General features: G+C 60.0%; 48 protein-coding genes and 1 tRNA gene (2 of these 49 only partly in view). 28 read left to right on the forward strand and 21 right to left on the reverse strand.

The features are described from left to right. Window positions 1-343 carry the 3' portion of a fatty acyl-AMP ligase gene (locus MTX36_RS11560; RefSeq protein ID WP_243619888.1) on the forward strand. The gene continues 1,292 nt to the left of window position 1, outside the view, so the window shows 343 of its 1,635 coding nt (coding positions 1,293-1,635); the start codon falls outside the window, past its left edge; the stop codon is at window positions 341-343. 2 nt (window positions 344-345) lie between these two features. Here MTX36_RS11560 and pth read toward each other — a convergent pair whose 3' ends face one another. The 4 genes from pth to MTX36_RS11580 all read right to left on the reverse strand — a co-directional run bounded on the left by pth (window position 346) and on the right by MTX36_RS11580 (window position 4,592). Beyond that, the gene (gene pth / locus MTX36_RS11565) at window positions 346-918 is read right to left on the reverse strand and encodes an aminoacyl-tRNA hydrolase (RefSeq protein WP_243619889.1); all 573 of its coding nucleotides are present in this window, start codon (window positions 916-918) and stop codon (window positions 346-348) included. Between the two features lie 101 nt (window positions 919-1,019). Continuing rightward, window positions 1,020-1,610 (reverse strand): 50S ribosomal protein L25/general stress protein Ctc, encoded by a 591-nt coding sequence (locus MTX36_RS11570; RefSeq protein WP_243619890.1) that lies wholly within the window; start codon window positions 1,608-1,610, stop codon window positions 1,020-1,022. Window positions 1,611-1,867: 257 nt separating this feature from the next. Beyond that, entirely contained in the window at window positions 1,868-3,331 is a 1,464-nt protein-coding gene (locus MTX36_RS11575) for an FAD-dependent oxidoreductase (RefSeq protein WP_243619891.1), read from the reverse strand. A 79-nt stretch (window positions 3,332-3,410) separates the two neighbouring features. After that, window positions 3,411-4,592, reverse strand: a complete 1,182-nt coding sequence (locus MTX36_RS11580; RefSeq protein WP_243619892.1) for an aminotransferase class V-fold PLP-dependent enzyme — start codon at window positions 4,590-4,592, stop codon at window positions 3,411-3,413. Between the two features lie 56 nt (window positions 4,593-4,648). On the opposite strand from MTX36_RS11580, the gene MTX36_RS11585 reads away from it, so the two are divergent. The 6 genes from MTX36_RS11585 to MTX36_RS11610 all read left to right on the forward strand — a co-directional run bounded on the left by MTX36_RS11585 (window position 4,649) and on the right by MTX36_RS11610 (window position 11,627). Next, a complete protein-coding gene (locus MTX36_RS11585) occupies window positions 4,649-5,881 on the forward strand; it encodes an APC family permease (RefSeq protein ID WP_243619893.1) in 1,233 nt (410 codons plus the stop codon). A gap of 93 nt (window positions 5,882-5,974) precedes the next feature. Beyond that, window positions 5,975-7,198 carry an ergothioneine biosynthesis glutamate--cysteine ligase EgtA gene (gene egtA, locus MTX36_RS11590; RefSeq protein ID WP_243619894.1) on the forward strand — a complete coding sequence of 408 codons (1,224 nt, stop codon included), beginning with the start codon at window positions 5,975-5,977 and terminating at the stop codon, window positions 7,196-7,198. A gap of 5 nt (window positions 7,199-7,203) precedes the next feature. Then, window positions 7,204-8,538 carry an ergothioneine biosynthesis protein EgtB gene (gene egtB / locus MTX36_RS11595; protein ID WP_374230469.1) on the forward strand — a complete coding sequence of 445 codons (1,335 nt, stop codon included), beginning with the start codon at window positions 7,204-7,206 and terminating at the stop codon, window positions 8,536-8,538. A 1-nt stretch (window position 8,539) separates the two neighbouring features. Continuing rightward, the gene (egtC, locus tag MTX36_RS11600; protein ID WP_243619896.1) at window positions 8,540-9,286 is read left to right on the forward strand and encodes an ergothioneine biosynthesis protein EgtC; all 747 of its coding nucleotides are present in this window, start codon (window positions 8,540-8,542) and stop codon (window positions 9,284-9,286) included. Continuing rightward, window positions 9,283-10,248, forward strand: a complete 966-nt coding sequence (egtD, locus tag MTX36_RS11605; RefSeq protein ID WP_243619897.1) for an L-histidine N(alpha)-methyltransferase — start codon at window positions 9,283-9,285, stop codon at window positions 10,246-10,248. Before egtC ends, egtD begins: the two co-directional genes overlap by 4 nt. Before the next feature lie 191 nt (window positions 10,249-10,439). Further along, window positions 10,440-11,627, forward strand: a complete 1,188-nt coding sequence (locus MTX36_RS11610) for a sorbosone dehydrogenase family protein (RefSeq protein ID WP_243619898.1) — start codon at window positions 10,440-10,442, stop codon at window positions 11,625-11,627. 6 nt (window positions 11,628-11,633) lie between these two features. Here the strand turns inward: MTX36_RS11610 and MTX36_RS11615 are convergent, their stop codons facing one another. The 6 genes from MTX36_RS11615 to MTX36_RS11640 all read right to left on the reverse strand — a co-directional run bounded on the left by MTX36_RS11615 (window position 11,634) and on the right by MTX36_RS11640 (window position 17,759). Beyond that, on the reverse strand, window positions 11,634-12,536 hold the full coding sequence (locus tag MTX36_RS11615; RefSeq protein WP_243619899.1) for a cyclase family protein: 903 nt from the start codon (window positions 12,534-12,536) through the stop codon (window positions 11,634-11,636). Continuing rightward, entirely contained in the window at window positions 12,536-14,116 is a 1,581-nt protein-coding gene (locus tag MTX36_RS11620) for an SLC13 family permease (RefSeq protein WP_243619900.1), read from the reverse strand. Before MTX36_RS11620 ends, MTX36_RS11615 begins: the two co-directional genes overlap by 1 nt. A 135-nt stretch (window positions 14,117-14,251) precedes the next feature. Further along, a complete protein-coding gene (locus MTX36_RS11625) occupies window positions 14,252-14,908 on the reverse strand; it encodes a hypothetical protein (protein WP_374230472.1) in 657 nt (218 codons plus the stop codon). Between the two features lie 274 nt (window positions 14,909-15,182). Then, window positions 15,183-16,163, reverse strand: coding sequence for a ribose-phosphate diphosphokinase (locus MTX36_RS11630; protein ID WP_243619902.1), 981 nt, complete (start codon window positions 16,161-16,163; stop codon window positions 15,183-15,185). Then, window positions 16,160-17,635 (reverse strand): bifunctional UDP-N-acetylglucosamine diphosphorylase/glucosamine-1-phosphate N-acetyltransferase GlmU, encoded by a 1,476-nt coding sequence (glmU, locus tag MTX36_RS11635; RefSeq protein ID WP_243619903.1) that lies wholly within the window; start codon window positions 17,633-17,635, stop codon window positions 16,160-16,162. Before glmU ends, MTX36_RS11630 begins: the two co-directional genes overlap by 4 nt. 53 nt (window positions 17,636-17,688) lie before the next feature. Beyond that, a tRNA-Gln gene (locus MTX36_RS11640) sits at window positions 17,689-17,759 on the reverse strand. A gap of 164 nt (window positions 17,760-17,923) precedes the next feature. On the opposite strand from MTX36_RS11640, the gene MTX36_RS11645 reads away from it, so the two are divergent. The 13 genes from MTX36_RS11645 (at window position 17,924) to MTX36_RS11705 (ending at window position 35,078) form a co-directional block, all read left to right on the forward strand. Continuing rightward, window positions 17,924-18,577 (forward strand): TetR/AcrR family transcriptional regulator, encoded by a 654-nt coding sequence (locus MTX36_RS11645; protein ID WP_243619904.1) that lies wholly within the window; start codon window positions 17,924-17,926, stop codon window positions 18,575-18,577. 188 nt (window positions 18,578-18,765) lie between these two features. After that, window positions 18,766-19,407, forward strand: coding sequence for a ScbR family autoregulator-binding transcription factor (locus tag MTX36_RS11650; protein ID WP_243619905.1), 642 nt, complete (start codon window positions 18,766-18,768; stop codon window positions 19,405-19,407). Window positions 19,408-19,716: 309 nt separating this feature from the next. After that, complete coding sequence (locus MTX36_RS11655) at window positions 19,717-20,166, forward strand: holo-ACP synthase (RefSeq protein WP_243619906.1); 450 nt, start codon at window positions 19,717-19,719, stop codon at window positions 20,164-20,166. Further along, entirely contained in the window at window positions 20,163-20,405 is a 243-nt protein-coding gene (locus tag MTX36_RS11660) for an acyl carrier protein (protein ID WP_243619907.1), read from the forward strand. The genes MTX36_RS11655 and MTX36_RS11660 overlap by 4 nt, the downstream gene beginning before the upstream one ends. A gap of 2 nt (window positions 20,406-20,407) precedes the next feature. After that, window positions 20,408-21,592, forward strand: a complete 1,185-nt coding sequence (locus tag MTX36_RS11665; RefSeq protein ID WP_243620000.1) for an acyl-CoA dehydrogenase family protein — start codon at window positions 20,408-20,410, stop codon at window positions 21,590-21,592. Window positions 21,593-21,606: 14 nt separating this feature from the next. After that, entirely contained in the window at window positions 21,607-22,545 is a 939-nt protein-coding gene (locus MTX36_RS11670) for an amino acid--[acyl-carrier-protein] ligase (protein WP_243619908.1), read from the forward strand. Beyond that, window positions 22,545-23,531, forward strand: a complete 987-nt coding sequence (locus MTX36_RS11675) for a DUF1839 family protein (protein WP_243619909.1) — start codon at window positions 22,545-22,547, stop codon at window positions 23,529-23,531. The genes MTX36_RS11670 and MTX36_RS11675 overlap by 1 nt, the downstream gene beginning before the upstream one ends. After that, window positions 23,531-26,080 (forward strand): glycosyl hydrolase, encoded by a 2,550-nt coding sequence (locus MTX36_RS11680; RefSeq protein ID WP_243619910.1) that lies wholly within the window; start codon window positions 23,531-23,533, stop codon window positions 26,078-26,080. The genes MTX36_RS11675 and MTX36_RS11680 overlap by 1 nt, the downstream gene beginning before the upstream one ends. Window positions 26,081-26,183: 103 nt before the next feature. Then, window positions 26,184-29,828, forward strand: a complete 3,645-nt coding sequence (gene mfd / locus MTX36_RS11685) for a transcription-repair coupling factor (protein WP_374230470.1) — start codon at window positions 26,184-26,186, stop codon at window positions 29,826-29,828. Window positions 29,829-29,834: 6 nt separating this feature from the next. Then, window positions 29,835-30,662 carry a MazG family protein gene (locus tag MTX36_RS11690; protein WP_243619911.1) on the forward strand — a complete coding sequence of 276 codons (828 nt, stop codon included), beginning with the start codon at window positions 29,835-29,837 and terminating at the stop codon, window positions 30,660-30,662. 344 nt (window positions 30,663-31,006) lie between these two features. Further along, entirely contained in the window at window positions 31,007-32,488 is a 1,482-nt protein-coding gene (locus MTX36_RS11695) for a sugar transferase (protein ID WP_243619912.1), read from the forward strand. Between the two features lie 133 nt (window positions 32,489-32,621). Further along, window positions 32,622-33,332 (forward strand): N-acetyltransferase, encoded by a 711-nt coding sequence (locus MTX36_RS11700; RefSeq protein WP_243619913.1) that lies wholly within the window; start codon window positions 32,622-32,624, stop codon window positions 33,330-33,332. A 225-nt stretch (window positions 33,333-33,557) separates the two neighbouring features. Next, a complete protein-coding gene (locus MTX36_RS11705) occupies window positions 33,558-35,078 on the forward strand; it encodes a glycoside hydrolase family 71 protein (protein ID WP_243619914.1) in 1,521 nt (506 codons plus the stop codon). A 358-nt stretch (window positions 35,079-35,436) separates the two neighbouring features. On the opposite strand, the gene MTX36_RS11710 is transcribed toward MTX36_RS11705, so the two are convergent. The 6 genes from MTX36_RS11710 to MTX36_RS11735 form a co-directional block, all read right to left on the reverse strand. Beyond that, the gene (locus MTX36_RS11710; protein WP_243619915.1) at window positions 35,437-35,952 is read right to left on the reverse strand and encodes a YdcF family protein; all 516 of its coding nucleotides are present in this window, start codon (window positions 35,950-35,952) and stop codon (window positions 35,437-35,439) included. Window positions 35,953-36,073: 121 nt separating this feature from the next. Next, window positions 36,074-37,231, reverse strand: a complete 1,158-nt coding sequence (locus MTX36_RS30250; protein WP_243619916.1) for a glycosyltransferase — start codon at window positions 37,229-37,231, stop codon at window positions 36,074-36,076. Continuing rightward, window positions 37,228-37,767, reverse strand: coding sequence for a DapH/DapD/GlmU-related protein (locus MTX36_RS11720; RefSeq protein WP_243619917.1), 540 nt, complete (start codon window positions 37,765-37,767; stop codon window positions 37,228-37,230). Before MTX36_RS11720 ends, MTX36_RS30250 begins: the two co-directional genes overlap by 4 nt. Next, window positions 37,764-38,744 carry a GDP-L-fucose synthase gene (locus MTX36_RS11725; protein WP_243619918.1) on the reverse strand — a complete coding sequence of 327 codons (981 nt, stop codon included), beginning with the start codon at window positions 38,742-38,744 and terminating at the stop codon, window positions 37,764-37,766. The genes MTX36_RS11720 and MTX36_RS11725 overlap by 4 nt, the downstream gene beginning before the upstream one ends. A 5-nt stretch (window positions 38,745-38,749) precedes the next feature. Next, a complete protein-coding gene (gene gmd / locus MTX36_RS11730) occupies window positions 38,750-39,778 on the reverse strand; it encodes a GDP-mannose 4,6-dehydratase (protein WP_243619919.1) in 1,029 nt (342 codons plus the stop codon). Beyond that, window positions 39,775-41,091: a glycosyltransferase family 4 protein gene (locus MTX36_RS11735; RefSeq protein WP_243619920.1), complete on the reverse strand. Its 1,317-nt coding sequence runs from the start codon at window positions 41,089-41,091 to the stop codon at window positions 39,775-39,777. The genes gmd and MTX36_RS11735 overlap by 4 nt, the downstream gene beginning before the upstream one ends. Before the next feature lie 668 nt (window positions 41,092-41,759). Here MTX36_RS11735 and MTX36_RS11740 point away from each other — a divergent pair. The 7 genes from MTX36_RS11740 (at window position 41,760) to MTX36_RS29845 (ending at window position 50,065) form a co-directional block, all read left to right on the forward strand. Further along, window positions 41,760-43,034, forward strand: coding sequence for a hypothetical protein (locus tag MTX36_RS11740; RefSeq protein WP_243619921.1), 1,275 nt, complete (start codon window positions 41,760-41,762; stop codon window positions 43,032-43,034). 131 nt (window positions 43,035-43,165) lie between these two features. Next, window positions 43,166-44,533: an oligosaccharide repeat unit polymerase gene (locus MTX36_RS11745; RefSeq protein ID WP_243619922.1), complete on the forward strand. Its 1,368-nt coding sequence runs from the start codon at window positions 43,166-43,168 to the stop codon at window positions 44,531-44,533. Next, entirely contained in the window at window positions 44,530-45,315 is a 786-nt protein-coding gene (locus MTX36_RS11750) for an SGNH/GDSL hydrolase family protein (protein ID WP_243619923.1), read from the forward strand. The genes MTX36_RS11745 and MTX36_RS11750 overlap by 4 nt, the downstream gene beginning before the upstream one ends. Next, complete coding sequence (locus tag MTX36_RS11755; RefSeq protein WP_243619924.1) at window positions 45,315-46,706, forward strand: hypothetical protein; 1,392 nt, start codon at window positions 45,315-45,317, stop codon at window positions 46,704-46,706. The genes MTX36_RS11750 and MTX36_RS11755 overlap by 1 nt, the downstream gene beginning before the upstream one ends. After that, entirely contained in the window at window positions 46,703-48,514 is a 1,812-nt protein-coding gene (locus tag MTX36_RS11760) for a polysaccharide biosynthesis tyrosine autokinase (protein ID WP_243619925.1), read from the forward strand. Before MTX36_RS11755 ends, MTX36_RS11760 begins: the two co-directional genes overlap by 4 nt. Before the next feature lie 53 nt (window positions 48,515-48,567). Further along, window positions 48,568-49,251 (forward strand): endo-1,3-alpha-glucanase family glycosylhydrolase, encoded by a 684-nt coding sequence (locus tag MTX36_RS29840; RefSeq protein WP_308198219.1) that lies wholly within the window; start codon window positions 48,568-48,570, stop codon window positions 49,249-49,251. Window positions 49,252-49,258: 7 nt separating this feature from the next. Then, window positions 49,259-50,065, forward strand: a complete 807-nt coding sequence (locus MTX36_RS29845; protein WP_279394506.1) for an endo-1,3-alpha-glucanase family glycosylhydrolase — start codon at window positions 49,259-49,261, stop codon at window positions 50,063-50,065. A gap of 18 nt (window positions 50,066-50,083) precedes the next feature. Here MTX36_RS29845 and MTX36_RS11770 read toward each other — a convergent pair whose 3' ends face one another. Both MTX36_RS11770 and MTX36_RS11775 read right to left on the reverse strand, forming a co-directional pair. Further along, on the reverse strand, window positions 50,084-51,301 hold the full coding sequence (locus MTX36_RS11770) for a lipase family protein (RefSeq protein ID WP_243619926.1): 1,218 nt from the start codon (window positions 51,299-51,301) through the stop codon (window positions 50,084-50,086). Between the two features lie 46 nt (window positions 51,302-51,347). Continuing rightward, a complete protein-coding gene (locus tag MTX36_RS11775; RefSeq protein WP_243619927.1) occupies window positions 51,348-53,132 on the reverse strand; it encodes an alpha/beta hydrolase family protein in 1,785 nt (594 codons plus the stop codon). A 177-nt stretch (window positions 53,133-53,309) separates the two neighbouring features. Between MTX36_RS11775 and MTX36_RS11780 the strand changes: the two genes are divergently transcribed. Beyond that, on the forward strand, window positions 53,310-54,596 hold the full coding sequence (locus tag MTX36_RS11780; protein WP_243619928.1) for an Hsp70 family protein: 1,287 nt from the start codon (window positions 53,310-53,312) through the stop codon (window positions 54,594-54,596). Between the two features lie 47 nt (window positions 54,597-54,643). Here the strand turns inward: MTX36_RS11780 and efeB are convergent, their stop codons facing one another. The 3 genes in view from efeB to efeU are tightly spaced (at most 14 nt apart) and all read right to left on the reverse strand, a layout consistent with a single transcriptional unit that may run on beyond the window. After that, window positions 54,644-55,924, reverse strand: coding sequence for an iron uptake transporter deferrochelatase/peroxidase subunit (efeB, locus tag MTX36_RS11785; RefSeq protein ID WP_243619929.1), 1,281 nt, complete (start codon window positions 55,922-55,924; stop codon window positions 54,644-54,646). 1 nt (window position 55,925) lies between these two features. After that, on the reverse strand, window positions 55,926-57,056 hold the full coding sequence (efeO, locus tag MTX36_RS11790) for an iron uptake system protein EfeO (protein WP_243619930.1): 1,131 nt from the start codon (window positions 57,054-57,056) through the stop codon (window positions 55,926-55,928). 14 nt (window positions 57,057-57,070) lie between these two features. Then, on the reverse strand, window positions 57,071-57,671 hold the 3' portion of the coding sequence (gene efeU / locus MTX36_RS11795) for an iron uptake transporter permease EfeU (RefSeq protein WP_243620002.1). 290 nt of this gene lie beyond the right edge of the window; 601 of the gene's 891 nt are visible here — the last part of the coding sequence; the start codon falls outside the window, past its right edge — the gene reads right to left on this strand; it ends in the stop codon at window positions 57,071-57,073.

A 57,671-nucleotide genomic window follows, 5' to 3' on the forward strand; every position in this document is an offset into this window, starting at 1 on the left:
CTGCGGCCGCGTCAAGGACGTCATCATCATGGGTGGCCGCAACGTGTATCCGACTGATATCGAGCGGGCTGCGGGAACGGTCGCCGGGGTGCGCCCGGGAAATGCGGTTGCGATTCGTCTGGACGCCGGTCAGAAGCGTGAGAGTTTTGCTGTCGCTGTCGAGACCAACGCGTTCGACGATCCCGAAGAGGTCAAACGCATCGAACGTGAAGTGGTCAGAGCCGTCGTTTCCGAGGTGGGAGTTCGCCCGCGCGCCGTGGCAGTGCTGGGCCCCGGCACAATCCCCAAGACATCGTCGGGCAAATTGCGTCGCGCGAACTCGGCTGCGTTGCTCGGAGCGTGAGGTCAGTGAAGGCGGTTCTGCGCCGCTTCGAGGCCTAGCTCGAGAAGGAGCTCGACGGCGTCGGCGGCTTCCTCGCACACGAGGTCGAGTTCCTTGCGTTCCGCCGCGGAGAACGGTTTGAGGACGTAATCCGCCGGGTCCATGCGACCCGGCGGACGGCCGATGCCGACGCGAGTACGCAGATAGTCCTTGGTGGACAGGGAACTTGAAATGGAGCGCAGGCCGTTGTGGCCACCTTCGCCGCCGCCGAGCTTGAGGCGAATGGTCCCGAAGTCCAGATCAAGTTCGTCGTGAACGACGATGATGTTTGCCGGATCAACGGAGAAGAACCGGGCCAGCCCAGCCACAGCGCCGCCCGACAGGTTCATGTACGAGCGAGGTTTGCCCAGGATCACGCGTCGGCCCGCCAGACGGCCTTCGACAATCTCGGCCCCACTCTTCTTGTGCGCGTTGAACTTTCCGCCCATGCGACCCGCAAGTGTGCCGGCAACCATGAAGCCCACGTTGTGGCGGGTCTTCTCGTACTGGGGGCCGGGGTTACCGAGTCCGATCACCAGGGCGGTGTCTGTGCTCAACGGATGCTGTCCTTTACGGGCTCGGGGATACGACGCGCAAACGGCGCGTCACTTCCGAAACCTCGGAAATGACGCGCCGCTGACTGTAAAGATTTCGAGGATCAGGCCTCGGCTGCGGCTGCCTCGGCTGCTTCTTCGGAAGCCTCCGTAGCAGCTGCGGTGACGTTGATGATCAGCGTGTCCGCATCTGCCTGCAGGGTGGAGCCTTCCGGCAGAATGAGCTGGCTGGCGAGGATCTGTGTGCCGGCTTCGAGGCCTGCAATGGAAACCTCGATCGACTCGGGGATGTGCAGTGCGTCTGCCTCGATGGAGATGGAGGAAGCATCCTGAGCGACCATCGTGCCGGCAGCAGCGTCGCCGACAACGATGACGTGAACGTCGATGGTGACCTTCTCGCCCTTCTTGATGACGAGGAGGTCAGCGTGCTCGATGTAGTTACGAATGGGGTGCACGACGATGGACTTGACCAGTGCAACCTGCTCCGTGCCGTCGATGTCGAGGGTCAGGATGGCGTTGGTGCCGTGCGCACGGAGGATGCGCGAGAAGTCGCGAGCCGTGACGTTGAGGTGCTTGGGGTCTTCGCCGTGGCCGTAAAGAACGGTGGGAACCAGGCCGAGGCCGCGTGCACGACGGGCTGCGCCCTTGCCGAATTCGGTGCGGGTAACGGCGACGAGGTTGTTCGCTACAGACATGATGAAAAGCTCCTACAACTCACGGAATGCGTGCTCGGTGTGTACTGGCGGTGTGGCTCTCTTGTCCCAATCGAGTGGACAGGCGCGCACGGCCAGGAGCGAAACGCTCGAGCTGAACCGTATCCGCGTCGATCACGGTAAATCTGCAGGTAAGTGGAGCAGCTGCGATTCACCCTCGCCGAGACAACTTTCCATACCCTACCGGAACTCGTGCGTCGGAGCGAATCGCCGCACGAGTTCCGGTACTGGTGGCGGCGCTAGCGAGCAGCGCTGATACCGGCGCGACGACCGAAGAAGCTGCCGTCGCCGAGGCTGGTTCCGCTGGCATATCCTCCGGCGCAGACGCCAGAGGTGCAGCGGCCCGCAGCAAAGAGTCCGGGGATGGGCTCGCCGGAGACGTGCAGAACCTCGGAATTGACGTTTGTCTTCAACCCGCCGAGTGTAAATCCGCCGGTACGTCCACGTAGATCGATAGCGGCGACCGGGCTTCCGATCGGCTTGACCCATTCGGAGTTCTTGCCCAGCAACGGATCCGAACCCTCGGCAGCGTGACGGTTGTAGAGGTCGACGGTGGATTGCAGTGCGCCGGCAACAAGGCCCATCTCAGCTTCGAGTTCCTCGACGGTTTCGGCGACCCACTTCGGCTGTGCCCGCAACTGGATGGTCTTGGTTTCGGCTGCGACGCCCTCCTCGTAGGCGGCTTCGTCGATGACGAGGAAAGCCTGATTGTCTTGCTGGAACAGTGCTGCCTGGCCGATCCTGCCGGGGTAGGTGTCCTCGGGTATGAACCGCTGGCCACGGCCGTTGACCAGGATGCCTCGCGCCATCAACTGCGGGTCGCAGAAGAAGGCAACTTCGGTGGCGTCCATATGCGCGGTGTCAGCGCCGAGTGCCTGCCCGATCTGGATGCCGCGGCCGTCGTGTGCCTCGATGGAAGCCGCCGGATGTCCGAAGATCTTGGGAGCGTTGGAACGCACCATCTCGTCGTTGTACGCAAAACTGCCCATAGCCAGCACGACGCCCTTGCGGGCACGGATGGTGACGTCCTTGCCGTAGCGCTTGGCGACGATACCGACAACGCGTCCGCTCTCGTCCACGGCGACAGTCTGTACGCGAAGATCGTATTCTGCTCGTACACCGAGCTTTTCGGCAGTTTGGACGAGCGGCGTCATCAACATGAAGCCGGCACCGTGCTCGCTGGTGGTCTTGCCCGACATCTGTGGGACGTGACCGCGCGGAGCCGGATCGATCAGGGTATTGAATGGTGCGGCATTCTCGCCGCCGGAGTACATGAGTCCGTCGTCGTGCGGCGGTTCCCATCCGGGCTGACCCCAGAAGGTTTCCTTGAACGTAACTCCCGCATCCACGAGCCAGTTGAAATGATCGACGCTGCCCTCGCAGTAGGCGTCGATCTTGGAGTCGTCGGTTCCGGGACCCAGAGCAGCCTTCATGAAGGCCTTCATGTTGTCGACGGTGTCGTCGAATCCGCAGGCTTTCTGCAGCGGTGTTCCGCCGCCGAGGTAGATGATGCCGCCGGCCTGCGACGCTGCGCCGCCCCAGCCGCCGGTCCGTTCCAATACCAGTACGTCAGCGCCGGCGCGTGCGGCTTCGATTGCGGCGGTGACGCCGGCAATGCCGTAACCAGCGACAACGACGTCGGCTTCGTAGTCCCAGGTGGTGATGTCGGCGGCAGAAATCGGATTTACGGTGGCGTCAGCCATGGGCAGAGTCCTCTCCAAATGTGAGCTAGGTATCACCTACATTTGCAGTTCTGGCCGACTTTGAGCACGCTCGTCCCAATCATCGGGAGATATGGAGATCCCGTACGGCGCCGAGAAACTTGTCCAGGTCCGCGTCGTCGACGAAACAATGCGGGGAGGCCCTCACGACGGCGTCGAGTCCCCGCGCCGTCATGTCGAGGAGAGTCGAGCTGCGACTACTGACGGTGACCGTGATGTTCTGGGCGGCAAGGTGATCGCGCACTTCGGCCGCCGAGTATCGATCGAGCGTGAACGAGACGATCCCGCTCAGGTGTGCGCCGCGATCGTGAACGGAGACGCCCGGCATTGTCGAAAGGCCGTCGCGAAGGTGGTTCGCCCGCGACTGGATCTGGTGCGCAACGGTTTTCGTGCCCAAGGCGATCAAGTAGTCTGCCGCGGCGCCGAGTCCGAGTCGGGCCGCGACACTGGTCTCCCACAGTTGGAATCGTGTTGCATCCGGTGCGGGAGCATAAGCGTCGGCATGGGTCCACGCGGCGCCGTGCAGGTCCATCGAGACCGGTTCGAGGGCGTCGGCCAATCCGGGGCGCACGTAGAGAATCCCGGTGCCGCGCGGACCGCGAAGCCACTTGCGACCCGTTGCGCTCAATGCGTCGACGCCCAGTGTGGACACGTCGATGGGCAATTGGCCAACGGATTGGCAGGCGTCGAGGAGGACCAACGCGCCGTGGGGCGCGGCAAGTTCGACCACTTCCCGGACCGGATTGATCAGTCCACCGTTGGTCGGGACGTGAACTACCGAGATGACTCGAACTCGGTCGTCGAGCATCGCTTCGAGCGCTCCGAGGTCGATCCGGCCGTCGACGTCGCTCGGAATCACCTCGACCTGAGCGCCGGTGACGCGGGCGCGGCCGAGTGCGGCAATTGCGTTGCTGGCGTACTCGACTCCGGAGATCAAGATGCGATCACCGGACTTCAGGGGCACCGCGCTGAAAAAGTCGTTCCAGGCGCGGGTTGCACTGTCCGTCAACGCGATATCCGACGCCTGGGCGCCGATCACGCGGGCGATCGAGTGCGGTACGGCGGCCAAGGCCTCGGCCTTCTGGCTGGCTGCGACGTACCCGCCCACATCAGCTTCAAGGCGCAGATGTTCGATCATCGTGGTGACTACCGATTCGGGTGGGAGCGAGGATCCGGCGCTGTCGAGGAACACCTTGTCTCGGCATCCGGGAGTATCGCGGCGGACCGTATCGAGATCGAACATGGCACCTTCCGTTCACATCAGTGTGGTTCTAATACCTTGTGAACGAAGCTATACCGATGGAGCGAAGATTGGGCACGCTCGACGCGGTTGTCATCGGGTTGGGCGCGATGATCGGCGCCGGAGTCTTTGTGGTGTTCGCCCCGGCGGCGGCAGTTGCGGGTACCGGCCTGCTGTTCGGGTTGGTGATTGCGGCCTTCATTGCGTACTGCAATGCGACGTCGTCAGCTCAACTTGCGGCGCGCTATCCGACGTCGGGGGGAACGTACGTCTACGGCCGCGAACAACTGGGGCCGTGGTGGGGCTTTGTTGCCGGCTGGTCGTTTGTGATCGGTAAGACCGCGAGTTGTGCGGCGATGGCATTGACCTTTGCGACTTACGTTGTGCCCGAACCGTATCGGAAGGTCGTTGCCGTTCTGGTCGTTGTTGCTCTGGTCGGTGTGAACTATCGCGGGGTCACCAGAACTGCGCAGATGGCTCGGGTGATTGTCGCGGTGTCGTTGACGGCGCTGGGCGTGGGGCTGGCGACGGCATTTTGGGGTCCGGATGTGGATCCGGCACTTCCAGATTTTGCGTCGGCATCATGGTACGGCGTTCTGCAATCGGCGGGATTGTTGTTTTTCGCTTTCGCCGGCTATGCCAGGATCGCGACGTTGGGAGAGGAGGTCCGCGATCCCCGTCGCACGATTCCGCGGGCAATTCTGATCGCCCTGACGGTCGCGATTGTTGTGTATGCGCTGGTAGCGACGGTTCTCCTGATGACGCTGGGGCCGGAGAAGCTTGCTGCGTCAGACCGGCCGCTCTCCGACGCCGTCGCCGCGGGAGGTTTGGCGTGGGCGTTGCCCATCGTGGCGATCGGCGCCGCCGCAGCCTCTGCGGGTGCGCTGTTGGCGTTGATCGCCGGTGTCAGTCGAACGGCGATGGCAATGGGCCGAGAACGGGATCTGCCCACCACTTTTGCGGCTATCCATCCGCGATTTGCGGTGCCCCATCACGCTGAACTGACCGTGGGTGTGATCGTGATTCTCTTGGTGTCGGTGGTCGATCTCCGTGGGGTGATCGGTTTTTCGTCGTTCGGTGTGTTGGTGTACTACTTCGTGGCCAATATCAGTGCATTCGTGCAAGGTGACGCGGATCGAATGTTTCCGCGGTGGCTCCAAGTGGTGGGCGCCCTCGGTTGCGCTGTTCTGGCATTCATGCTGCCGGTATCGGCCGTGGTAGCCGGCGTAGGTGTGGTTCTGGTGGGTTGTGGGTATCGGTGGTTACGACTGGAAAAAACCAGCGACACGTAAAGGGGCAAAGCGTGCATGTCGGGCTCAGGCGCTCTATGGTCGGTAGCGATCATCAGTAGGGCCCGCTAGACACCACCCGAAGGGGACCGTCGAATGGCAACCGCAGTACTGAACACTCAGGTGGACTCACGTCCCGCAGCCGAGGCGTACATCGGCGGTGTGTGCTTCAAACAAGGCCCACCGCGACTCATCGGTGCCGAGGTCGAGTGGCTGACCAACGGCGTCGGCGGTGAGCGTCCGTCGTTGGAGGCACTCGCCGTTGCCTTGGGGAGACATGCTCCCACCAGCATCAACGCGCAATCGCCGGCGATGCCACTTCCCGGCGGCAGTATCGTCACCGTCGAACCCGGCGGCCAGATCGAACTGTCCTCCGCGCCGCGCACGTCAGCCCGCGAAGTCTGCGATTGTCTCGAAGAAGACCGTAAGGCGCTGCGCGTTCTCCTTGCTACTCAATCCATCGAGATGACAGCTGCTCCGGCGGATCGGGGGCGCTCGCCGCACCGACTACTGCAGATGCCGCGATACCGTGCGATGGAACAACAATTTGCCGACATCGGGCCCTACGGCACCCTCATGATGTGCAACACCGCCGCCGTACAGGTGAGCGTCGATGCCGGGGGTAGTGCCGAAGCAATAGCGAAACGATGGCGACTCCTCGGTGACATCGGGCCCGCATTGATCGCCGCGTTCGCCTGTTCTCCACAGCTGGAAGGGATTCCGCGAGGTTCGTGGGCGTCGCAACGCATGCGGACGTGGCTCGAGTTGGATGCTCGACGCACGATGGCCGTTACCGACGCGGCGGACTATCCGCGGTGGGTACTCGGCGTGCCTCTGTTGTGCGTGCAGAACGGCCTCGACGATTGGACTGCCCCTCGGGGCGCCACGTTTGGAGACTGGATCGACGGGGCACTCGACTCCGAGATAGGGCGCGGCCCCACAACCGAGGACTTGGATTATCACCTGTCCACGCTGTTTCCGCCGGTTCGCGCGCTCGGACACATGGAGGTGAGGTACATCGACGCTCAACCCGGAGACCTTTGGCGAGTACCGATAGCCGCGGTCGACGCCTTGCTTTCCGGGCCCGCCGTCATGCAAGAAGCGCGCGATGCGGCAGCATCGACTGCGGGTCGCTGGCGTGACGCCGCGGAGTACGGATTGTCGGACGTCGAGTTGCGTTCGGCAGCAACCTCTCTGATGTCACTGGCAGCTTCGTATGCGCCGGATCCGGAGTTCGTTCGGCTTCTCGATCGCGCAGCGGAACGGTGCTGTCGAGGTCTGACGCCGACCCAGGACTTGGCGCGAGTCGAGGGACACTGATGTCGATGGATGTCACCAAGATCGAGGTAGCCGAAACTGCCGTGGTCACCAAAGAATTCACGGAAGCCGCACTTGTGCGGTCGCGGAACCGTTCACTTCTGCTCACCGATTGCCTTGACGACACCGAGTTGAGTGCTGCGCACTCACCACTCATGAGCCCTCTAGTCTGGGATCTCGCGCATATCGGTAATCAGGAAGAGCTCTGGCTGGTGCGTGATGTCGGCGGCCGCGAACCGGTGCGGCGCGACATCGACGAGTTGTACGACGCCTTCAAACATTCACGGTCTTCGCGACCCGAGCTTCCGTTGTTGGATCCGCGGCAGGCGCGCCACTACATACGTACGGTCCGCGGCAAGGTGTGGGACGTCCTCGCCGCCAGCACTTTCAGCGGATCGCCGCTCGAGCTGAACGGGTTTGCGTTCGGGATGATCGCTCAACATGAACAGCAGCATGCTGAAACCATGCTCGCCACGCATCAATTGCGTTCAGGCTCAGCGGTACTCGTAGAAGAATCGCCGCCGAGTGTCCGGCGAAAGCCGCTACTGGATGAGGTGATCATTCCCTCCGGCGCCTTCGTCATGGGTACGGACGACGAACCGTGGGCGCTCGACAACGAAAGAACCGCGCATCAGGTGTATCTGACCGAGTACGCAATCGACAGATTTCCCGTCACCAACGGGCAGTTCATCGAATTCATCGACGACGGTGGGTACTCCCGTCCGGAACTCTGGTCGAGGGAAGGGTGGCGCCATCGCATCGACGCCAAACTTCAGGCACCCCTGTTCTGGGAACGTGATGGATCGCGCTGGTGGCAAAGAGCATTCGGTATCGACAAGCCGGTAGCTCCCCGCCGTCCGGTGGTCCATGTCGGCTACTACGAGGCGCAGGCGTATGCAACGTGGGCCGGGAAACGGCTACCTACCGAAGCTGAATGGGAAAAGGCCGCGCGGTGGGATCCGGAATCCGTTCGCTCCCGCAAGTTTCCGTGGGGCGACGCCTTGCCGGACGAGACCCGCGCCAATCTGGGCCAACGGCACCTCAGTCCCGCCGATGTCGGGGCCTACCCCGATGGAGCGTCGGCGCACGGCGTGCAGCAGTTGATCGGGGATGTGTGGGAATGGACCTCGTCCGGCTTTCATCCCTATCCAGGCTTCCATGCCTTTCCGTATCGCGAGTACTCCGAGGTCTTCTTCGGTGGCGATTACAAAGTGTTGCGGGGAGGCTCGTTCGGGACCGACAGTGTTGCCGCCCGCGGGACCTTCCGAAACTGGGATCATCCGATCCGTCGACAGATATTCTCCGGATTTCGCTGCGCCAGAACCCTGTCCGGTCGCCCCTGACATGTGCCGACACCTCGGGTACGTCGGGCCGGTCACTTCTGTCCGTGACCTCCTGCACTTCGGATCACATTCGCTGGTGCGGCAGTCGTGGGCACCCAAGGAGATGCGAGGCGGCGGAACCATCAACGCCGACGGCTTCGGTGCCGCGTGGTGGAGTGGTGGCGTACTCGGCCGCTATCGTAGTGTTTCGCCGATCTGGTCGGATCCCACTGTCGAGGAGACGCTTTCGCATGTCCACTCCGGGGCTGTCATTGCGGCAGTGCGTTCCGCGACAGAGGGAATGGCAGTGGAGATCGGTGCCTGTGCTCCGTTTGTGGATGATCGCTTCGCCTTGAGTCACAACGGAGTTGTAGTCCGGTGGCCGGCTGCGGTTACTTCTCTGGCCGAAGGCATTCCGGCGGTTCAGTTGTTGACTATGCCGGCACCGACAGATTCGGCTCTGCTGTGGACACTCCTGCGGGATCGATTGGAGACCATGTCTCCGGAGTCAGCCGTGGCCACCGTCGTCCATGATGTTTCCTTCTTGGCGCATGGTTCCAAGCTGAATCTTCTGCTTGGTGACGGGAACGAAATGTGGGCCACAGCTTGGGGACACTCGTTGTACGCGCTCGTCGACGAATCGTCGGCCCTGATCGCCTCGGAACCACTCGACGATTCGCCCGGGTGGGAGCAAATCCCCGACAGAGCATTGGTCTGCGCCCGTCCCGGACACCTGATTATCACCCCTATCCAGATGGGAGAACGATGAGTACCCCAATGCTCAACGTCTATCTGACCCCGGAAGACTTAGTCGAAGCGCTACGCGTCGACGCCCGTGCCGGGCTGACAGCGTCTCCGAAGTGGCTCTCGCCCAAGTGGTTCTACGATGCACGCGGAAGTGAACTGTTCGAACAGATCACACAATTGCCCGAGTACTACCCGACTCGCACCGAGCGAGCTTTGCTGACCGAGTGTGCACCGGCGATCGCCGAGTTGACCAGCCCGGAGATGCTGATCGAGCTGGGCTCCGGTTCGTCGGAGAAGACGCGCTTGTTGCTGGACGCGATGAAAGGTTCACTGCACACGTATGTACCGCAGGATGTTTCGGTGACCGCGCTGGAGAGTGCTGCTCGTCAGATCGATGCAGAGTTCCCTGATCTGGATGTTGTCGGAGTGGTCAGCGACTTCACCGGATCGCTGCATCACTTGCCCAGCGGCGGTAAGCGGGCAGTCGCTTTTCTGGGCGGTACTCTCGGAAACCTGATTCCGGCTGAGCGCGGCGAGTTTCTGTCCGGTGTTTCTGCGGTGTTGCATTCGGGGGAGAGCTTGATCCTCGGAGTTGGACTGGTAACCGATCCCGCTGTTCTCGTTCCGGCCTACGACGACAGTGCCGGAGTGACAGCGCAATTCAACCTCAATGTTCTCAGCGTTCTGAACAAGCAACTGGGAGCTGATTTTCCTCTGGAAGCCTTCCGGCATGTAGCCCTCTGGGACAGTGAGAACCAGTGGATCGAGATGCGGCTTGAAGCAGCGCGCGATCTTTCGGTGCGTATCGAGGACCTGGATCTGGAGGTCACCTTCGTGAAAGGTGAGCAGCTGCGTACCGAAATTTCCGCGAAGTTCACCGTCGACAGCATTTCCGCAGAACTCAAGGCTGCGGGGTTCGCTGTGCAGAAAGTGTGGACCGATGACGATCAGCGGTTCGCGCTGCTGTGCGCAGACCGGGTGTGATCGGCCAGGCTCCGGTTGTGGCCGTGCCCGTGCATAACTGTCCACAAATCGTCCCGAGAGGCGGGTTTCCGCGTAGAACTCCATCTAGTGGACGGTTAGGCACACGCGGGCAGGCAATATATGCCCCATATCTCCCTATTGACTGTTTATAGTGAGGCTTTGCGGAACGGTTGCCGAGCTGAGGAGCACGTGTGCGTCACCCGAAATATGCTGTCCTGACAGTAGCCACTATCGCGATTCTGACGATCCCGGTGACCCAGTGCTCGGCTCAATCTCTGCCGTCCTCGGGGTCCCTGGATACAGGTTCCCTGGGCAGTTCGGAAACCCCCACCGAGGACACGCTTCCCGAACTCTCGGTAACTACGCTCATTGAGGGACTCGATCACCCGTGGGACGTGGTGGCAGCTCCCGACGGCACGGTACTCGCCGGGCAGCGTTCGGGCGGGTTCTTTGTCCGGCGGAGCGATGACACGACCGGACCGGTAAGCGCAGATCTCACGGATCTCTACGCACAGGGGGAGACCGGGTTGATGGGCATGGCTCTCGCCCGGGACTTTGAGCAGTCGCGAATTCTCTACACCTGCCAGGGATTTCAAGGCGGGGGAGTCACTGACATCCGAATTGTGGCCTGGACGGTTGACGCAGGATGGGCGGCGCTTACCCGCACCGGAAACGTACTGACGGGAATTCCGGTGGAAGCCGGTCGTCACGGTGGCTGCCGGATCCTCGCAGCAGCTGACGGCACCTTGTTTGTCGGAACCGGAGACACCGCAATGCCTACTGTTCCGCAGGATCCGAACTCTTTGGGCGGCAAGGTATTGCACATCAATGCCGATGGAACGCCGGCAGCAGGAAACCTCAACCCGACTAGCCCGGTCTACACCCTCGGCCATCGGAACGTGCAGGGTCTGGCGGTTCAACCGGGCACCGATCGGGTGTACGCGGTGGAGCAGGGTACCGGTGTCGACGACGAAGTGAACCTGCTGATTCCCGGCGGAAACTACGGGTACAAACCGGACCGAGGACTCGGACGTTACGACGAGTCCGTGCCGATGACCGATCCGAGTCGAGTACCGGGTGCCATCGAGGCTGTGTGGCGTTCAGGCAACTCGACGCTCGCCACTGCGAGCGGTGCCTTTGTGGCCGGACCGCAGTGGGGAGCGTGGGACGGCGCGCTGGTGATGGGTGCATTGAAGACCAAGAAACTGGTCTTCGTGCGCCTGAGCGACGATGGTCGATCCGTCGACGCTCAGACCTACGGGTTGGAGAACCAGTTCGGACGCCTGCGTTCAGTTACTCCGCTTGGCGACGGTTCACTTCTGGTCACCACGGATAACGGCACCAACGACAAAGTGCTTCGGGTAACTCCGGTGTCCTAGAAAGTTTCAGTGCCAGGCGATAACCCGGCATGGTCCACCGGAACCGCCGGCATGGGTGGGCGCACCGATCATCACGGTGGCGCCCACCGGTGGAAGCGTCGACAAATTAGCCAGGGCCTCCACCGCGTACTTGCCTGAGCCCAGCGCGTTTCGGTGAGCGCCGTAGGTTGTGCTGCGGCCGGCGTCGATGCTGAGGGTGTCCGAGCCGAGGGCGACGATTTCTCGTTCGCGCACCAGAAAGTCGACGGCGTCGGGATCGAACCCCGGGGTGTGCTGCCGGCCGATTGCGTCTTGGTTCGTGAATGCGCCGTCGACGCTCAGCCGGGCATCCCAGCCCGAGTTCATCGCGACGAGGCTGCGGGAAGGCAGCATCCCGTGAACGGTTTCCCAATCGAGAATGTCCGCCCGCGTGAGGACTGTGTTGTTGTCCGCTTCGGCCCGCACGCTGATATCGATGACCGCGATGGGCACGATGAGATCTGCGACGGGGATCTTCTCCACGGTGATTCCATCCGCGCTGGCATGCGCGGGTGCGTCGATGTGGGTGCCGGTGTGTTCTCCCATCCGAAGTTCGTTCAGGTAGAAAGAGCTCCCACTACCCAGCGATTCCAATGACCCGAGCGACCCCAGCGATCCGCCGGTCGACGCGATCCTTGCCAGATTCTTCATTTCGAACGACTGCGCACCCGGCCAGACCGGAAAATCCGTCGTCAATACGTGAGTGAGATCGACCAGTGTGGAGCCTTCGAGCGGACGCGCCGCCGGGGTTGCCGACGCGGTTCCGCCCGCAAGCGCCGTTGCGCCGAGCGCGGTAACGCCCAAGGCGGCGAAGATCGATCGCCGGCTGACCTTCCTGTCCTCGCGTTCGATCGATTCGTACACCTGGGACAAGAGCCGCGGTGAGCACATCAGAAACTCCAGATCACTGGAATCAGTACCGTCGCAACTACCAGGAACCACAGGAGCATCGGCAATCCGAGCTTCCAGTAGTCGCCGAACTTGTAGCCGCCGGGACCCATCACCATCATGTTCGCGGGAGTCGCAACCGGTGTCAGGAACGACGCGGCGGCGGCAACGGTCACAGTCATCAGAAGCGGCAGCACCGAGATGTTCAACTCCGATGCAACGGACACCGCGATCGGGGTGATGATCAACGCCGTCGCAGTGTTGCTGATGAGCTGACCGAGCGTTGCCGTCACGAGGAACAGGCCGGCGACGACGACGTAGGGGCCGGAGTCGCCGACAAGGTCGACAAATCCGTTGGCCAGCTTCTCGGCCGCACCGGTTTGTTGAATTGCCGTGGACAGCGGGATCATTCCGCCGACGAGGATGAGTGTGGTCCAGGAGATCGAGCGGTGTGCCTGCTCGACGCTGATGACGCGCAACAGAACCATCGCGCAGGCGGCGAGGAGACCCGCGATGGCCGACGGGACGATGCCGAAGGTCAGCATGATCACCATGGCTGCGACGACGGCCAGGGACAGGATGGCGCGGGTACCGAGCGGCGCGGCCTGCTTGCGAATCAACGCGGGCGGATCGACGACGAGGACGTTCGGGTCGACGGAGGTGCGGGCGTCCAGATCGTCCCAGCTGCCTTGGAGTAACAAGGTGTCGCCGGCTGCCAGGCGGACGCCGTTAGGTCCGCAGTTCTCGCCGGCGCGCTGGACTGCGAGGATCACGAGATCCCCGCTGTCGGTCACCATGCCGGGGAAAACCTTGTCGCCGATGATCTCCGAACGCGGCGGCACGATCACCTCGACGACGCCGTCTTCCTTGGTAATGAGCGGGGCTTCGGATTGATCGCAACCGCCCGCGATGCTGTATTGCTGCGCCAGAGTTTTCGCGTGGCGGCTCAGGTCCGGTGACATTGAAACGCCGGCTCGGTGGGGGAGCACACGTGGGCCGAGAAATACTGCGATCGCGATGGTCCCGAGCACCAGCGGTGCACCGATCAGCGTGAAGTCGAAGAACCCGAATGCGCCGGCCCCGGCGTCGGCGGCGGCGTCCGAGACGATGATGTTCACCGGTGTACCGGTCAACGTGAGCATCGAACCGGCGTGGGCGGCGAAGGCGAGGGGGAGCAGCAACTGGGAGGTGGATCGGCCGAGACGAACGGCGAGGACGACAACCATCGGGATCAAGGCAGCTACTGCTCCGTTGACACTGATCAACGCGGTCAGTGCGGCAACCAGCAACATGATCGCGCTCAGCAACCGAACCCGAGAATCACCGACCTTTGCGAGCAGTTTCTCGCCCGCCCACGTAGTCACTCCGGTGGCGTCGAGCGCTTCACTCACGACAAACAGTGCGGCGATGAATACGACTGTCGGATCGCCGAATCCGGCCAGTGCCTGCTCCATCGAGATCACCCCGGTCGCGTACAGCGCCAGTGCGGTTCCGATTGCGATAATTCCGACGGGGATCCGGCCGATGACGAAGAGCGCCACGACTACGGCAAGCACGACAAAGGTGATGGTGATGTCATTCACGATTCGTAAAGCTACCTGCGATCGGGCAACCGTCCCGCATCGCCGGGCCGGGGAATTGTGTGGAGCCGTGCCGGGAATACAGAACGGCCCCATCTCGACAAACGAGACAGGGCCGTGGACGGACGCGAAGGAGATTCAGTTGGAAGCGGCGATGCGCGCCTTCTCGAGGGCAGCCAGCGTGCGCAGCACAGTTGCTTTCTGCTTGTTGAGATCGCTCAGACGGGCGCGAGCGGGAAGGCCCTGAGCGAGTTCGGCGACCTTGATCTGCTCGTCGACAGTGCCGAGCTGGTCGAGAAGCCCCAGAACGCGCGTCTGCAGCGTGTTGATGTCGACGGTGTCCGTCTTCACCGGAGCGGCTACGCGTGTCGCGGCGCCGGTGCTGGAGGGGCGAGCGGCACGCGCGGGTGACGTGTCTGCGACGACGGATGCGGCGCGAGGGCGAATTGCCTTGCGCACGGCGGTCGCGTCGGGGAGGACGTCCATTCGAATTTCGTTGAGGACGCGGCGAGCTTCGCGGGCGGTGACGCGGTACTCGCGCTCTTCGTCGTCGTCGGACTGCAGCGTTCCGCCGAGCGGGCGCAGGCCGTACATGCCGAGGAAGCGCTTGGCGTCGTCGACGATGCCTTCGTTTTCGCGGCACTTTTCGCAGCGCGGTTCATTGCGGAACATTTCGACGGAGGTGTCGTCGCCACACCAGACACAAGATCCTGGGCGCCACCGCCGGACCGTCGGAACTGATGAATTCAGTGAATGAGATTCGGGCCGGGATTCCAAGGTTTGCGCGTCGATCACGACGAGCCACATTAGGCGAAGTTTGCGGGGCGGTGAACACCGGCCCAACATCGACCTGGGATTCTCCCCGAGGGCGTGATCAAGATCATGCCGATTGTCGGATTTGACGGTATCTGTGTGTCGCACAAATGGTTTCGTGAAGACTGATCGGTCTGGTCCGGCGGCGAAGGCTCGGCGCCTGCAATGGGTGGATCAACTCTGCCGGATGAAATGCACAAGGCGCGTATCGGTGACCGTCAATGGTTACCGATACGCGCCCTGTGGCACGGTGAAACTATGCGATGCCGTCGAACAGTGAAGTCACAGAACCATTCTCGAAAACTTCCTTGATGGTCCGAGCGAGTAGCGGTGCGATGGACAGCACAGTCAGCGTCGGGAACCGCTTCGAATCGGGGATCGGGAGCGTGTTGGTCGTGATGACCTCCTTGGCGCCGCAGGACGCCAATCGCTCGGCGGCCGGATCCGAGAAGATGCCGTGGGTGGTGGCGATGATGACGTCACCGGCACCGGCATCCTTGAGAACCTTGACGGCGCCGGCGATGGTGCCGCCGGTGTCGATCATGTCGTCGATCAGCACGCAGGTGAGGCCGCTGACGTCGCCGACCACGCGGTTGGACTTCACCTGGTTGGGGACCAGAGGGTCGCGGGTCTTGTGCACGAACGCCAGCGGAGCGCCGTCGAAGGCATCGGCCCACTTCTCGGCAACCTTGACGCGTCCGGCGTCCGGGGAGACGACGCAGATGTTGTCGGTGCCGTAGTTCGCTTTCACGTACTGAGCGAGTTGGCCCTGTGCATGCATGTGATCAACGGGGCCGTCGAAGAAGCCCTGGATCTGGTCGGTGTGCAGATCGACCGTGATGATGCGGTCGGCGCCGGCGGTCTTGAGCAGATCGGCGATGAGGCGAGCGGAGATCGGCTCGCGTCCGCGGTGCTTCTTGTCCTGACGGGCGTACGGGTAGAACGGCAGCACTGCGGTGATGCGCTTGGCAGATCCACGCTTGAGAGCGTCGATCATGATGAGCTGCTCCATGACCCACGTGTTCAGTGGCGCCGGATGGCTCTGCAGAACGAACGCGTCGGAGCCGCGAACCGACTCTTCGAAGCGAACGAAGATCTCACCATTTGCGAAATCGCGTGCAGTTTGCGGGGTGACGCGGATATCGAGTTCCTTCGCCACCTGCTCAGCCAATTCGGGATGCGCTCGACCCGAGAACAACATCAAGTTCTTCTGGTTGTCGATCCAATTCGCGGTCACTGGTTCATGCCATCCTTTTGTACTTGCTGATCTGTGCGCTCTGATTCCGAAGCCGTTGCAGCTGCAACGGCCGCAGGAGTACCGGGACGTTTCTTCTCGACCCAACCCTCGATATTGCGTTGCTGCCCACCCGAGACTGCGAGAGCTCCCGGCGGGACGTCGAATTTGAGTACCGTGCCGGCGCCGGTGTAGGCACCGTCACCTACTCGAACCGGAGCGATGAACATGGTGTCCGATCCGGTCCGGACGTGCGACCCCACAACAGTACGGCTCTTGTTCACCCCGTCGTAATTGACGAAGACGCTCGAAGCTCCGATGTTGCTGTGATGGCCGATGACAGCATCGCCGACGTAGGTAAGATGCGGAACCTTCGAATACTCGCCGATATCGGCGTTCTTCGTTTCCACGTAGGCGCCGAGTTTGCCGTGGGCGCCGAGGTTCGTCCCCGGACGAATGTATGCGAAGGGTCCGACCGTGGCATCCTCGCCGACAGTCGACCCGCTGGCGTGCGAACGGACGACAACTGCGCGGGCGCCTACCGTCATATCCGTCAGAGTTGTATCCGGGCCGATCACGGCGTCTTCGCCGACCGAGGTCGTACCGGTCAACTGCACTCCGGGAAGCAGCGTGACGTCTTGTTCGAGGGTGACGTCGCAGTCGATCCACGTACTTGCGGGATCAACGACGGAGACGCCGGCGCGCATCCAGTTTTCGACGATCCGACGGTTCAATTCGCGAGCCAGGGTCGACAGTTGCACACGATCGTTGGCGCCCGCGACGAGAACCGAATCCGCGATGTGCTGCGCTCGAACTCGTTTACCGGCTCGTCGGGCGATCATGATCACATCGGTGAGATAGAACTCGTGTTGAGCGTTGTTGGAATCGAGCGATGCCAGCGCGTCGCGCAGCGTCTCGAAATCGAAGGCGTAGACGCCCGAGTTGACCTCGGTGATCGAACGCTGCGAATCCGTTGCTTCCTTTTCCTCGACGATGGCGTTGACTTCACCGTCGGTGGTGCGCAGGATCCGGCCGTATCCGGTGGGGTCGGAAGCTGTGGACGTCAACACCGTCACGGCGGCGGCCGGTGCGCTCGTATGGCGCTCGAGAAGGTTCGCGATGGTCGTGCCGTCGAGGAGCGGTACGTCGGCGGCCGTGACCAGGACGGTGCCGCGAAAATCGGCCGGCAAGCGTTCGAGGCCGCAACTGACGGCGTGCCCGGTGCCCTTCTGCTCGTCCTGGACCGCGATGGTGATCGAGCGGTCCAAGTCTGTGGCGACGGATGTCACGGCTGCGGATACTCGCTCACGATCGTGTCCGACGACGGTCACGAGATGAGTCGGATTCAGAGACGCTGCAGCGTGGAGCGAGTGCGCGAGCATTGTTCGGCCGGCGAGAGTGTGCAAGACCTTGGGAGTTTTGGACTTCATCCGAGTGCCTGCACCCGCTGCGAGAACGATCACGGCGGTTTGCACTGGTTTGAGCTCCCTCTATAGATCATCAACTGCGGCAGATCATCAACTACCAGCTCCGCCGCCAGGACTCGAACCTGAACTATCTGAACCAAAATCAGAGGTGCTGCCATTACACCACGGCGGACTGCCACGCTCTCCGTACCTTGCGGCGGATTACGCGAGAGAATAATCGCACGCCGACCCCACGTAGGTCGAACCGCTCCTCGTTTTCGGGTCGCGCGGTGCCGATAGGCTTGCTTCCACAGGTGCGGTAACAACCGCCCGACGGCACGGTGGAAAGAGGCAGTCATGGCAACGGTTCCCGGTCCGACGGGCGGTGACCGCGCACCCGAGCGGGCGATTCGGGTCCGGATGACAGGCACCCAGCGTCGCCAGCAGTTGATCGAGATCGGCCGTGCGCTCTTTGCCGAGCGTGGGTACGAAGCAACCTCGATCGAGGAAATCGCTCAGCGTGCCAACGTGTCGAAACCGGTCGTCTACGAGCATTTCGGCGGCAAGGAGGGTTTGTACGCCGTCGTGGTCGACCGGGAGATGTCGAGGCTGTTGGAGATGGTCACGTCTTCGCTGTCGCAGAATCGCTCGAGAGTTCGAGTTGAACGAGTTGCGTTGGCTTTGCTCACGTACGTCGAGGAACATACCGACGGGTTCCGAATTCTGGTTCGTGATTCGTCTGTCGTGGCGCCCAGCGGCACTTATTCCAGTCTCCTCAACGACGCGATCAGTCAGGTGGGATACCTCCTGGCCGGGGACTTCTCGCGGCGTGGATTCGACCCTGGACTAGCAACGATGTACGCGCAGGCACTGGTCGGAATGGTGTCGACGACGGCTACGTGGTGGCTCGACGAGCGCACGCCGTCCAAGGAAGTCGTGGCAGCGCACTTGGTGAATTTGTGCTGGAACGGGCTCACCAATCTGGAGGCCGACCCTCAATTGGAGGGTTAACGCAGGTGTGCCTGTCGGTAGAACCGGGTTCGCAGTCTAAGCTGTGTTGGCTGTATCACGATCGTTTGATGGACAAATGCAGGTTGTTTGTAAGGCGCGCCGAAAGCTGGACTGTGCCTTCCATTTTGACGCTGTGAACGGGTAAGGGTCAGGATGCGTTCGATGTGTGGTTATTGGAGGCCGGATCGATGGTGAGGCAGGAACGGGCGGAAGCCACCCGTGATTCGGTACTGCGCGGAGCGGCCGGCGTGTTCATACGTCTGGGGTACGCAAACGCCAGTTTGAGCGAGATCATCGCTGAATCACAGGTGACCAAGGGGGCGCTGTACTTCCACTTCGGTTCCAAGGAAGAGCTGGCCAGGGCGGTGATCGACGAAGGCGCGGCCCGGTTCGACGCCAAGTGTGAGCTGTGGTTGGACCGTCGGACGCCGGCATTGGAATCGCTTATCGGCATCTCGTCGGTGACGGTCGATATCGGTGCGCACGACGTGCTTGTTCGGGCGACTTTCCGCTTGCTGGTCGAGATCGGAGACTACCGGGGATCGGGTCCGGCAACATTCGACGTCTGGCACGACATCTTCCGGGAACTCACCAGTCGTGCTGCCGACGAGGGTGACTTGCGCCATGACGTCGATTCCTCGGACATTGCACGTTTCTTGCTTCAGATGGTGTCGGGTGTTCGATTGGTGGCGGCCGCGACGGGAACAGTGCGTGAGTTGTCCGAGTCGATGAAGTCGTCCTGGAATATGGTTCTTCCCGTGGTCGTACCTGAGTCGAAGGTTGAATACTTCCGTCAGTTCGCTGCACGCCGTCTTGGGACTGATCACTGAGTTCAGGCTAGGTGCCGCCAATCGCTGATGTGGGATTTCAGGTTCCGGTCACGACTGTTCTCGTATTCCGCTCTGTGGGTTGTCTCGTTCATTAGCACTTTGAAACAAACCAAGAGTATGTTTGACGAGTAGTTGAATGCCAGTCGGTTCGATCTTGCTCACCATCTAGACGTTGCGGTATGTTCTCTGGGTAGCCAGACAGTTGCTGCATTGGTCGGGTTGGTCAAGACGGACAGGTTCGACGACACAAAGTCGGTGTAGCGGGCGGCGTAGGGGGCCGCCCGGTGCACCGATGGAAGGGGTAACCAGATGAGTAGTGAGCGCACGCCGGCGGTCGACACTCGGGACGTCGGACCTCGGATCGGTTGCGACGTCGTCAACGTTGTCGACATCAGTCGGAGTATCGATCTTTTCGGACGTCGTTATCTGGAGCGGACGTTCACGGCGCACGAGTTGACGACGTGCGACGGTCCGGCTCGAGATCAACGGCTGGCCGCTCGTTTTGCGGCTAAGGAAGCAGTGGTCAAGGTTCTCCGGCCACTCGACTCGGCGCTGCCGTGGAATTCGATCGAGATCACGCGAGAACTGTGGGGGGGATGTGGAGTAGTACTTTCCGGTGAAGCGGCGAAACTTGCCTTAGCGCAGGACCTTCAAGATTTTCAAGTATCTATTTCGCATGAGGCGGACGTTGCCATTGCAATGGTGATTGCCACGCGCTGCGACATTTCGCAAAAAACAGAAGGACGATGTCACCGATGAGTGATCAGGCAATTCGCAAGGTGCTCGTGGAGCATGGTCGGCTCGCAGTCGACGTCAGCGCGATTGATGTTGAAGCCGATCTCTACGAATTGGGGTTGACGTCCCACGCCAGTGTCAATGTGATGCTGGCCCTGGAAGATTCGTTCGATATCGAATTTCCGGACGAGTTGCTGCGCAAGAGTACCTTCGCGAGCGTCAAATCGATCGAAGACGCATTGATCGGTCTGGGTGCCGCGTGAGTATGCCGATTTCCGAGGTTGTTGTCGGAACTGCCCACGAACGAGCGCGACTCGTTGCGGACGAGGTTGCCGCACAGTGGGCCGACCAGGTCGACGTAGAAGCGCGCTTCCCCGCAGAAGCGGTTGCCGCGATGCGTAAGCAACGGTTGCTGTCCGTGGCCGTGCCGACGGAGTTCGGCGGTGAAGGGTTGTCCTTGCGTGAGGTCGCCGAGATCGCACGAATCCTCGGATCACGTTGCGCTGCAAGCGGAATGATCTTCGCGATGCATCAGACTCAGATCTATTCGTTGGTCAAGCATGGAAATACCGAGGCGCTTCGGGCATTTGTTGTCGAGGTCACCGCCAATCAATTGTTGCTCGCATCGGCAACCACAGAACTGGGTATCGGCGGAGACGTCAGCCGAAGTTATTGTGCTGTCGAAGATCTCGGTGGTCATCTGCTGTTGATCAAGAATGCACCGGTCATTTCGTACGGCGAGGAAGCTGACGCGATCGTCGTCACAGCTCGCCGAACACCGGAAAGTCAGCCCAATGACCAGGTTCTGGTTGTCTGCCGTCGAGCTGATCTCACACTGGAGAAGACCACCGACTGGAATACCCTCGGACTGAGGGGAACCTGCAGCCTCGGATATATTCTTCGAGCTACCTCCACTCCGGACATGGTGGCGAAGACGCCGTATTCCTATATCTCCACCAACACCATGCTTCCGGTCTCGCATGTGGTGTGGAGTTCGGTGTGGCTGGGTATTGCGGATGCAGCGCTCGAGAAAGCGCGCAAGTATGTGCGCGCTGCAGCCCGGAAGCAGCCGGGAGTGTCATCTCCCGGTGCTCTACGGTTGGCCGAAACAGCCGCTGTGGCACAACAATTTGCGGATCTTGTGGATTCATCTGCTCGTCGGTACGACCTCGCTGCGCAGACTCGAGACGGGTCCGAAGAGTTGGCCACAACAGATAGCGTCGGTTTTGCATTGTCGATGAACAACTTGAAGGTCACCACGTCGAATTCGGTGGTGGAGATCATCGGCCAGGCGATGCTCATCTGCGGGATCTCGGGTTATCGCGAGGACAGCGAGTATTCGCTCGGTCGGCATCTCCGTGATGCACACGGGGCTGCGCTGATGGTGAATAACGATCGGATTATGGCGGGGTCTGCCCAGATGGCTATCGGATACCGAGGGACACTGTGACTACCAGTACCGGAATGAGTGAAACCGATTCTGTCCCTTCGGAGCTCGATCTTGCGAGAGCGGAGTTTCAGCGGGAGTTGTTGGCAGGCGGCCTCCTGATCAAGACTGATGTGGACGGCCTGTACGGGCGCTCCGGGGTCTTCGAGGACATCATCGACGGCATCGACCGTGTGGTGGTGGCCGCAGGTCCCGGATCGTCGGCGACACGCTTGCGCTTTCCACCCGTGTTTCCGCGGACCAGTTTCGAACGTACCGATTACATCGCGTCGTTCCCCAACCTGACCGGTGCGATCAATACCTTCACCGGTAGCAATTTCGATCACGCACAGTTGCTCGCCGATCGTGCAAGTGGTGAATCGTGGGATCGTTATCTCGAGCCGACCGAGACGATGCTGGTGTCGGCAGCCTGCCATCCGGCCTATGCCCAGTACTCGGGCGTGCTGCCCAAGGGCGGAGTGCTGCTTGATATCTACGGTTTCTGCTTCCGTCACGAACCCGCGATCGACCCGGCACGTATGCAGGCGTTTCGGATGCACGAGTTCGTCACCATCGGCGATGCCCACGCGGCGGCCGCTCACCGTGAAACCTGGATCCGACGGGGCCTCGAGGTCCTCGACGGACTCGGTCTCGAGGCCACGCCGGTCATTGCAAACGATCCCTTCTTCGGGCGGGCCGGCCGTATGTTGGCTGTAAACCAACGCGAAGAAAACCTGAAGACGGAGTTGGTCGTTCGGTTGTACGGTGACCACGACGAGGGCACTGCGATCGTCTCGTCCAACAATCACCTCGACCACTTCGGTCAGACGTTCGGTATTAAGACTTCCGACGGCGATGTTGCGCACAGTTCGTGTGTCGGATTCGGAATGGAACGTATTGCTTTGGCGCTCTTACGGACACATGGTTTGAATGTCTCAGGCTGGCCGGTAGAAATTCGCGGACGTATGGGTTTGTGATGGCGCGCCTCCTGGATGTTGTCCCCGACGGGTACTCCCCGCACGCCATTCACCGCGATGATCGGGTGTGGGCGCAGACCAACTGCTACCTCGACTTGTGGATCGAAGTTCTGCATTCGCTCGGACTCGACCCCGTGCCGGCGTTGGCCTGTGCTTTTTCGTCGAGGTTCGACGGTACGCAGTGGACTTTTCTGAAGCTCAAAGCCGAAGACATTGTGGCGCTGTACGGAATCGACGTTGCGGAGATGAATGTCTGGCGAGCTCCGCTGGTGCATGTCGAGGACAATCTCGAGGTGGGAATGTTGTCGACTGTGGAGGTCGACGGTTATTGGCTCCCCGACACGTTGGGGACGAGTTACCATGAGGCGCATGCCAAGACCACGATTGTTCCTAATCGGATCGATCGGGTAGCGGGCGAGCTCGAGTACTTCCACAACAGTGGATACCATGTTTTGCGGGGTGAAGATTTCTCCGGCGTTTTCGACCTCGATCGTTCGAGTTTGCCGTCGTTTGTTCCTTACGTCGAACAGATTCGACTCTCGCCAGGTTATGCAATGAATACCGGGAACGTCGGGGAAGTTGCACGTCGAAACGTTGCAGCCCGCCCGCCGGGAAATCCGGTGCGCGAGTTGGGCCGACGAGTGGTCGAGGATTCCGAGTGGGTCCAGGCGGCCGGTATGGATGCGTTTCATCTCTGGTCCTTCGGTTTGTTGCGTCAATGCGGTGCCAGCGCTGAACTTGCGGGCGATGTCAGCGAGTTTCTCGACACGGCAGGGTTTTCCGGAACTATTGAGGCTGCCGCAGGCTTCCGTAAGGTTGCTGCGGGAGCGAAGAGTGTTCAATTCCAAATGGCGCGTGCGGCGAGGGGACGCGCCGTGGACCCACGTGATCAACTCGACGAGATGGCAGTGTCCTGGAAGAATTCCATGGACATCATCACGTCCATCGTCGGAGTTGAGTCGCAGCGACACCTCAGGCTGGTGTGATGGCACGCTACTCTCGAGCAGATTTGCTTGACGGAGCAGATTGGCGTTGTATCGCAACAGATCCCGGGGTGATGTCGAATCCGACCGAGCTGGGCTCGATCACCGGGGAGTGGCACCGGGCGACGGTACCGGGAACGGTGGCGGGAGCGATTCGCGAATCGGACGGACCCGGGTCCGTTGACGTCACGATGCTCGACACTATGGACTGGTGGTTCGTTACTCGGGTGGCCACGACCGGTGAGGGGTCGTGGCTGCTCCACTTCGACGGACTGACGGCGTTTGCCGATGTCTGGGTAGACAACACGTTGACCATCTCGTCGGAATCGATGTTCGTTCCCGGTGAAGCGATCGTGACCCGTGATACGACGAGCGGGCGTGAGATCACGATCGCTATTCGCTTTCATTCTCTGGCAGCGATATTGAGTTCGCGTCGGCCGCGCGGCCGGTGGCGTTCGTCGTTGGTCCGCGATCAAGGGCTGAGGTGGATACGCACGACCCTGCTGGGGCGAGCGGCAGTGTTTTCCGGAGTTCCCGTTCCGGTGGGTCCGTGGCGAGGCATCCGGTTACTGGATACCCACAAGATTGGTGTTGTTTCTCGGTCGCTGGATGCCGGCGTCGACGGCGGCACAGGTCGGGTCGAGATCACGGCGCGGCTCACTGGTGTGCCGAGCGCCCTCGCGGCCGTCGCCGTCGCTGTCGGTACAGTGCGAGGCTCGCTCACCGTGAAACCTGGCAGAGATGGGTTGACCGAGGTCACCGGTGTCGTCGAGATTCCCGAGGTGGATCTCTGGTGGCCGCACACCCATGGCGCTCCGCACCGGTACCCGGTGTCGATCGAGGTCGGTGGAAAGGTGTTCGAGCTGGGAAACGTCGGTTTTCGCAGCCTCGAGGTTGATCGGAGCGGTGGCGGATTTCGCCTGTCGGTCAACGGCATTGACGTGTACTGCCGGGGATCGGTCTGGACGCCTACCGATCCGATCTCCTTCCAGTCCGAGACCATGACAACTCAGGTGCTCGAACGGTGCGCCGGCGCCGGTGTGAACATGCTGCGGGTTCCGGGAACCATGGTCTACGAGAGCGATCATTTCTGGAACGAGTGCGCACGGCTGGGCATTCTCGTCTGGCAGGACGCGATGCTCGCGACACTCGATCCGCCGGACACCGCAGAGTTCTTTGCACTGTTCTCGGCTGAGATACGTACGTTTTTCGGGCGCGTCGGTGGCAATCCGGCCCTCGCGGTCTTCTGTGGTGGAAGCGAAACCGAGCAGCAACCGGCCATGCTCGGTTTGGTTGATCAGCAGATCTCGGTCATTCACTCTCAGCTGCCGTCGTTGATTGCAGACCTATCACCCCACGTCGAATACGTGACGTCGTCGCCGTCCGCTCCGCCCGAGTGCGAGGAGTTGGTTACCCACGTCGGTAGCGGTATCGCGCACTACTTCGGAGTGGGTGCGTACCGTCGTCCGCTCGATGACGTGACGCGCGCACGAGTGCGATTCGCCGCTGAGTGCTTGGCCTTTGCGATTCCGCCTTCCAACAACGTCATCGAATCCGCATTCGGATCCGTGTCGGCGGCGGGGCATCATCCGGCGTGGAAAGCTGCAGTACCGCGAGACCACGGGTCGTCGTGGGATTTCGAAGACGTTCGCGATCACTACGTCAAGACGCTGTTCGGCGAGGATCCGAGCGAGGTGCGCTGGTCCGATCCGGAACGTTATCTCGACCTGGGCCGGGCAGCGATCTGTGAAGCGTTCGGGGCAGTTCTCGGCCACTGGCGCCGAGCAGATTCCGGATGCGACGGTGCCCTCACCTTGGCACTGATGGATCTCGAACCGGGGCCGGGATGGGGAGTCCTCGACTGGCAAGGCGCCCCCAAAGCGCCCTGGTATGTGCTTGGGCGCTACTCGAAACCACTGGCTCTCATCGTTACAGACGACGGAATGGACGGGCTTCGTCTCGACGTGCTGAACGAGACTGCGCAGCCGGTCGTCGGCGAAATCCGCATCCGGGCGCACAGCCGGTCCGGGATCGTTCCGGTGAATGCCGTCGCCCCGGTCAAGATCGAGGCGCACGGAAGCCAGAGCCTGTCCGTCGACGCCGTGGTGGGACGATTCACCGATCTCACACATGTTTTCAAGTTCGGCCCGCCCAACTACGATGCCGTCACGGTCACCCTCGAGAACGACGAGGGGACGGTGCTCGAGGAGGTGGTACACCTGTTGGGGAGTGCTGCCCGGCCTCTCGAACGTTCGTTGGGTTTGTCGGCAATCGCACGCTCGGTCGGCGAGGACGAGTGGGTTGTCGACGTCACGTCCGAAGGTACGGCGCAGTACGTTTCGCTGGACCTGCAAGGCTTTGAGCCGGAGGATTCCTGGTTCCATCTGGCACCCGGAGGCTCGCGGACAGTGAGGTTGCGCCGCGTTGGTCAAGCGAAGATGGTGATCGGTCGGGTGCGGGCGCTCAACTCACAGGCAAGCGTGGCGGTCGCGCCGCTGACGGTGGCCGAACATCTTCGAGTATCGACACCGAAGCGGGTTCCGCGTAGATAGGGCGCGCTCGCGGATAGAATCAACTCGGCGTCACTCACTCTTGGAGCGGGGACGCCCGGGTTGTTCGTCCGCAGCTCGTCGTCACCGCTGAGGAGCGCATTCGTTGACTGCCCTGCCGCCCGCTGCCCAGACTTTGCTTGCCGGACTTGCCGAGGCCGCACTCGCGGACACTGCATTTACTGCGGTGACCGAGGCGATCGGTAGCGCCAGACTCGATATCGTTGCGCCCAAGCCGGCGAGGCCGTTCATCGCGGCTGCGCTCGCAGCGCACAATCCGGTGCTACTGGTTACTGCGACGGGTCGTGAGGCCGACGATCTGACTGAGGAACTCACCGAGATGATCGGGGGTTCCGTCGCGCAGTTCCCGTCTTGGGAAACGTTGCCGCACGAGCGGTTGTCACCGAGCGCCGATACCGTCGGGCGACGCATCGAGGTGCTGCGTCGGCTCGCACGTCCGGACGACGCGTCGTACGGCGCTCCATTGCGCGTTGTGGTGACGACGGTGCGCTCGCTGGTTCAGCCGATGGCACCCGGGTTGGGGGAGATCGAGCCGATCACTCTGCGCGCCGGCACCGAGATCGACTTCGAATCCGTGCTGGTCCGACTCGTGGAGATGGCGTATACACGCGTCGATATGGTGGGTAAACGTGGTGAGTTTGCGGTACGCGGAGGCATTCTGGATCTCTTCTCACCGACCGCCGATCATCCCGTTCGAGTTGAATTCTGGGGTGACGAGGTCTCAGAACTGAGGTATTTCTCCGTAGCCGACCAGCGGTCACTGCCTGATATCGACGTCGACGTCGTGATCGCGCCACCGTGTCGGGAATTGCTGTTGACACAGGACGTCCGGGATCGGGCAGCGAAGATCGCAGCCGAGAACCAAGCCGACGCGTCGCTCGTGGAAATGCTGGACAAGATCTCGGCAGGCATTGCAGTCGAAGGTATGGAAGCTTTGCTGCCGGTGTTGAAACCCGGTGAACTGCAACTACTTTCCGATATTCTTCCGGGTGGAACCCATATCGTCGTGTGCGATCCGGAGAAGGTGCGCACGCGTGCAACGGATTTGGTTCGAACCGGACAGGAGTTCCTGGAAGCGTCGTGGACTGCGGCATCGATCGGTGGTGCGGCGCCGCTCGATACTTCCATTCTGGCCGGCGAGTCCGGTCTCGGCGCTTCCGCCTACCGATCGTTGCGTCAGGTACGCGAGTCCGCGGAAGCCGGTGGGCGTCCGTGGTGGACCATCAGCCCGCTGGCGTCGGGTAACGGCGAAGAACTGGAACTTCCGATTCAGGCGGCCCCACAGATACGTGGATCCGACGACCTCCTGGCCGAGCTTTTTGTCAGTCTCCGCGCCCATGTGAGCACCGGTGGACGTGCTGCCGTCGTCGTTGCCGGAGCCGGTACCGCAAAGCGCATCTACGAGCGACTCGGCGAGGCTGAGGTTCCGGCCACGATGCTCGAACCCGGCGCAGTTCCGGCGCGTGGTCAGGTTTCGGTGCTGCGCGGATCGTTGCACGACGGTCTGGTTCTACACGGCGGTAGCAGTGTGCCCGGGCGGGGCGAGGTGCCGGGAATGGTCGTCGTCACCGAAGCCGACCTCACCGGCAATCGGGTTGCTGCAGTCGGTGACGGTAAACGGCTTCCGGCCAAGCGTCGTAACCAGGTGGATCCGCTCGCGCTTGCCGCCGGCGACATGGTTGTTCACGATCAGCACGGTATCGGGCGGTTCGTGGAGATGGTGGAGCGCACCATCGGCGGCGCGCGACGCGAGTACCTGGTCATCGAATACTCGGCCAGCAAGCGTGGGCAACCCGGCGACCGACTCTTCGTGCCGATGGAGTCGCTGGATCAACTTTCCCGCTATGTCGGTGGCGAGATGCCGGCGCTCAGCAAACTCGGTGGATCCGACTGGACCAATACAAAAACTAAGGCACGCAAGGCAGTTCGCGAGATCGCCGGCGAGCTCGTGCAGCTCTATGCTGCGCGTCAGGCAGCCCCCGGGCACGCCTTCGGTCCGGATACACCGTGGCAGAAGGAACTCGAGGACGCGTTTGCCTTCACCGAGACTGTCGACCAGTTGACGGTAATCAGTGAAGTCAAGGGCGACATGGAAAAACCTGTCCCGATGGACCGCGTTGTCATCGGCGACGTCGGATACGGCAAGACGGAGATCGCAGTCCGCGCAGCGTTCAAGGCCGTTCAGGACGGCAAGCAGGTTGCGGTTCTCGTACCGACGACTCTGCTTGCGCAGCAGCACCTTCAGACCTTCACCGAGCGGATGGCATCGTTTCCGGTCAAGGTTCGTGGGCTCTCACGCTTCACCGACGCGCGAGATTCCAAGGAGATCATCGCCGGGATGGCCGAGGGCGAGGTCGACATCGTCATCGGAACACATCGTTTGTTGCAGACTGCCGTCCGCTGGAAGGACCTCGGTCTGGTCATCGTCGATGAGGAGCAACGGTTCGGCGTCGAACACAAGGAACACATCAAGGCGCTGCGTACCCACGTCGACGTACTGACGATGTCGGCCACCCCGATCCCTCGTACGCTGGAAATGAGCATGGCGGGCATCCGGGAGATGTCGACAATTCTCACGCCTCCCGAAGAACGGCATCCGATCCTGACCTACGTCGGTGCCTATGCGGACAAGCAAGTTGCCGCGGCAATTCGTCGTGAGCTTCTGCGTGACGGTCAGATCTTCTATGTGCACAACCGAGTGAGCTCGATCGGCAAGGCAGCCAAGAAGATTCGTGAACTCGTTCCGGAGGCTCGTGTCGTGGTCGCGCACGGACAGATGAACGAGGACACTCTCGAGAAGACTGTTCAAGGATTCTGGGAGAGAGACTACGACGTCCTGGTTTGTACCACCATCATCGAGACCGGTCTCGATATCTCCAATGCGAACACGCTGATCGTCGAGCGCGCCGATTCGCTCGGACTCTCGCAGCTCCACCAGCTGCGAGGCCGGGTGGGGCGTAGCCGTGAACGCGGATACGCGTACTTCCTGTATCCGCCCGAAAAGCCTTTGACCGAAACGGCCTACGACCGCCTGGCCACCATTTCGCAGAACTCCGATCTCGGTGCCGGCATGGCTGTCGCCATGAAGGACCTCGAAATCCGCGGCGCCGGCAACGTTCTCGGTGCCGAGCAGTCCGGTCACGTTGCCGGCGTCGGTTTCGACCTCTACGTGCGGTTGGTCGGCGAAGCAGTCGAGGCGTATCGGGCAGCTGCAGACGGACGCCCCATCACCACCGACGATGCGCCCAAGGAAGTCCGCATCGACCTTCCCGTCGATGCGCATATTCCGCCGGATTACGTCACCAGTGATCGGCTCAGGCTCGAGGGCTACCGGAAGATTGCTGCCGCAACGGATTCCGACGGCATCGCCGGGGTGGTCGAGGAACTCGTCGACCGTTACGGACCGATACCGGAAGAAGTCCGACGTCTTGTGTCTGTGGCGAAGCTGCGGCTACTGGCTCGTGAGTACCAGCTCGAAGAGATCGCGGTCACGGGTACACAGATCAAGGTTGCGCCGATGGCGTTGCCGGATTCCAAGCAGATCAGGCTCAAACGGATCTATCCGAGCGCGCAGTACCGGGCTACCACGGGTTTGGTGCAGTTGCCGATGCCGCGAACCGGTGGTGTCGGTTCCGATCGTCTGCGCGACGTGGAACTGTTGCAGTACATCGCGGACTTCATCCTGGCCATCGATGGTCGGGCAGCCGGCGCTGTTGTCATGGAGGCTTGAGCGCACGTGACCGATGTTTCTACTGTCGTTCTGCTCGATCCATTGCGGCCGGATGTTGTTCCGATCGAAGCGGTTTCGTTCTTGGCTGGGCCCGTCCGGATCGACGACACGGTGCCGGAACCGGTTCGGATAGCACTACCTGATTCCACTGCCGGTGCTGCGGTGATCGTAATGATGGACGGCGACGGACCTCGGATTGCAGCCTTGGCGGCGTCGGGTGCTCGGATAGTGCGTGCAGCGCCGGTTCACGGAGACAGATTGGTGGAAGCGGCTTCCATTATGGACCGGTTGTGGAAGCGCGGCGGGTGGGAAGCTACGCAGACCCACGAGAGTCTCTCGGTCTATCTCGTGGAGGAGACGTACGAGGTGCTCGACGCCATCCTCAGCGGCGACGAGACGGACCTTCGGGAGGAACTCGGTGACCTTCTGCTTCAGGTGCTGTTCCATTCGCGTATCGCGCAAGCACATGGTGTCTTCGAGTTAGACGACGTCGCCGGCGCGCTGATCGACAAGTTGGTTCACCGCAGTCCGCATTTGATGAGTTCCGGTGTGGTGGACATTGCTGAGCAGGAGTTGGCGTGGGAGCGACTCAAGGATGCGGAGAAGGCCCGTGCGTCGTCGATGGACGGCATCGCCAAGTCGCAACCGCCGAGACTTCTGGCGGAGAAGGTGATGCTTCGGGCGGCTCGAGCGGGAGTGACGGAGATCATTGCCGAAGCGGGGCTCGAAGGCTTGGTCGAGCGGTGCCGAGAAGCCGATACAGCGCTGGCAGATGCCCTCGACCTGCTGATCGCCGAAGTCCGCAACTGGGAGACGCAACAGTCTCGTACGTAGCAGGTTTTGTGCCGTACGTCCGTGATTCCTGGTAATTAGTTGGCAATCTCTCGGTTACTCGGCGCTCTCGAGTGCACTGCAAACAAACCTGAGGTATGTTTGCGTACGGGAAGAGCGTAATGAGGTCGAATTTTGCAGGAATTGGCCCCTGGTCAGCAGTTTGACGAAGGGGTTGGTGGGGGAATTTTACTAGCGTCAGTCGACGCCAGGCACGGCAACCGGCGGGGTGTTGCCGTTCCTGGATCCCACAGTTGGTTAATGATCAGCGATTTCTGGAGAAAGGCCCGATACGGCCCGCGACTCAACCCGCGACACCAATCGATGACAAGAAAGACTGATGACCAATGAGCGTTCATGCTGAGGTGGGGATCCAGCCGACGGCACTGCGGAATTCGGCTGATCTGAGTCGAGACTGGCGGCGTGCGTATCGGCGCAGAATTGCGATCACCGACTCTGTCACCGTAATTTTTGTGATTGCGCTCGCGCAGTTCGGCAGTGTTTGGCCCCATCCTTTCGAGTGGCTGACTCCGCTCAAGGTTGTTGCATCCGTTTTGCTCGGTGCGCTGTGGATGATCACGCTTTCGCGGGGTCGTAGTCGCCACCAAGCGATGTTGGGAGAAGGTGGCGACGAATACGAGCGTGTTCTGATGGCGACAGGTCAGGTATTCGGGCTTGGCGCACTAATCGGTATCGTTCTCGGCGTCGAAATTGCGCGAAGTTACCTCATGATCGCACTGCCTCTCGGCTTGGGTGCCTTGCTTCTCGGCCGGTACCTTTGGCGTCGGGATATTCGAAACAAGCGGGCGTCCGGGCAATGCCGCAACGCGGTTCTGCTGGTCGGTGGGCATGCCTCTGTTGTTGCCACTACGCGTTCATTTGCGCGAGCAGCGTCGGCAGGATACGACGTCGTGGGTACCTGCATTCCGCGCCGCGCAACTGTGCTCGATGATCACATCATGGTCGACGGTGTACATGTTCCGGTGTTAGGCAACGAATTTGAAGTGATCGAGGCCATGCGGGCGTGCAACGCAGACACAGTCATCGTGACTGGCACCGAGGATCTCGGCCAGGTCGGAATCCGCAAACTGATGTGGGATCTGGAAGCAGAAGGTGTGGATCTCGTTGTTTCGCCGGTCATGGCGGATGTTTCCAAGGCCCGACTGATGTTTAGGCCCGTAGCCGGGCTGCCGCTCATTCACGTCGAGCGGCCACGTTACGAAGGCGCAAACCGTTGGGCACCAGCAATTTTCGACACCATATTCTCGGTTTTGATGATCCTGCTTGTAGCGCCCGTCATGATTGCAGCGGCAGTCGCCGTCAAGTTCACATCGAAAGGCTCGGTTTTCTACAAGGCAGAGCGCATCGGGCTGAACGGGAAACCGTTTCCCATGTACAAGTTTCGGACGATGGTCGCCGGTGCCGATCAGCAGGTTGTCGATCTGATGGGCGACAACGAGGGTGCGGGCGGTGTGCTCTTCAAGATGCGCGAAGATCCGCGTATCACACCGATCGGCAAGATTCTCCGCCGGTTGAGCATCGACGAACTCCCACAGTTCTTCAATGTTGTTCGCGGCGAAATGAGCGTAGTGGGTCCGCGTCCACCACTTCGACGTGAAGTCGAGATGTACGACGACGAGGTGTCTCGCCGTTTGTTCGTGAAACCCGGTATTACCGGACTGTGGCAGGTCAGCGGCCGTAGTGATCTCTCGTGGGAAGAATCGGTTCGTCTGGATTCCTCGTACGTCGAGAACTGGTCAGCGGCACAAGATCTTTCGATCATCGCACGTACGGTGTCAGCAGTGGTTCGCAGTGATGGAGCCTACTGAACCGGTTGGGTTCAATCCTGCAGTTGTCGATAGTCTCGCGTGACTTGTATTGAAGGAGCAGATTATCGGCGGATGGCAGATGCCGCGCACCGGGTCCGGTCTCGCTGGACTACGGGATGCATACGGGCAAAACATGTCTGGACTCATTCCTGCGACGGGCATTCACATCGTCGACGACGGGTGGTGGCTCGCGCTTACCGGCGTGCCTGATCCGAGTTACAACCTTGCGTTGATCCATGGGAGCGACGTACGCAAGAATACGTCGGATGTCATCGAGCGTATTCTTGCCGAAAAACATCGCTCTGTGATCATGCTCGCCGGCTTAGGTCTGGGTGCAGGAACGGTCTTGTCGGATGCAGGCTGGGTCTGTGTCGGATCGAGTTCCCTACGGATGCTGCCGAATTCACCGTCGGAATTAGATCCGCAAGTCAAGGTTCTGGACGAGGAAGAACTGGGTGCCGCACGCGGGCTGGTCGGGGAAATCTTCAATGTGGATCCCGCATCCGCTGCGCTTGTATACACAGCGTCGAGTAGTGAAGGGCATTCTCGGAGATCGGTTATCGGATTGGTCGAAGACGGAGCCCTGCAAGCGGCAGCGATGTTGTCCTTCGGGCACCCGATCAGTACCGGTTGGGCAGGTGGTACTCGCCCAACGAGTCAGCGGCGAGGGCACGGTATGCGCGTCTTGCAGCAAGCGAGTGCAATTGCGTTCGCGGAGGTAGGCGAGGGCTCTTTGTGTTTCCTCGCGAGCGACGCAAGCAACCGCTTGTACGACGTGGCCGGCGCCGAGATCGTCGAGTACTGGCAGATGTGGTCCAGACCTCGATGGCTGTTGGGCAGCTGACACTGGCCACTCCTACGTGCTGGAGCCTTCGCTCAGCAGTCTTCGAAGATGGATAAGTCGAGTTTGCCAGTCCTGCAGATAGCTTTGAAGACTACGTTGATTCGAGGCTGCTGGAGCGGTGAGAGAAGATATCGCTTTGCAAGGCCCGCACTTTGGTGTTACTTTTTACTCGATTGAACGCAATCTATTAATTGTCCGTTTTGTGGCGAGGTGGCTGGGGGTTTCATGGTTAGGTTCATTTCTTCAGGGGTTCGAGTCTTCACCGCATTGGTGGCAGTTGCGGTTCTAGTAGCAATCAATTTGACGGGTTCATTTGAGGATCCCGGTAAGATTGACAGGATCGCCATGATGTCGGAATCCGATACCAACTTTTTGCCTTTTGATGCACCATCCCAGGCGTCGGTGAATTCCAAACGAGTGTTTGCGCACTATTTTCCGCCGTATCCTATTTCTCTTGACAACGAGAATTCGAATTCGGACATTTATTCTCGGGAATATTTGTCGGCGGATGGGGAAGGCGGCGTTCACTCTACCTACGGCGGGTTTCTGAGAGACCGACCTCTGCCGCGTGCTACGATCACTGATCCTGAATGGCGAATGCGAGATTTGGAAAACGAAGTTCTCCAAGCGACTTCCGCCGGAATCAACGGTTTCTCTGTCGATATAATGGCGCGCTCCAATGATTCCTCCTGGTGGGGGAGTGGCGTCCCGCTTGCATTGATGCAAGCGGCGATAAATGTGAATCCGAACTTTAAGGTCATGCTGATGCCGGACATGAGCGCAGATTTTCAATCTATGACACCGGCGGAACTCGCCGCTGAAATGTCGGTCTATGTCGATCTCGCTTCCACCTACCGATTAGATGATGGGCGTCTGGTTATTTCTCCCTTCGGGGCAGACCTGATGAGTCCGAGTTGGTGGTCGCAATTTTTGAATATCATGCAGTCAACCTACGGAGAGACGGTTGCGTTTGTCCCGCTTTTTCTTGATGCGGCGAGTAATATAGACGCTTTCGCATCTATCAGTTATGGAATGTCGAACTGGGGAGAGCGAAATCCAAACGCGAACTCGCTATTGCGAACGGATTCCAATGCGCCGTTGGTTTTGGCCAAACGTGTGCATGACCTCGGTAAGATATGGATGCAGCCAGTAAGTTTCCAGGATGCACGTCCGCGGCAGGAAATCTTCGATGAGACGATCAATACTCTGAATCTACGCAACACATGGGATATTGCCATGGAGTCTGATAGTGAATGGGTCCAATTGGTGACATGGAATGACTACAGCGAAGGGACCTCGTTTGCGCCTAGTGTTGAACACGGATATGCACTTTTAGACCTGAATTCCTTCATGATCGCTACCTTTAGGCTAGGTGTGCGTCCTCAGATTGTGCGCGACACTCTCTTCGTGACATATCGAAATCAGCCAACCTGGTCAAATCCGGTGAACCCTTCGAGTGCGCCGATGGAAATCCGCGACTATTCACCTGCGGCAGATAACACTGTTGAAGTCTTAACCTTTCTGACCGAGCCAGCGGACTTGACAATTAAGGTTGGTGAGACGACGACGACTTGCCATGTTGCCGCCGGAGTATATCCATGTGTGGCAGGTTTAGGAGCTGGAAACATAAATGTCGTCGCAACACGAGGTGGAGTCGAGGTAGCTCGAGTAGATTCACACGTAACAGTGACAGAAACACCGTACAATCAGAATTTCGACTACCTAATGGATTCCAGCGGACGGTGAATTTTCCAGTCCTTCGATCTTGAGCAGGCAATCCCGACCGGGTAGCCTGGCCTCGATCTTTGATGGTCGGTAACAGGTTCAGATCAGACGCTCTGATTCGGATTTGAACCCGTATTGGGGGTCAGGCATGGCTCGCACCGCAGGTTCGTCTGCGGTGCGACGCCGGTTCCACAGTCCGGGTGGAACTCCCGGGCAGCGGATGCGCTTTCAATGCACCCGTAGACAGCGGGCGCACCTAAGCATTCATGCCGGTTGCCCTCGCAATAGACCCTCGGACGGCCCGTTAATCTGCCGCGGTTGCTGGAAGCTCTTCATACTGACAGTCCAGAAGGTTAAGGACCTTAGGAATGAGCGAGCATCAGCAGTCTTCGAAAATTGTTCGGACGTAACCCGCTGTCTGCCAGATGTAGTTGAAGGTCCACGTCCAAAGCGGTAGTGACTGATGCTGTGCGACTACCTTTATCTCGCCGTCCCAGCAGTTGTCGATGATGTGCCGGGTGCGCGAGACATGAGGAACGAACGTAACGACTATGACTCGTTTCCAGCCTTCGGCTTCGGCGCGACGGCGAATTTCGCGTCCTTCGCCTCTCGTCGTCGACGGGTCAGGCTTGAAGCAGCTGAGTTCGAAGTCGTAGGTGCCCTCGCAGATCGCCTTCATCTTCTTATCGCTACTGCGATAGGGATCGGAGAAGACAATCTGAGGGGCGTAACCCTGTTCTGCCAGTTGGAGTCCGAGTTCCTCTCGACCGTCGTGAGCGCCGCCGAGCACCACGATGGCGTCGGCGAGTTCAGGGTCATCGATCTTCGGGTTGACGTAGACCGGCCAGCCTGCAGCGATGATCGCTGCCAGGCCTGCGGCGATTCCGGCCAACATGGGCAGCCGGCGTCTTGATTTTCGAGATTTGGAGTTCACAGAATTGTTTCTCACTGATTCGGGCCCCGGCGATTCGAACATGCCGGGAACCAGTGCAGCTTTGCTGGCAAGGGATTCGAAATTATCGTCGGCTCTTCGAGACAGTGGGTGGACTCTTCGGGGATTGGTATTCAGATTCGAGTACCGCCCTCACCGCATCCATTCCGAGTTGGCGGCGCGCGATGTCTCGGCCGCGTTCTCCCATGGCCGAAGCTTTGTCTGGATTGTCGAGCAAAAACGATATTGCTGACGAGAGCGCCTCCGTGGAGTCGTCCACAACGATTCCACATCGCCCCTCTTGAATCACTGGAGCGACGCCGCACGTATCCGTCACCACGACGGGAAGTCCGGCCGACATGGCTTCGAGAACTGTCATGGGGAACGGTTCATGCACCGAAGGAAGAACATAGATCGAGGCCTGCCGGTATCGTTCGGTTGATCCGGAGAACGGAAGTGGCCCTTCGTATCGAATGAAGTCGTGATGCCCGGAGTTCTCGATCAGACTGACGACTGCGTCGGCTTCCCCCTCATCGGGGCCGACAAGCGAGAAGCGTGCGCTGAAACCATTGTCCAAGATCATTTTTGCGGCATCGACGAAGACCTGTGGCCGTTTCCGTTCTTGAAGTCGCGCCAGGTACAGAACCTCGGGCCTTTGATCAGAATTGACCGACTTGAACGGAAGGTCGTCCATTTCTGGTATTCCATTTTTCAATTCGACCAAATTGACATCGTGGTCACCGACGACCGACCTCAAGTCGCTGCGCTCTCGATCTGTCAGGTAGAAGATCGTCCGTGCATTCCTCAACACTGGGTTAGTGAGGAGAGCGTCAAGCGGTTTGGCCAAGGCTTTGTCAGTAGGGTCGATCATTCCGTGTGTCTGTGCAAATGTCGGAATTCCATATGACAGTGACAGTTTCGCGGCAGGTAGCGTTACCAGATCGCGCGCCAGATGGACATGAATGACGTCGTAGTCTCGGATGTTCTTATGGAGCCACCACAACATGGCGGGGGCAGCCATACCGGCGTAACCGATTTTCGGAAGCACGGTACGTGCCGGAAACAACTTCAACGGAATGCCTTGTTCGTGCGTTGGCGCTGTCTCATACCCTCGCGAGGCTGCGGCGATGGTCACGTCATGGCCATTGTCCTGCAGGGCTTTCGACTGATTGAGTGCCACACGTAGCGGTCCGCCGTAGGCAGCGTCCGGTGAGAATAGCGTGACAACTTGTAGAATCTTCACCGCGATGCGCCTGCCCGAGGCGCCAACATCGTGGTTCCGTCCGGCACGTCCGCAGTGACGAGTGCGGTTGCACCGATAATCGCTCGGTCTCCGATTGTGACGCCACGCAGTACTGTCGCGCGAGCAGCGATCCATGCGCCGTCGCCGATCACGATGGGTGCGTTGTCGAACTCAAATGTGGGACTCCGGTGATCGTGACTTCCGGTGCACAGCAGTACATCTTGCGAAACAACGCTGTCCGATCCGATGGTGACCGGTTCGAGATTGAGGATCCACGTGCCCTCGCCGATCCACGAATCTGCACCTACCTTCAGCTTCCACGGCCAATGGATGCGGACACGATGTCGGATGAGGACGCCGTCGGCGATATCGGCACCGAACTTTCGTAGCACAGCGATCCGAATGCTGTTCGGACACCACCATTGTGAGAGGACTGAACCGGAGATTGCGAGCCAGGCAATCTGAATGATTCGCCCGCGGCCCTTGTCATACCCGGCTCCGGTGAATCCGGCCAGGGATCTTGAGCTGTTGTTCATAGCCGAACCGAATCGGCACTGTCGCGGAGGTGCTGGCGATACCACTCCACTGTTGACGCGACACCGCTGCGGGTCGAAATCTGCGGGCTCCATCCGGTTGCCGTCAGTGCGGAGGTATCGAGGAGCTTTCGCGGGGCACCGTCAGGCTTAGTGGTATCCCAGAGCATTGTGCCCTCGTAACCACAAGCATCCGCCACGATCTCAGCGATTTCCTTGATGGTCTCGTCTCGGCCGGTGCCAACGTTGATATGTGTTGGGGCATCGTAATTGTCGAGCAGGTGTAGGACCGCGTCAGCCATGTCGTCGACATGCAGGAACTCTCGGCGTGGAGTGCCGGATCCCCAATTGGTGACAGATTCGAGTCCGTCACGCTGCGCCTGATCGAATCGGCGAATCAACGACGGTACGACATGCGAGAGGGTGGCCGAGAAATTGTCACCCGGACCGTAGAGGTTGGTAGGCATCGCCGAGATCCAAGGAAGTCCGTATTGCCGACGGACCGACTGGACGTGAATGATTCCAGCGATCTTGGAGATTGCGTAGGCATCGTTGGTCGGCTCCAGTGGGCCGTTCAGCAACTGGTCTTCCGATATCGGTTGCGTTGCGAGCCTTGGATATATGCATGACGAGCCGAGAAAGATCAGTCGATGGACACCGTGATGCAATGCGGCGTCGAGGACGTTGGTTTGGATCTGCAGATTGTCCGAGATGAAGTCGACTGGATAGGTGTTGTTGGCGACGATTCCACCAACTTTCGCAGCTGCCAGTACTACACACGAAGGTTTGGACTGCTCGAAGAAATCGAACACATCCGAACGGCTTCGGAGATCCAATTCGGAGGATGTTCGCCCGATCAGATTACTGAAGTTGCTCTGTTCCATCCTGCGCCAGACCGCTGATCCTACAAGGCCGCGGTGCCCGGCAATGTAAGTCGGTGCGTTGCGATCCAGGGGTTGCACTGTTTCAGGAGTCGTCATGAGAGTTACTTTCTCCAATCGGGCAGATCTGGTGTGTCGATCCAGGGACTGCCCTCATGCTGGAGTGCCGCAATATCGGCTTCCATCATGATTCGGGCAAGCTCCGGTGTGTGGACGGTGGCCTTCCAGCCCAACTGACGTTCGGCTTTGCCGGCGTCGCCGACGAGCGCGTCGACTTCGGTCGGGCGTAGGTACCGCGGGTCGAACTTGACGTACTTCTGCCAGTCCAATCCGACGTGGCCGAACGCCGCTTCGACGAAGTCCTTGACCGTGAAGTTTCCGCCGGTCGCCAGGACGTAATCATCAGGTTCGTCGGTCTGAAGCATCCGCCACATGCCTTCGACGTATTCGGGTGCATAGCCCCAGTCTCGAATGGCATCGAGGTTTCCCATGTAGAGGGTGTCCTGCATCCCGGCTTGAATTCGTGCTACAGCTCGAGTGATCTTTCGGGTGACGAAAGTTTCTCCGCGCCGGGGTGATTCATGATTGAAGAGAATTCCGTTCACGGCATGAATGCCGTATGCCTCACGGTAATTTCGGGTGATCCAGTACGAGTACACCTTTGCAGCGCCGTACGGTGAGCGGGGGTAGAAGACAGTGTCCTCGTTCTGCGGCGGGGGCGACGCGCCGAACATTTCGGAGCTCGAGGCCTGGTAGTACCGGCACTGCAACCCGGTCATCCGTACTGCTTCCAGCAATCGGATCGATCCGATACCTGTTGTGTCACCGGTATGTTCGGGTTCGTCGAAACTCACACGGACGTGAGACTGCGCCGCGAGGTTGTACACCTCGTCGGGTGCGATGGTCGACAGCAGCGTGACGAGTCGAGCGCCGTCGGAAAGATCACCGTAGTGCAGGAACAGTCGAGTGTCGTCATTATGCGGATCTTGATAGAGGTGCTCGATACGCGCAGTGTTGAATGTGGATGCACGTCGGATCAGTCCGTGTACTTCATAGCCTTTCGACAGCAACAGTTCTGCGAGATATGAACCGTCCTGTCCGGTAATTCCCGTAATGAGTGCACGTTTGGTCATCGGACGTCAACTGCCTTGTCTGTTGTGGTTGGGACAGCAACTCGCACTGGAGACTTGCCGCGTACTGCGGCCAGTGCGTGAACCCAGTGTTCGAATTTGTCGATCGAGGAGGTCTTTCCGACGGTTGCCGAGCAGTACTCGATTCCTGCCGCGCCGAGGTTTCGGGATTTCTCCGGGTCACCCGCGAGTTGCAGTGCCGCGGAGAGCAGTCCGGCTGGTTCACCGGCAGGTGTGACCACTCCGGCACCCGACGCGCGAATCTCATCGGCGGTTGTCGACGTGACGTCGGTGGCGGCCACGATCGGCGTTCCACTGCTGAAGTAGGAAGTGAGCTTGCTCGGGACGGCCATTCCCACAATTCCCGGAGCTTCGTTGACGAGCAGGACATCTGCTGCGGCCATAGCTGTCCGGAACGCCTCGTCGTCCAGTGGGAGTACAAAATCGATGCGATCTACACCTGCGGCTGCAGATTCGAGAGCAAGCCTTTGATTGCCATCGCCAACTAGGACAAAACGAATTGGAAGCCGTTGTTCGTCAGCGAGTTTCGCGGCGTTCACGACGTTGTCGAGACCTTGTTTGACGCCCATGTTGCCGGTATGGAGTACGACGACCTCGTCAGCTGACCATCCGAATTGTGCTCGCGCGGCGGCGAGATCGGCAATATCGATCGGCGCTACGTGCGTCCAGTTCCGGATTACCGTGACTCGTTCCCGAGGGATCGCGAGCTCGCTCACGACGTGATCGGCAAAGCGATCGTGAATCACGGCAATGCCGTCGAATGCTTTCAACACGGTAGCTTCGAGACGTGAAGTTGCTTGGGCGCCACGGCCACTCAACGCACCGGTTTCGGCAACACCCTGCCCGTACAGGTCTTGAACCCACACGCCGATCGCCGGGCGGTTCCGCGTCGACCGACTACGCCCCAGAGCCATTGCGGTAGAAAGCAATGCGGGGCTCGCACAGATGATCACGTCTGGTTTGTGCCACCGGGACATGACCGCGCGTGCGCCGAAGCTCAGTTCCATCTTGATCCGGCCGAGCGCACTGGGCGGGCTGGGGACGAAGTGGCGTCGGCGGTGAACGTAAACGCCGTTTACTACCTCGTCGATGGATCTGCCGAGAAAACTGGAATCGTTTTCCCAGGCAGGGTAGTGAGGATAGCCGGTGACTATGTGGACTCGATGGCCTCGTTCGGCGAGTGCCTCGGCCAGATCCGTCGTGTACGGCGCGATACCCGTTGTCTCGGGAGCGTAATTGATGCCCACGATGGTGATGTTGAGTGTGTCGGAGTGGGGCGCGTGCGGATCGACCATGGCGTCGGACTCCGCTGTCTCGGTCCCTACTACGTCCGATTCGCTCCGGGCGCTGTTGTGTAGCCGATCAGTCGGTGTGCCGATGACGAACCTCCAAGTCCGGTAAACCCACGTTTTAAACAATCTTCAGGTTTGTTTAGGCCATTTAAGCCGCATGTTGGTTGTTTTTCAACCGATGGCCAGGCGCTGGTGGCATACAAACCGTCGGATTTCGTGAGCACTTCGGTGTGCGTTGGCGATATACGTCGTGGTTAACCCACGATTTGCCAATCTGTGGACGGTCGATGCGGATTCACCAGAATGGCCGACTGTGTTCAATTCCACGCTCGATTGCGCCGCTCTTCAATATGTCAGGTTGTAGACACGGCATGCTCCGCCTTTGGATCGCGATAGCCATGTACAAGACGATAATTCGTCACACTTGTCCGTAGGGTCCCGATCTGAAGATGCGCGAACACCGGCGCCCGCCTTGGCTTCGATACCCTCGGATGGGGTTCACTGGTTCGACGCGCGAACCGTGGTCGGTTACCCTTTAGTAAACAAACTTTCAGTCTGTTCTGATTGTCCCAATTGTGAACCGTGGAGTGAAGTCAGGCCTACACACGTTTGACGACTCGGCCTGGACGTTCTCGAAATCGATGTATCCGCGGAGGGGTGGTGAAGTCCGAATGAGTAATGTGCGCCTACGGGTCGTTTACAGCGCCGGTGACCAAGTTCTGTCGAGCGTCAGCAACGCTGTCATCTTGTTCGCGATGGCCGGGCCATCCTCGGTCACTGCTTTCGGTCTTGCAGTCTTGGTCTTCTCGATCATCACAGCAGCCCTGGGATTTGTTCGCGGCGCCGCCGGCACTCCGCTGCTACTCATGAGCGCCAATTCTCATCAATCGATTCGCGAAGAATCCAAGTTCGCCGCTGGCGCCGCAGCAATATTGGGCGTCGGCGTGGGCGCCATCGCACTGGCCGTGTCACTTGCATTGGATGAACCGGCAGTGGGAATTGCGTATGCAGTAGCAGCTCCGATCGTCCTGTGTCAGGACGCGTTGCGATTCTCGGCAATGTCGCGTGGCGAACCGAAACACGCTTTCTGCAGCGACGGACTGTGGGCCGTGATCGCCTTCGGTGTCCTAGTTCTGTCGTGGGTTAGACCTGACGCGCTCACCATCCCACAGATGATCTGGATCTGGAGCGGGGCAGGCTTCCTGGCGCTCATCTATCTCGCAATTGCGTTGAAGACCAGACCTCAATTTCGCGGCGTCGTCGCTTGGGCTCGTTTGTATTGGCGCCATCGGGTCCGATTCGGAGTCGAGGCGGGGATCGATCAATTGGGCGCAATTATTGTTGTGTCGGTATCGACCGTCTACATCGGAACAGAGGCGGCAGCGTCGCTTCGCGGCGCCGTGACGGTTCTTGGTCCCTTTGCTGTTCTCATCAGTTCACTGCCACTGATCGTCATTCCGGAGTCGATACGAGCGGGGCACAGTGCAAAACAGGTGTGGCGCACCCTGGCGCTGGCAGCGTGGATCACCTCTGCTTCAGCCATGACCATCGGATTTCTGGCGCCGTTCGCACCTGATGTTCTCGGGCGTATGTTGCTTGGCGACTCGTGGGAGGTAGCGCTGCATGTTCTGCCCTTCCTTGGCCTCGAATATGCGGCGATATGCTGGATCTCAGCCGTCTACAACTATTATCGCGCGCAGGGTGCCAGCTCGAAGTTGTTGAAATACCGCATAATCCAGACCTGCACGTCAGTCGTCATCTGTACGGTGGCGGCTGCGGTGTCGAAGACGGCCGTGGGAGTCGCCATTGGTCTGGCGCTCTCGGCAACACTGATCGGACTTGGGCTTGTGCTCCAGGTTCTGAGGGAACACCGAATCACCACTGGTCAAGTGGCTGGCACACCGGCGGGCACCGCCGTCGGTCGACTGATCGGTAGCCCGTCATGACGTTGTCTAAGCAGAGCGAGGGGACCATCAGTCCCGCAGTTTCTGATCGCTCGGCACCGCCACTTGATCCGGCACCGCCACTTCATTTCACGGGATCTCGGAGGCAGGTTCACTCGAAACTTGGTGCGCCATTGTTAGCGACGTGGACCGCAGTGCTCATGGTTGTCGTCGTTCCGGGAATTATCGTTGCTTTCACGCCGGCGCCGCCGACACACGTGTGGCTGGGTCCTTTGGCCATCACCACTGCCGGCGGATTGCGTTATGCCTGGATTGTCGGCGAGGGGTATCGACGACTGGTCGAGATGTCGTTTTGGGTGTTCACCTATGTGTTTATGGGGCTGGCGCCGCTGACCCAGCTTCGTATGCGCGTTGATCCGGCAACGTCTCCGCGTATCGATCCGGCGCTGGTCTGGACCGCGATCGTGATCGTGCTCATCGGACTCCTGGCATTCTTCGGCGGTTTGGTGGCGGCCAGAAAGCTATGGTCCAGACTGGCCACGTCGCGTTTTACCAGGGTGACCAACCCGCGTATCAATCTCGTTCGTACGCTTGTTCTTTCGCTATTTGCACTGATTGTCAACGCCTACTACATTTCGAAGATCGGCGTCGGAACGCTGCTGGAAAGCCGGAGCGCGGTCAGTGAACGTGGTCAGGATGTGCTGGGTGAGTCGACCGTCGCGAGCATTATCGTGGCAGTTGCGATGATGACGCTTCTGGTGTCCTTTATTGCCATCGTGAAGTATTGGGATGCCGCGCAACGCCCGGACAAGGCGCTCATCATCGTCATCGTTGTTCTCGGGGCGACACTACTGATCACGCTGAACCCGATTTCGAGTCCTCGCTACCTGTTCGGAACGGCTGCTTTGGCAGTGGCGGCGCTCTTCGGACTTTTCTCCACTGCCAATCGGTTTCGATTTGTCGCCCTGAGTGCCGTTGCTGCGCTTGTACTGGTATTCCCGGCTCTGGATGCATTTCGATACAGTTCCTCCGCGCAACTCAAGACCAGCTCGCCTCTCGAGTCGCTCACGTCACCGGACTACGACGCATTTGCACAGATAAACAACACTGTGCTCTATATTCAAAATCACGGTTTCACTGATGGAAAGCAGGCGCTCGGCGTTCTTCTGTTCTGGGTGCCGCGTTCGATCTGGCCGGATAAGGCATTCGATACGGGCATCCTCCTGGCGGACAGTCGTGGATATGTCGTAAAAAATCTGTCGGCGCCATTCTGGGCGGAGTTGTTCATCAACGGGGGATGGGTACTGTTGGTTCTGGGGATGTTTGCGCTTGGACTTGTTGCCGGAGTGCAAGATCGAAAGATTGAGATAGTGCTGCGAGCGTCGCGATCGCCGTCGGTTTTTGCTTGTATTCTTCCGTTTTACCTGATCATTCTGATGCGTGGATCGCTGCTGCAGGCGATGCCGTACCTTCTCGTGATCGTCGGATGCGCTGTGTTCGTGACTGATTGGCGTCGTACGGCCAATGGAGGATCGATATGACTTTCGCCCGGAAGTTGGTCAACAATCTGTCCGCTTGGGCCATCGCGACACTGTTTTTACTTGTGGCGCTTGTGGTCTCGACTTCCACGCTGGTAGCAATAGACCGTGCGCACGAAACGCAAACGCTCAAAGCTTTGGTCGAGTCACAAGATGTGCCGATTTCACGTCTCGCGGTTCACTCCGCACGTCCTTCCGCGCTGTGGATAGGTGACTCCTTCACTCAAGGCCCCGCCGCGTATCCCAGAATCGTGTGTGCCGAATTGGGTTGGTATTGCAACATCGATGCACAAGGCAGCACGGGATACCTCAACGCAGGTGCTCCTGAAATGCAGGTCCCTACCAAGAGGTTCATCGACAGGTTGCCGGCGTCGATCCAGACGTACAAGGCGGACGTGATCATCGTCGACGGTGGACGTAACGACTTCCCCGTGGACCTGGACCTACTGATGGAGGCTATCCGCACCTACATCGCAGCCCTCCATGAAGCATGGCCGGACGCGAAACTCGTGATCATCGTGCCGTTCTTTATGCAGGCAGCCTCCCCCTCCGATGACTCGGACCTCATCAGTGGGATCAGTGCGATCGCAAAGTCATTCGGCGCCAAGGTGCTCAACCCTTATGCCGAGAAGTGGTTTGTCGGGGCAGACATCGACGCGATGCAGATCGAGGATCATGTTCATCCGAATGCGCTGGGAAATTCTTACATCGCGGCCAAGCTGGAGGAATCATTGGAGCTCGCGCAGATCATCACACCTGGAAGTTCAAACGGGGGTCTCGGGTAATGGAATTCGCTGCCTACCTGCGGGTGCTGCGCCGGCGTTGGCTCTACGTGGTCATTCAGGTCATGATCGGGCTTATCGGTGGTCTGGTCATTTCGGCGTTGAGTACGCCGCGATACGAATCCGTCTCGCGTATCTTTTTAGCGACACCGGGGTGGGGCACACCGGTCGTCATGAGCAACTCCGAGTCGAGTCCGTATCGAGGTAACGAGTTTTCACAACTCCGAGCGGCTAGCTATCTCAGGCTGTCTGAAGGCGAAGACTTCCGATTGCGAGTCGAGGAACGTCTCGGCACAGCGCCGGCAGATGTTCCGGATACCGACTCGCTCGACTTTCGAGTCGTACCCGACACCGTAATGATTGAACTGACAGCGATGGCGGCCTCCCCGGAGAGAGCGCAGGATCTGGCGAACGCATTAACCGTCGAAATGACAGAGTCGATCGAGAAGTTGGAAACACCAAGTGGGACATTGATTCCCGTTATTCAACCGATAGTCGTGGACAGTGCAAGGCTGTCCGGCGGCCCGTCAGAGCCGCGGACGGGACTCCTTGTCGGTGGCGGGGGAGTTCTGGGCCTGCTGGCGGGAGTTTCCATCGCCGTCGTCGCCGCGAGAACATCAAGGCGTGTGCACACCGCACTCGAGTTGGCCACGATTTCCTCGTTGCCGGTTCTTGCGACGTTCGGCGACGAAGCGCGGATGGTTGGCGAGGCCGCGGCATCAAGGCTGCGGTTCAATCTCGAATATCTCGGGACGCAGTTCTCCACCGGGATACTTGCTGTATCCAGCCCGCTTCCTGACGCCTCTACTTCAGCAGTCGCTCGCGGACTGGTTCGTGCAACGGCCGAAACTGGGCTGCGAACAATCCACGTGCACTGCGGTATTCGGGGTAACTCCGGCCAGGGGAGTCGCGGGTTGGCCGACGTGCTGCGCGGAAGCGCATCTGTCGACGATGTAGTTACCGAGCCGACACCGGGGCACGGTTACGTGATCGAAACCGGAGATGTTCCCGGCGTAGTCTCCGGCCTGCTGGAATCGCGGAACATGCAGGCAATACTCGACGACCTGCGGCACAGATTTGATCTGGTGGTCCTCGATATTCCAGGGTTCCTCGCCAGCAACGATGCTGCTGTCCTGGGAAAGCGCAGCGATGCGGTTCTGGTCGTCGCATCCGAGGGCATTTCGCGAATTGACGACCTCATGCAAACATTCGACGGGTTCCACACCGTCGGAGCACGGGTGGTTGGCTCGGTACTCATTCGTTCGAGGTCGCAGTCCGAGCATCAGTTCGATTACATCGCTGCACCAGATCCATTTCGACAATCGGAGTCGACCGATGCGTTCGTTAGTAGCGCTCGGACTACTTCACGCACCACACGGGGAGTCAACACATGACAAATTCTTATCTCAAACTCAAACGCTGGATGCTTCGCGGTTGGGTAGTCGCCGTGTGTGCACTGTTCGGGTTGCTGATTGCGGGCGTCATGTCCGCTATAACGCCTCAAACATATTCGGCAACAACAACTTTGTTTATCGGATCGCCGGCCAGTGCAGACTCTGCGGGTGCGTTGCAAGGCGATTCCTTCTCGCAGCAGAGGGCATCGACATACGCATACCTATTCAAGAGCGAAGCGATCGCGGTTAAAGTCAAAGATGACCTGGGACTGGCGGTGAGCCCTCACGAGCTCGTTTCGGCCGTCACTGCTACTCCGATCGATAAGACTGTTCTGCTTGACGTCACCGTGGCTGCTGAGTCCGCCCAAGGCGCCGCAGACATTGCCAACGCTTATGCGTCGAACTTCGCGAAATATGTTGGGCAGCTGGAGAAGCCAAACGGGGGCGGCGCTGCCAGCATGCTGGTGTCGGTAGTGGGTAACGCAGATCCAACCGAGGCAGTGACCAGTGTCAAACCTGTCAGCAATGTAATCATCGGATTGTTTGCCGGCGTCGCCGTCGGCGGACTTCTGTGGTGGCTGATGCGTCGATTCGACAAGTCCATCCGAACTGCAGACGTGTTGGCGGAAGCGGCGCAGGCGCCGGTGGTCGGCGTACTTCCGGCCGTTGCTGCACGGCGTATCGAAGCGCTGGATTTCGGTGTCGAATCCGATTCGGCGTATGCGGAAGCATCACGAAAACTTCGGACCAATATCGAGTTCATGGACGTGGACAACCCGCCGCGAACGCTTGTAGTCGCAAGTCCGTCGCCCGAGGAAGGCGCCGGAGAAGTGGCGGCGTCGTTGGCCTTGGCACTTGGCGAGGCGGGGCGTGGAGTGATACTCGTTGATGCGGATCTGCGCGCTGCGGCCTTGGCGGGGTACCTCCGGGTCAACAACGGATTGGGACTATCGGACATTCTTGGTGGGGCTTTCGAGGTTTCGCAGGTCGAAGTCGAATTGCAGGATCGCCGAATTACATTCATCGCCGCGGGATCTCGTCGGGAAGGTGCTGTCGACGATCTCGCGTCCTCGGCGATGACCGATCTGCTGGCAGACCTGTCGAGGCGATATGAATACGTGGTACTAGTTGCACCTTCGGTCTTGAACTTCGCGGACGCAGCGTCGTTGGCGGCGAGGGTCGACGGCGCTTTGATCGTGAGCCGACGAGAAATCGGCACTACGACTACCGTCGCACGTGCTGCTGGCGTCTTGCGAAGCGCAGGTTCTCGGATTGTGGGATCAGTTCTGGTCGGTGCACGACTGCCGCGTACCGCAGCGATCGGTCACGGGAGTGATGCCGCAACGATCGTCGAAGCTACCGTTGCACAGGATCATTCGACGGAGCTGTCAAAAAAGAGTCCGTCGCAGAATGTCGACGACGAGTCGGGCATGGCCCCCGCTGCCGCTCAGAGCGCGCATTGGCCGCCAGCGGACGAGCGCGCCGAACAGCCTATCGTGGCGCCAGTTGTGGATGAGCGTGCGGATATTTCTCCAACCCACAATGATTCGTCGAAGTCGGGACGTTCGATGGCTGCGGCCGAAGACCTCGACGATTGGGCGCCGGCTGAACCCGTGAAACGCTACACACGTTCGGATATCGATCCGCCAACGGTGGCGATCAGACGTGATCAGCTCGCCGACGCGCGACGCAAATCCGAATCGGATTCGAAGGGGCCGGCTCAGTCGGTCCAGTCAGCGGTGACCCGGGCAAAGAAAGCGTCGCGGTCTGACGCAACAACTGATTCAGCGATGGCTTCCGACGAGTGAGTCGTGTGTCTTTGAAAAGGCCGCGCACATCGGGCACGCGGTGGCGGCAGTCGGTGCGCCTGTGGCTCGCCCTCGTCGGCATCGGAGCCTTGTTGTGCGGCTATGTGTCGGTGACGCTCGAATTGTCGCCCCGGGCAGGCGGCGAAGGTACCTCCGTCGGCGGGGATTCGCTTGCGATGCCTTTCGACCCTCCCAATGGTGCCGGAGAAAGCAGCAAACTGGTGTTTGCGCACTACTTTCCGCCGTACCCGATCTCAATCGACAATGCGGATTCTGCACAGGACTATTATGCGACACAGTACTTGTCGGTGAACGGCGAGGACAACGCACACGCCGCTTACGCCGGACTACTACGAGACCGACCTACACCGCGGTCGCCCCTTGCCGACAGTCAATGGCGTCAACGAGACCTCGAGGCGGAGGTCCGGCAGGCAAAGGCCGCCGGGATTGACGGATTCTCGGTGGACATCATGACACGTTCTACCGATGAGACTTGGTGGGGCGCAGGAGTTCCTGCCGCGCTCATGCGGGCGGCAGCTACTGTGGACCCTTCTTTCAAGATCATGTTGATGCCCGATATGAATGGGGCGGTCAAAGACATGACACCAGAAGAATTGGCAACCGACATGGCGCAGTATGCGTCAAATCCTTCGGTGTTCACGTTGCCTGATGGCAGGCTGGTCGTTTCACCTTTCCTTGGCCGAGAACAAACCCGTCTCGTGGTGGTCGCAATTTAACTCGGCAATGAAGGGTCAGCACGGCGTCGACGTTGCCCTGGTTCCGGTTTTCCTGGATGCCGCGGCATATCAGGACGAATTTGCGCCGATCAGCTACGGAATGTCGAACTGGGGCAATCGAAGTCCAGCGACGAACTTGGTTGATTCTGTTGGTCCCGGCTCATCGATGGGCGCGGCTGCCGAAGCGCACGACTTGGGCAAGATCTGGATGCAGCCGGTGTCGTTTCAGGACGTCCGTCCGAGCCAGTCGATTTTCGACGAGGCGGAGAACAGCCGGAATCTGCGCGACACCTGGAAGATCGCGCTCGAATCCGACAGTGATTGGGTTCAACTGACAACCTGGAACGACTACAGCGAAGGTACTTCTTTTGCATCGAGTGCCGGGCATGGGCGAGCACTCCTCGATCTGAATGCGTACTGGCTGTACTGGTTCCGAACCGGCACACCACCGAAAATTGTGCGTGATACCGCGTACCTCGTTTATCGTTCGCATCCGATATCGGCCGTTCCGGTGAATCCGTCGTCGGCGCCGATGACACTGCGCGACGGGTCCTCTCCCGCTCGCGACATCATTGAAGTGGTCACTGTTCTCACTGAAGCTGCGACCGTCGCGGTGACGGTGGGGACGACGACCGCTGAGTGTCGGGTTCCGGCAGGCATCGGATCATGTGTAGTCCCCTTGGAGGTTGGGACAATAGTGGTGACGGTGATTCGAGGGCGGGACGAGGTTGCGCGCGTAGCTTCGCACCGCGCTGTTACTGCCGCTCCGTTCAATCAGAACTTGGAGTATCTGGTCGATTCGAGTCGGCGCTGAGTGACCGCTCATCGACCCTCAGCAGTCGGACGGCGCAGGTTCTCCCGCGAATCGTTGCATCACCCAGGTCGCAGTTTCGCCGCCGGCATCGAGGTTGTAGTGAGTTTGACCGAGGCGGACGATGTGTTGGATCGTGTCACCGTATTCGCAGGCAGTCGCGATTGCGTCTCGGACCCAGACCGGACGGATCAAAGTATCTTCGCTGCCGTTGATCACGAGCATGGGCCCTGATGCTGTGCGCCGGGGGAGCGCAATATCCGAGAGCCACGATTTGAACATGTCAGCGGCTTCTGCGGACACCGGTGTGGTGTCGCCAGGATTGATGGATCCGATTGACTGCGCACGCTTCTGGACCAAAGGGCCTGTACATGAGACCCACATCGGGCGGTCGGAAGCCAACACGCCGTGTAGGTAGTCGTCCGGGTTCACTTCGGGATGGGCGGATTGAAATCCTTCGATCAGGAATGGCATCAGAAGCTGTTGATCGCGAGTGAGCCAGTTGGTCACGGAGAGTTCGGCTATCTGTGTGAGATCCAGGACGGGTGAGAGGGCAACGGCTCCCACGAAGTCCAGTCCGGTGCCGTAGTAGTCGGCTAGCTCTGCGGCTGACCACACGGCTTGGCCACCTTCGGTGACGCCGAGAGCCGCCCACTTGGTCGAGGACTCCGGGACGACGGCGCGTGCAGCGCGGACCGCGTCGATGATGTTGTAGCCGGCGCTGTCGGGTTCAAGGTAGCGGCGCTGTCCGTCGGCGACTCCGAGACCCTGATAGTCGGTCATGACAGCCACAACGCCGAGCTTCATGAACGAGGCGATGGCGTCTCGGTAGCCCAAGAGGTCGGGGTGCCGCGAGGGACCGCATTCCGGCGAAGATCCTGGTGTGCCGTGTCCGAAAGACACCACATTCCAGCCACCTTCCGGGGCCGGCCCCGCTGGTCGGAAGACGCTGCCCGATAAGCGAACCGGACTACCGTCCACACCCGACGTTGACTGGTACGTAATGCGTGTGGCTGTTGCGCCGGTAGCCGTGAGTGTCGGGTCGATGTCGGTGAAGGGCGTCGAATCCACCAGCGTTCCGCGGCCACCGCGAGCGGCGTCCGACACCGGTGGAAGTGCGCGAACTTCGGTGGGTGATTTCGGGGTCGGGGTGTGCGAGGTCGGGATCGGTTGACTACAGGCCGCGACAACAGCGGCCAGGGACACTGCAATGCCGATGTACCGCAAAGTTTTTTGCATCAAATAATGCCGATCAGGATCGAATGCCGTAGTAGCGCGGGAGTTATCAGGAGCTTGACCGAAGATGGAAAGTGTCGACTGCAACCCGGACGATCTCAGTGCGGGCCGCAGTCCGGATCTCACGCTCGTACAGTGTGTGGTCGCCGAATGCGTAGGAGTGGATGTTGGAATCAATTCCAGCCGAACGCATTCGAGTCATGCCGGTCTCTCCGCGATTGGCGTTGAATGCAGCGAGATCCTCAGGTGACAGCACGACTGTCGCGTGGATGTTCTTCTTGTCGAGTTGTCGAAGTAGTGATTCTGGCGCATTGGCATATCCGGCATTACTCAATGTCAGCCATACCCGATAGGGGAGCGCAGATTGGAGGCGGCGGCCGAAGTTGCGAATTGCGCGCAGCACAAAAAATGCCTTGTCCATCCATTTTGATTCGAGAGCGTCGATCTGTGCTTTCCGAATTGGCAATCGGAGATTCTGCAACGACCAATTGACGTTGTTGATCAATACGACTGCTGCTCCGCCACGTTGGTCGGCTGTGTATGCGCTCAGCCAGGCGCCGGAGCACAGTCCGACATGAAGCCGGTTGTGTGATGGAATATCCAGTGCATCAACCAGATCGAGTGCATCGACACGAGCGGATGCCTCGACGGCGGGCGTGCTCTCGTTGTCGGCAACCATCCCGCTGTCGCCGGTGCCGCGCCTGTCGAAGCGCACGCTTCGTACTCCCGAGGCTGCAAGTTCCCGGGCTTGTTCAACCCACAATCGAGCCGGTCCGATTCGATGCTCGCTGGCGGTGCTGTGCCATACGACTGTGTCAGATGTGGTCTCGGTTGCGGGGGTAGTGACGATGGTCAGGAGGTTGCCTGCTCCTCTGCGTTCCAGCGTTTCGTATACGGGCTCGCCGTCGGGTGACCACCCCACCGTCGCCTTGGCGCGGATCCGAGGGGTGACTGGCATTGAACTTGTCGGGAACTTCTCCGAAATCCAGTTCGTGATCTGCTGGATGTCTTTGGTGGGCACCGACATCACGAAGCTGCTTGGCGAAACAAAGGCTTCTTGGTGGGCGACGGTCTGCGTATCGGCGCCCAGTGCGTTCGTGAGTTTTCGCAGGCGCTCGGAACTTACCTGTTCGCTCCGCTGAACTATCAGCGCTGCATGAGGGGTACCGATCGCAGTGGGGTCGATCTTGAGTTTCGCGAGCGCCTCCACTGCTTCCGGTGCGTAGGTACCACCGATGAACGAGACGATGCCGTCATCGGAAGGGTCTTCTCCCATAGACATTCGGTAGAACGCGGTTTGTTCCCGGACGTACGCTCGACCTGTCGGTACGGGGTCCCACAGGACTAGCGTCCTCAGCGGGCCCAAGCGGGATGCAGCGTTGGCGGCGATCAAACTTCCGGCGCGGAGTCCGACGATTCCGACCTCGACGACGCCGGAATCGTGTAGGTAGCGAACGGCATGTTCAACGCTGTCGATCCAGTGCTGCACCGCATTCGGATCGTTCTGGCCTCCGGAGGAGTCGCCTTGTCCGAGGTATTCGAACCGAAGGACCATGAATCCGGCGTCGGCGAGTTGCTCAGCTAATTGCCGCATGCCGCGGTAGGTGGAGATGTGTTCTTTGGCCAGTGGTGGACAAATGACGATGCCGCCCCGCGCCCGAGCGCCGGCGGCAACGTGCACGCTTCCGAACAGAGGGGACTGGTCCGGACCGAACCACGTCTCGAACGTCGGCGTCGACGACAGTGGGTCCTTCGATCCAGGTGATGCAGTTGACGTCGCGGTCGTGAGTCCAGTGGCCCGAGATTGGTGAGTTGCCAATGCGTTCTTGTTCACTGTGAACCTCTTGTTCAGACTGGTATTCGACGTGTCTGGCGGACCGTTGTGCGTAGTGCCCGTTGGTCGCGGGGTTAAAGGCAAACAGTCTTCCGGTACTCTTTGCTGGGAATTAACATACCGCAAGATGGTAAAGAGTTGCATATCCCGCAGTTTGGTCCGAAATGAGAGTGTGTGATGAGTACTGCCTTTGGGTTTTCCGTCGGTGAGGGTTCGGTCCGAATTATCCGAATTGTTGACGAATTGCCCGAAAGCGGAAGGCTCACCGAGCAACTCGGCTCAGGCGAGCCGCGATTCTCGTCCCGTTCGCTTCCAGCGGATGGCTCATCGCCGCAGCGAGTGGCGGCCGTCGCTGCCGTTGACCTGAGTCGACCCGGTGGGCCGCCGATGGTGATTGCGAGTCCCAGCCGTTTCGCGGCCACTGTCGCGGCGGAACTGAGGTCGGCGGGGCTCTCTGACTTCCGCCTGGTTTCCGAAGCGGAAGCTGTACTCGAGTTCGTCAGCGCATCGGGAGCGGTGAGGGGGTTTCGCAACCTCCTGGTCTACGACCTCGGGAAAACGGGTTTGACGGTATCTGTCGTCGATATCGCAACTGGGCGCATGCTGAGTTCCATCCGCACGACGGAACTCAGTGGCGACCTGCTCGACCAGTTGGTTGCTGATCAGCTGCGCAACAGTGCAATCGACGCTGGTCCCGAGGGTAGCGGTGTGATCGTGGACTTGCCCGAATATGGCCGAACTGTCAAGGAAGCTTTGTCGAGGACGCTCGAATATCGTGAATCGGAGTCGAGTCCGGTCGTGTTGACCCGTTTCGATTTCGAGGAAGTCGTTCGTGACCCTGTTATCGCCTCGATGTCCACGATCAACGAGGTCGCATTGCAAGCGGAACGACGACCGGACGTCGTTGTGATGGTCGGCGGCGGTGCGAGAATCCCTCTGATCGAGGTCGTGCTCAGGAGACTACGTATCCCGGTTATCCGTCCCGCCGAGCCTGAACTCGTAGTCGGTAAGGGTGCGGCGCTCTGGGCGCGTATCCGTGAAGTGCCAACTCGCGCAATCCCGATCGTGACGGCGCAGGTTGCTGATCCGGTGCACGCCTGGACGCGGTCGGACGATGACGATGACTTCGGCGCGGACATTCCGGCAGATATTTTTGCAGAACCCGGCGAAGTCGCGGATCCAGACGAACTTACGTCGGAATCTGTGGGAGTGCAGTCCAGTGGTCGTCAATCGAAAATTCCGATTGTATTGGGAATTGCGATGAGTGCCGTAGCGGTACTCAGCATGCTCGCTTGGCTTGTGTTCCGTCCGTTCTCGGACGATGTAGTGGCAGACGTTTCCCAGGTTGGGGCGTCGAGCGTCGTAAGTTCAGTAGCGCCGACTACTACGGCGCAAGCTGTCGATCCGACGACTGCGGCGGAGCCGCGCTCGCGCTCCTATCGTGAGCTGTCCTGGAAGTACTGACTCGAAAGATTCGGGCTGATGGACTCGCGTCCCGGGCGTCCATCTGATTAGCCAAACAGTTGCGAGCCCCAGTTTTTGCCCTCGCTGAGTCCGCCGGGGCAGGCAAAGACAGCGGAACCGACGTGCTGGATGTATTCGTTCAAAGCGTCGTGCCGCGAAAGGTTTTGCTGCATCGGAACAAACTGTTCGACGGGATTGCGACAGTAAGCCACAAAGAACAATCCGGCATCGAGGTGGCCGAATCCGTCGGAACCATCCGTGAAGTTGTATCCGCGCCTCAGGATTTGGATTCCACCCAGCTCCTGGGCGGAGGCAAGGCGGACGTGCGAATCATCGGGAATGACAAAGTCGTGTCCGACCTTGGAATCGAGATCGAGTTCGTCGAACTCGTCTTTGCCGCCGAGGGGCGCTCCGCTGCGCTTGTTGCGCCCGATGACGGCTTCCTGCTCTTTGAGGACGGCGCGGTCCCACTGCTCGATCAGCATTCGAATGCGACGGGCGACGAGGAATGATCCGCCGGCCATCCATTCTTGATCGTCGGCGGCGTCAACCCAGACGTGCTCATTCAGTACTTCGGGGTCTTCGGCCTTGATGTTGGCAGTTCCGTCCTTGAACCCGAAGAGGTTTCGCGGAGTTGCCTGAGCTGTCGATGTTGACGACGTACGTCCGAAGCCGAGTTGCGACCACTTCACCGAGGCCGTACCGAAAGCGACGCGGGCCAGGTTGCGGATCGCGTGGACGGCTACCTGCGGATCGTTGGCACACGCCTGAATTGCGATGTCGCCGCCGCTGCGATTCGGGTCGAGGTTGTCGGCGCGAAAATGCGGAAGATCCAGCAGTGCAGCGGGCTTCTTGTCGGCCAGCCCGAAGCGGTCGTCGAAGAGTGACGGGCCGAACCCGATGGTCAGGGTTAGTTGCGAAGGCGCGAGGTCGAGGGCCTCGCCGGTGTCGCTCGGCGGCGCATACGGACCGTCGCCCGTTGCGCCGTCCTCGGTTGCTTCTTCACCCTTGGTCATCCGTTCTGCCATCGCAGTCCAGGTCTGCAGCAGCGCGATCAGTTCGTCGCGTGACTTTGTGGTCACGTCGAATGCCACGAAGTGCATGCGATCCTGCGCCGGCGTCGAGATGCCGGCCTGATGGTCGCCGCGAAACGCGACTACATCATCGTGATCGGCAGAGTTGTCGTTGTCAGCGGTGACTCGGCCGACGACGGCGCCCGCGCCGGCCAGTACGGCACCGGCACCTACCGCACCGAACAATCGGCGCCGCGAAAGGCCTTGTGGTGCTGAGTTTTCCGGAACGGATGAGCCTTCGGATGAATCGACCATATTACTGTCCCGCTACTACTTCCTGAACCTGGCTGACCTCGGCGGAGAGCGCATCGATCTTACGTGAGAGTTCCTGGCGCTGAGCCTCGGTGACGGTGTCGTAGAACACGAATCCGTCGCCGACGCGGAACTGCGCCAGCGTCGCGTCGAGATCGGCAAAACGATCCGAAATGCGCTGGGCGAGTTCCGGGTTACGTTCCTGCAGGATGGGGTTCAATGCGGCGATCGCGGCCTGGGAACCGTCGACATTGGCTTGGAAATCCCAGAGATCGGTGTGCGAGAAGATATCTTCCTCGCCACTGATCTTGGATGTCGAGATCTCGTCGAGGAGTCCCTGGGCGTCGCCCGCGATCTTGGTGGGATCGATCGAGTAGTCCTCGGCATTGACCTGGTCTGCCAAATATTGGATGTCCACGATCAATTGATCTGCGACAGCATTGGTGTCTGGCTGAATTCCCGTGACCCACAAGTCCTTTTCGAGGCGGTGGAAACCGGTCCAAACCTGACCCGGCTCGAGATCGGCCTCACGCAGGTCGAGCTTGGGATCGAGCTCGCCGAAGCTCTCGGCCTCGGGTTCGATGCGCTCGTAATAGGTGCGAGCAATCGGGAACAAGGCCTTGGCCTGCTCGATGTTGCCGGCCTGGATCGCGGCGACGAACTGGGCGGTGGTGTCCTGCAGTGCCACGATCTGGCTGCGAATGTATCGGCGGTAACCGTCGGCAGCCTCTTTGAGCTGACCACTTTCGTCGGTGGCTGCCTGTGAATCGCCGGTGACGACGAAGTCCTGACGGATACCGGTTCCGACCATGCCGGGCTTGCAGGCAAGCTGGTACGTCGCAGCTTCGGGGAGTGTGACGATCAGCTGACGCTGCAGGCCGGGGCCGATGTTCTCGACCTCACCCATCGCTCGGTCGCCCTCGGCGAAGACGTAGAACTCGGTGACCTTCGAGCCGTTGTTCGTTACCTGGAAGGTGGTCTTGCCCGTCGTGCCGGTGGTGGCACTGATGTCGCACGAGTCGTCGGTGGCAGTGACGATGACGTCGCCGTCGCTCGCCGTCGACTTCTCGGTGCACGCCACAAGTGAAAAGGGAAGTGCCGCAGCCGCCATGAGCGCGAGGGTGGATTTACGCATCGGAGAAATGCCTCTCAGGATTCATGAGTTTCGGAAGCAGAGATAGCCGCAGCGGCGGGTGCCGGTGACGATTGCGGACGTAGGAAGAGCGCGAGTACAACGACGAGATAGATCACCCAAGCCGACGCCTGGAGAACCGTCGGGTCGGGACGGAAGTTGAAGATGCCGGCCAGAACCGTGCCGTACCAGGTGGACGGGTCGTAGCCGGTGAGGTTGAAAGCGAAGTTGCCAGCGCCCGGCAAGACGTTTCCGGTCTGCAGGGCGCGAATACCGTACGAGAGGATTCCGGCAGCTACGACGATGAGGAAGATTGCGGTGTAGCGGAAGAACGTCGTGAGATTGAGTCGGAGGGCCCCGAAGTACATGGCAACGGTCAGGACGGCGGCCACAAGAATTCCGAGCAGCAGTCCGATGAGCGGCCAGGAACTGCCGGCGGTGTTCTCGGCGTAACCCACCATCAGGAGAGCCGTCTCGACGCCTTCGCGGCCGACGGCGAAGAACGCGAGAGTCAGGATCGCGATAGGCCCGGCGACGAGTGCCTTCTCCATGCCGGCTTTGAGGTCGCCGGAAATGTTCTTGGCGGCGGTTCGCATCCACAGGACCATCGCGGTCACG

The organism is Rhodococcus sp. ARC_M6 (assembly GCF_022810305.1).
Taxonomy (GTDB): Bacteria; Actinomycetota; Actinomycetes; order Mycobacteriales; family Mycobacteriaceae; genus Rhodococcus_F.

What these genes read in the sequence shown, in the direction of transcription:
- MTX36_RS11570 (WP_243619890.1), bottom strand. Translation starts at nt 1,610, where the DNA reads ATGTCTGTAGCGAACAACCTCGTCGCCGTTACCCGCACCGAATTCGGC.
- MTX36_RS11575 (WP_243619891.1), bottom strand. Translation starts at nt 3,331, where the DNA reads ATGGCTGACGCCACCGTAAATCCGATTTCTGCCGCCGACATCACCACC.
- MTX36_RS11580 (WP_243619892.1), bottom strand. Translation starts at nt 4,592, where the DNA reads ATGTTCGATCTCGATACGGTCCGCCGCGATACTCCCGGATGCCGAGAC.
- MTX36_RS11585 (WP_243619893.1), top strand. Translation starts at nt 4,649, where the DNA reads ATGGAGCGAAGATTGGGCACGCTCGACGCGGTTGTCATCGGGTTGGGC.
- egtA (WP_243619894.1), top strand. Translation starts at nt 5,975, where the DNA reads ATGGCAACCGCAGTACTGAACACTCAGGTGGACTCACGTCCCGCAGCC.
- egtB (WP_374230469.1), top strand. Translation starts at nt 7,204, where the DNA reads ATGGATGTCACCAAGATCGAGGTAGCCGAAACTGCCGTGGTCACCAAA.
- egtC (WP_243619896.1), top strand. Translation starts at nt 8,540, where the DNA reads ATGTGCCGACACCTCGGGTACGTCGGGCCGGTCACTTCTGTCCGTGAC.
- egtD (WP_243619897.1), top strand. Translation starts at nt 9,283, where the DNA reads ATGAGTACCCCAATGCTCAACGTCTATCTGACCCCGGAAGACTTAGTC.
- MTX36_RS11615 (WP_243619899.1), bottom strand. Translation starts at nt 12,536, where the DNA reads ATGTGCTCACCGCGGCTCTTGTCCCAGGTGTACGAATCGATCGAACGC.
- MTX36_RS11645 (WP_243619904.1), top strand. Translation starts at nt 17,924, where the DNA reads ATGGCAACGGTTCCCGGTCCGACGGGCGGTGACCGCGCACCCGAGCGG.
- MTX36_RS11650 (WP_243619905.1), top strand. Translation starts at nt 18,766, where the DNA reads ATGGTGAGGCAGGAACGGGCGGAAGCCACCCGTGATTCGGTACTGCGC.
- MTX36_RS11655 (WP_243619906.1), top strand. Translation starts at nt 19,717, where the DNA reads ATGAGTAGTGAGCGCACGCCGGCGGTCGACACTCGGGACGTCGGACCT.
- MTX36_RS11660 (WP_243619907.1), top strand. Translation starts at nt 20,163, where the DNA reads ATGAGTGATCAGGCAATTCGCAAGGTGCTCGTGGAGCATGGTCGGCTC.
- MTX36_RS11665 (WP_243620000.1), top strand. Translation starts at nt 20,408, where the DNA reads ATGCCGATTTCCGAGGTTGTTGTCGGAACTGCCCACGAACGAGCGCGA.
- MTX36_RS11670 (WP_243619908.1), top strand. Translation starts at nt 21,607, where the DNA reads ATGAGTGAAACCGATTCTGTCCCTTCGGAGCTCGATCTTGCGAGAGCG.
- MTX36_RS11675 (WP_243619909.1), top strand. Translation starts at nt 22,545, where the DNA reads ATGGCGCGCCTCCTGGATGTTGTCCCCGACGGGTACTCCCCGCACGCC.
- MTX36_RS11680 (WP_243619910.1), top strand. Translation starts at nt 23,531, where the DNA reads ATGGCACGCTACTCTCGAGCAGATTTGCTTGACGGAGCAGATTGGCGT.
- MTX36_RS11695 (WP_243619912.1), top strand. Translation starts at nt 31,007, where the DNA reads ATGAGCGTTCATGCTGAGGTGGGGATCCAGCCGACGGCACTGCGGAAT.
- MTX36_RS11700 (WP_243619913.1), top strand. Translation starts at nt 32,622, where the DNA reads ATGTCTGGACTCATTCCTGCGACGGGCATTCACATCGTCGACGACGGG.
- MTX36_RS11705 (WP_243619914.1), top strand. Translation starts at nt 33,558, where the DNA reads ATGGTTAGGTTCATTTCTTCAGGGGTTCGAGTCTTCACCGCATTGGTG.
- MTX36_RS11710 (WP_243619915.1), bottom strand. Translation starts at nt 35,952, where the DNA reads ATGTTGGCCGGAATCGCCGCAGGCCTGGCAGCGATCATCGCTGCAGGC.
- MTX36_RS11720 (WP_243619917.1), bottom strand. Translation starts at nt 37,767, where the DNA reads ATGAACAACAGCTCAAGATCCCTGGCCGGATTCACCGGAGCCGGGTAT.
- MTX36_RS11725 (WP_243619918.1), bottom strand. Translation starts at nt 38,744, where the DNA reads ATGACGACTCCTGAAACAGTGCAACCCCTGGATCGCAACGCACCGACT.
- gmd (WP_243619919.1), bottom strand. Translation starts at nt 39,778, where the DNA reads ATGACCAAACGTGCACTCATTACGGGAATTACCGGACAGGACGGTTCA.
- MTX36_RS11735 (WP_243619920.1), bottom strand. Translation starts at nt 41,091, where the DNA reads ATGGTCGATCCGCACGCGCCCCACTCCGACACACTCAACATCACCATC.
- MTX36_RS11740 (WP_243619921.1), top strand. Translation starts at nt 41,760, where the DNA reads ATGAGTAATGTGCGCCTACGGGTCGTTTACAGCGCCGGTGACCAAGTT.
- MTX36_RS11750 (WP_243619923.1), top strand. Translation starts at nt 44,530, where the DNA reads ATGACTTTCGCCCGGAAGTTGGTCAACAATCTGTCCGCTTGGGCCATC.
- MTX36_RS11755 (WP_243619924.1), top strand. Translation starts at nt 45,315, where the DNA reads ATGGAATTCGCTGCCTACCTGCGGGTGCTGCGCCGGCGTTGGCTCTAC.
- MTX36_RS11760 (WP_243619925.1), top strand. Translation starts at nt 46,703, where the DNA reads ATGACAAATTCTTATCTCAAACTCAAACGCTGGATGCTTCGCGGTTGG.
- MTX36_RS29845 (WP_279394506.1), top strand. Translation starts at nt 49,259, where the DNA reads ATGAAGGGTCAGCACGGCGTCGACGTTGCCCTGGTTCCGGTTTTCCTG.
- MTX36_RS11770 (WP_243619926.1), bottom strand. Translation starts at nt 51,301, where the DNA reads ATGCAAAAAACTTTGCGGTACATCGGCATTGCAGTGTCCCTGGCCGCT.
- MTX36_RS11780 (WP_243619928.1), top strand. Translation starts at nt 53,310, where the DNA reads ATGAGTACTGCCTTTGGGTTTTCCGTCGGTGAGGGTTCGGTCCGAATT.
- efeB (WP_243619929.1), bottom strand. Translation starts at nt 55,924, where the DNA reads ATGGTCGATTCATCCGAAGGCTCATCCGTTCCGGAAAACTCAGCACCA.
- efeO (WP_243619930.1), bottom strand. Translation starts at nt 57,056, where the DNA reads ATGCGTAAATCCACCCTCGCGCTCATGGCGGCTGCGGCACTTCCCTTT.